General features: G+C 41.3%; 45 protein-coding genes (2 of these 45 cut by a window edge). 27 read left to right on the forward strand and 18 right to left on the reverse strand.

The window, feature by feature from the left end:
- The 3 genes from VF06_RS09340 to VF06_RS09350 all read right to left on the reverse strand — a co-directional run.
- Positions 1–113: the 5' end (the start) of a hypothetical protein gene (locus tag VF06_RS09340; RefSeq protein ID WP_099066935.1), read on the reverse strand. It extends 616 nt beyond the left edge of the window; the window shows 113 of its 729 coding nt (coding positions 1–113); its start codon is at positions 111–113; its stop codon lies beyond the left edge, outside the window.
- Positions 114–116: 3 nt separating this feature from the next.
- The gene (locus VF06_RS09345) at positions 117–2,084 is read right to left on the reverse strand and encodes a peptidase M23 (RefSeq protein WP_099066934.1); all 1,968 of its coding nucleotides are present in this window, start codon (positions 2,082–2,084) and stop codon (positions 117–119) included.
- Between the two features lie 299 nt (positions 2,085–2,383).
- Positions 2,384–2,692, reverse strand: coding sequence for a hypothetical protein (locus VF06_RS09350; protein WP_099066933.1), 309 nt, complete (start codon positions 2,690–2,692; stop codon positions 2,384–2,386).
- Positions 2,693–2,831: 139 nt separating this feature from the next.
- Between VF06_RS09350 and VF06_RS09355 the strand changes: the two genes are divergently transcribed.
- From VF06_RS09355 to VF06_RS09375, 5 genes are all read left to right on the forward strand, one after another.
- Positions 2,832–3,521 carry a hypothetical protein gene (locus tag VF06_RS09355; RefSeq protein WP_257208118.1) on the forward strand — a complete coding sequence of 230 codons (690 nt, stop codon included), beginning with the start codon at positions 2,832–2,834 and terminating at the stop codon, positions 3,519–3,521.
- A 189-nt stretch (positions 3,522–3,710) separates the two neighbouring features.
- Positions 3,711–4,265 carry a hypothetical protein gene (locus VF06_RS09360; RefSeq protein ID WP_099066931.1) on the forward strand — a complete coding sequence of 185 codons (555 nt, stop codon included), beginning with the start codon at positions 3,711–3,713 and terminating at the stop codon, positions 4,263–4,265.
- A gap of 132 nt (positions 4,266–4,397) precedes the next feature.
- Positions 4,398–6,176: a bifunctional 3'-5' exonuclease/DNA polymerase gene (locus VF06_RS09365; protein WP_099066930.1), complete on the forward strand. Its 1,779-nt coding sequence runs from the start codon at positions 4,398–4,400 to the stop codon at positions 6,174–6,176.
- A gap of 716 nt (positions 6,177–6,892) precedes the next feature.
- A complete protein-coding gene (locus VF06_RS09370) occupies positions 6,893–7,195 on the forward strand; it encodes a hypothetical protein (protein WP_099066929.1) in 303 nt (100 codons plus the stop codon).
- 278 nt (positions 7,196–7,473) lie between these two features.
- Positions 7,474–7,689 (forward strand): hypothetical protein, encoded by a 216-nt coding sequence (locus VF06_RS09375; protein ID WP_099066928.1) that lies wholly within the window; start codon positions 7,474–7,476, stop codon positions 7,687–7,689.
- A gap of 24 nt (positions 7,690–7,713) precedes the next feature.
- On the opposite strand, the gene VF06_RS09380 is transcribed toward VF06_RS09375, so the two are convergent.
- The 3 genes from VF06_RS09380 to VF06_RS09390 all read right to left on the reverse strand — a co-directional run bounded on the left by VF06_RS09380 (position 7,714) and on the right by VF06_RS09390 (position 10,587).
- The gene (locus tag VF06_RS09380; protein ID WP_244917953.1) at positions 7,714–8,442 is read right to left on the reverse strand and encodes a hypothetical protein; all 729 of its coding nucleotides are present in this window, start codon (positions 8,440–8,442) and stop codon (positions 7,714–7,716) included.
- Positions 8,443–8,676: 234 nt separating this feature from the next.
- On the reverse strand, positions 8,677–9,816 hold the full coding sequence (locus VF06_RS09385) for a tyrosine-type recombinase/integrase (protein ID WP_099066926.1): 1,140 nt from the start codon (positions 9,814–9,816) through the stop codon (positions 8,677–8,679).
- 318 nt (positions 9,817–10,134) lie between these two features.
- On the reverse strand, positions 10,135–10,587 hold the full coding sequence (locus VF06_RS09390) for a helix-turn-helix domain-containing protein (protein ID WP_099066925.1): 453 nt from the start codon (positions 10,585–10,587) through the stop codon (positions 10,135–10,137).
- Between the two features lie 523 nt (positions 10,588–11,110).
- On the opposite strand from VF06_RS09390, the gene VF06_RS09395 reads away from it, so the two are divergent.
- The 5 genes from VF06_RS09395 to VF06_RS09415 all read left to right on the forward strand — a co-directional run bounded on the left by VF06_RS09395 (position 11,111) and on the right by VF06_RS09415 (position 19,568).
- A complete protein-coding gene (locus VF06_RS09395; RefSeq protein ID WP_099066924.1) occupies positions 11,111–12,295 on the forward strand; it encodes a ParB N-terminal domain-containing protein in 1,185 nt (394 codons plus the stop codon).
- Between the two features lie 561 nt (positions 12,296–12,856).
- Positions 12,857–15,082 (forward strand): hypothetical protein, encoded by a 2,226-nt coding sequence (locus VF06_RS09400; protein ID WP_099066923.1) that lies wholly within the window; start codon positions 12,857–12,859, stop codon positions 15,080–15,082.
- A gap of 296 nt (positions 15,083–15,378) precedes the next feature.
- Positions 15,379–17,640: a heavy metal translocating P-type ATPase gene (locus VF06_RS09405; protein ID WP_099066922.1), complete on the forward strand. Its 2,262-nt coding sequence runs from the start codon at positions 15,379–15,381 to the stop codon at positions 17,638–17,640.
- 103 nt (positions 17,641–17,743) lie between these two features.
- Positions 17,744–18,706, forward strand: a complete 963-nt coding sequence (locus VF06_RS09410; RefSeq protein ID WP_180267227.1) for a cupredoxin domain-containing protein — start codon at positions 17,744–17,746, stop codon at positions 18,704–18,706.
- Between the two features lie 241 nt (positions 18,707–18,947).
- Positions 18,948–19,568 carry a tyrosine-type recombinase/integrase gene (locus tag VF06_RS09415; protein ID WP_180267228.1) on the forward strand — a complete coding sequence of 207 codons (621 nt, stop codon included), beginning with the start codon at positions 18,948–18,950 and terminating at the stop codon, positions 19,566–19,568.
- Here the strand turns inward: VF06_RS09415 and VF06_RS09420 are convergent.
- Complete coding sequence (locus VF06_RS09420) at positions 19,565–22,543, reverse strand: Tn3 family transposase (RefSeq protein WP_099066920.1); 2,979 nt, start codon at positions 22,541–22,543, stop codon at positions 19,565–19,567. The two genes, VF06_RS09415 and VF06_RS09420, sit on opposite strands and share 4 nt — an antisense overlap.
- A 254-nt stretch (positions 22,544–22,797) precedes the next feature.
- Between VF06_RS09420 and arsH the strand changes: the two genes are divergently transcribed.
- Both arsH and VF06_RS09430 read left to right on the forward strand, forming a co-directional pair.
- On the forward strand, positions 22,798–23,463 hold the full coding sequence (gene arsH, locus VF06_RS09425) for an arsenical resistance protein ArsH (RefSeq protein ID WP_099066919.1): 666 nt from the start codon (positions 22,798–22,800) through the stop codon (positions 23,461–23,463).
- A 359-nt stretch (positions 23,464–23,822) separates the two neighbouring features.
- Entirely contained in the window at positions 23,823–24,389 is a 567-nt protein-coding gene (locus VF06_RS09430; RefSeq protein WP_099066918.1) for a metal-dependent hydrolase, read from the forward strand.
- Positions 24,390–24,482: 93 nt separating this feature from the next.
- On the opposite strand, the gene rppB is transcribed toward VF06_RS09430, so the two are convergent.
- Both rppB and rppA read right to left on the reverse strand, forming a co-directional pair.
- Complete coding sequence (gene rppB / locus VF06_RS09435; protein WP_099066917.1) at positions 24,483–25,832, reverse strand: two-component system sensor histidine kinase RppB; 1,350 nt, start codon at positions 25,830–25,832, stop codon at positions 24,483–24,485.
- Complete coding sequence (gene rppA / locus VF06_RS09440; RefSeq protein WP_099066916.1) at positions 25,819–26,571, reverse strand: two-component system response regulator RppA; 753 nt, start codon at positions 26,569–26,571, stop codon at positions 25,819–25,821. Before rppA ends, rppB begins: the two co-directional genes overlap by 14 nt.
- A gap of 1,002 nt (positions 26,572–27,573) precedes the next feature.
- Between rppA and VF06_RS09445 the strand changes: the two genes are divergently transcribed.
- Together VF06_RS09445 and VF06_RS09450 are read left to right on the forward strand one after the other, a co-directional pair.
- On the forward strand, positions 27,574–28,668 hold the full coding sequence (locus VF06_RS09445; RefSeq protein WP_099066969.1) for a cysteine synthase family protein: 1,095 nt from the start codon (positions 27,574–27,576) through the stop codon (positions 28,666–28,668).
- Between the two features lie 29 nt (positions 28,669–28,697).
- Entirely contained in the window at positions 28,698–30,026 is a 1,329-nt protein-coding gene (locus tag VF06_RS09450) for a hypothetical protein (RefSeq protein WP_099066915.1), read from the forward strand.
- Positions 30,027–30,845: 819 nt separating this feature from the next.
- Here VF06_RS09450 and VF06_RS09455 read toward each other — a convergent pair.
- The 5 genes from VF06_RS09455 to VF06_RS09475 form a co-directional block, all read right to left on the reverse strand.
- Complete coding sequence (locus VF06_RS09455; RefSeq protein ID WP_099066914.1) at positions 30,846–32,498, reverse strand: iron uptake porin; 1,653 nt, start codon at positions 32,496–32,498, stop codon at positions 30,846–30,848.
- A gap of 255 nt (positions 32,499–32,753) precedes the next feature.
- Positions 32,754–33,239 (reverse strand): DUF2808 domain-containing protein, encoded by a 486-nt coding sequence (locus VF06_RS09460; RefSeq protein WP_099066913.1) that lies wholly within the window; start codon positions 33,237–33,239, stop codon positions 32,754–32,756.
- Positions 33,240–33,346: 107 nt separating this feature from the next.
- Entirely contained in the window at positions 33,347–33,832 is a 486-nt protein-coding gene (locus VF06_RS09465) for a DUF2808 domain-containing protein (protein ID WP_099066912.1), read from the reverse strand.
- A 283-nt stretch (positions 33,833–34,115) separates the two neighbouring features.
- A complete protein-coding gene (locus VF06_RS09470; protein ID WP_099066911.1) occupies positions 34,116–34,595 on the reverse strand; it encodes a DUF2808 domain-containing protein in 480 nt (159 codons plus the stop codon).
- 623 nt (positions 34,596–35,218) lie between these two features.
- Positions 35,219–36,157, reverse strand: coding sequence for a DUF8832 domain-containing protein (locus VF06_RS09475; RefSeq protein ID WP_099066910.1), 939 nt, complete (start codon positions 36,155–36,157; stop codon positions 35,219–35,221).
- An 891-nt stretch (positions 36,158–37,048) separates the two neighbouring features.
- Between VF06_RS09475 and VF06_RS09480 the strand changes: the two genes are divergently transcribed.
- The 3 genes from VF06_RS09480 to VF06_RS09490 all read left to right on the forward strand — a co-directional run bounded on the left by VF06_RS09480 (position 37,049) and on the right by VF06_RS09490 (position 40,211).
- On the forward strand, positions 37,049–37,243 hold the full coding sequence (locus VF06_RS09480; protein ID WP_099066909.1) for a heavy-metal-associated domain-containing protein: 195 nt from the start codon (positions 37,049–37,051) through the stop codon (positions 37,241–37,243).
- 172 nt (positions 37,244–37,415) lie between these two features.
- Positions 37,416–39,677: a heavy metal translocating P-type ATPase gene (locus tag VF06_RS09485; RefSeq protein WP_099066908.1), complete on the forward strand. Its 2,262-nt coding sequence runs from the start codon at positions 37,416–37,418 to the stop codon at positions 39,675–39,677.
- A 24-nt stretch (positions 39,678–39,701) separates the two neighbouring features.
- Entirely contained in the window at positions 39,702–40,211 is a 510-nt protein-coding gene (locus VF06_RS09490) for a cupredoxin domain-containing protein (RefSeq protein ID WP_099066907.1), read from the forward strand.
- Between the two features lie 61 nt (positions 40,212–40,272).
- On the opposite strand, the gene VF06_RS09495 is transcribed toward VF06_RS09490, so the two are convergent.
- On the reverse strand, positions 40,273–40,893 hold the full coding sequence (locus tag VF06_RS09495; protein ID WP_099066906.1) for a class I SAM-dependent methyltransferase: 621 nt from the start codon (positions 40,891–40,893) through the stop codon (positions 40,273–40,275).
- A 361-nt stretch (positions 40,894–41,254) separates the two neighbouring features.
- Complete coding sequence (locus tag VF06_RS09500) at positions 41,255–41,506, reverse strand: thioredoxin family protein (RefSeq protein ID WP_099066905.1); 252 nt, start codon at positions 41,504–41,506, stop codon at positions 41,255–41,257.
- Positions 41,507–41,781: 275 nt separating this feature from the next.
- Between VF06_RS09500 and VF06_RS09505 the strand changes: the two genes are divergently transcribed.
- The 7 genes from VF06_RS09505 to VF06_RS09535 all read left to right on the forward strand — a co-directional run bounded on the left by VF06_RS09505 (position 41,782) and on the right by VF06_RS09535 (position 50,463).
- Entirely contained in the window at positions 41,782–42,273 is a 492-nt protein-coding gene (locus VF06_RS09505; protein WP_099066904.1) for a FixH family protein, read from the forward strand.
- Positions 42,274–42,430: 157 nt separating this feature from the next.
- The gene (locus VF06_RS09510; protein ID WP_099066903.1) at positions 42,431–42,922 is read left to right on the forward strand and encodes a heavy metal-responsive transcriptional regulator; all 492 of its coding nucleotides are present in this window, start codon (positions 42,431–42,433) and stop codon (positions 42,920–42,922) included.
- A complete protein-coding gene (locus tag VF06_RS09515) occupies positions 42,923–44,704 on the forward strand; it encodes an efflux RND transporter periplasmic adaptor subunit (protein ID WP_099066902.1) in 1,782 nt (593 codons plus the stop codon).
- A 12-nt stretch (positions 44,705–44,716) separates the two neighbouring features.
- Complete coding sequence (locus tag VF06_RS09520) at positions 44,717–47,881, forward strand: efflux RND transporter permease subunit (RefSeq protein ID WP_099066901.1); 3,165 nt, start codon at positions 44,717–44,719, stop codon at positions 47,879–47,881.
- Positions 47,882–47,986: 105 nt separating this feature from the next.
- A complete protein-coding gene (locus VF06_RS09525) occupies positions 47,987–48,301 on the forward strand; it encodes a hypothetical protein (protein WP_099066900.1) in 315 nt (104 codons plus the stop codon).
- Positions 48,302–48,568: 267 nt separating this feature from the next.
- Positions 48,569–49,609: a F510_1955 family glycosylhydrolase gene (locus VF06_RS09530; protein ID WP_099066899.1), complete on the forward strand. Its 1,041-nt coding sequence runs from the start codon at positions 48,569–48,571 to the stop codon at positions 49,607–49,609.
- A gap of 188 nt (positions 49,610–49,797) precedes the next feature.
- On the forward strand, positions 49,798–50,463 hold the full coding sequence (locus VF06_RS09535) for a class I SAM-dependent methyltransferase (protein ID WP_244917954.1): 666 nt from the start codon (positions 49,798–49,800) through the stop codon (positions 50,461–50,463).
- Between the two features lie 61 nt (positions 50,464–50,524).
- On the opposite strand, the gene VF06_RS09540 is transcribed toward VF06_RS09535, so the two are convergent.
- The gene (locus VF06_RS09540) at positions 50,525–51,448 is read right to left on the reverse strand and encodes a cation diffusion facilitator family transporter (protein WP_099066898.1); all 924 of its coding nucleotides are present in this window, start codon (positions 51,446–51,448) and stop codon (positions 50,525–50,527) included.
- Positions 51,449–51,451: 3 nt separating this feature from the next.
- Positions 51,452–54,004: a heavy metal translocating P-type ATPase gene (locus VF06_RS09545; RefSeq protein WP_099066897.1), complete on the reverse strand. Its 2,553-nt coding sequence runs from the start codon at positions 54,002–54,004 to the stop codon at positions 51,452–51,454.
- 133 nt (positions 54,005–54,137) lie between these two features.
- Between VF06_RS09545 and VF06_RS09550 the strand changes: the two genes are divergently transcribed.
- The 3 genes from VF06_RS09550 to VF06_RS09560 form a co-directional block, all read left to right on the forward strand.
- Complete coding sequence (locus VF06_RS09550; RefSeq protein ID WP_099066896.1) at positions 54,138–54,530, forward strand: ArsR/SmtB family transcription factor; 393 nt, start codon at positions 54,138–54,140, stop codon at positions 54,528–54,530.
- 646 nt (positions 54,531–55,176) lie between these two features.
- On the forward strand, positions 55,177–56,877 hold the full coding sequence (locus tag VF06_RS09555; RefSeq protein ID WP_099068792.1) for an efflux RND transporter periplasmic adaptor subunit: 1,701 nt from the start codon (positions 55,177–55,179) through the stop codon (positions 56,875–56,877).
- Between the two features lie 192 nt (positions 56,878–57,069).
- A protein-coding gene (locus VF06_RS09560) for an efflux RND transporter permease subunit (protein ID WP_099068793.1) crosses the window boundary here: on the forward strand, positions 57,070–57,671 show its start. Its footprint extends 2,518 nt past the window's final position; only the first 602 of its 3,120 coding nucleotides appear in the window; its start codon is at positions 57,070–57,072; the stop codon falls past the right edge of the window.

Below are 57,671 nucleotides of genomic sequence, written 5' to 3' on the forward strand. Positions count from 1 at the left end.
ACTCCTTTTCCTTCCCCTGTTTGCCCAAAGTGTATTTTTGAATTGCTATCAGTATCAAGTATTTCTTTTATCTCATGGGGTGAAGTAATAGAGGTTTTAGATAAATCTGTCATACTCTACCTCCCATTTTCAGTATTTTTAGCAGTGCTGATGTAGCTAGAATTTACATTGGGAGAACAGGTCAGCGTTACATTATCGCTATTACTGTTGCGATAACTAGCTAAAGCGGTTTTGCCGTAATCTTTGAGGCTGAGGCGACCGAGGGCATCTGAGCCATTTCCATCAACTTTGCTGTAATCACCACCAAAGTGCTTTTGAGCCACTCGTTCAATTAGGCGATCGCCCGTAAATGGCTGTCCTGTAGCCGGATCGATTTGCTCTTGTGTCACTTGAATTTTGTTAGCCATATCAGCCATAAATGCCCTATCTTGGTCGGCGGTCGGAAAAAACTCAAATAGTTCAGCCTCTGTTGGTCGATGCCCTTGCTCCACTTGACTGAGAAACTCTTTACCTCCAGGCTTGGCAGCAATTAACTGCACTGCATAAGGGTTATAACTCATGAACTGGTAGCGACCGAGAGCGCGACCACAATTTAAACCCCCATCCGCACAGGTATGTATGCCAACTGCTTTGTAATCCCCGCTACCAGCACTCTCAATTTCCGCAATCGCATTTGAGAGCGATCGCAAATCAATACCAGAGAATGATTGATCTGTTATCGACCGACTACCATTGCTGAACGCGCATGGATTAATCTTCTCTCTTACTCCAGTACGGTTGGTAATGCTAGCTTTAGGCTCTCTTGTCGCTCCAGTTGGTAGAGACGCAGTATTTGTCCTCTGTTCACTCAAATTGCCTACAAATATCAGGGAGTTAACTTTGTAGCTGAAAAAAGGAACAGGGCCGATAAAGTAAGGTGTACAACCCATTCGCCAAGCACAGAAACGAAAGAACAAAGCCGTATCTACCGTATCAGTGGTTTCATCCGGCTCCATTACCACCACCTTAAAAGCTTTACCAAACGGTAGCCTTCCTGTTGGTTCTCGACCGTTATTCGCTGCTTTTAGGATACCCCGCCCGCCCTCGACTTCTTGGTATTTCCCGGAAATCCACTGCTTACCTTCTAACTTACTGCGATCGCTACGACCTGCATTTTCCAAATCATCCAATTCTAAATAAGCGCAGTCTTTTACAGTACAAGGCACAGAAAACCCTTGTACGTCTGAACCAGAAATCGTATTATTACGGCGGTTTTCTGCTGGCCCATGAACTACATCAATCCGCATTACTAAGCTACCAATTTCAGTGATGGGATTAGGCATTAATCCTAAAGGTACTTGTCCCAAACCAGGAATATCCGAAACATTGCTATTCATCCAACCTGTAAATTGTTGTAGCTGTACTGCATCTAAGTTAGGAATTGAAGAAATAGAAAACTCTGACAAGTCGATTTCTAAGAGCTTCATTTGCCCAACTTCATACTGTGTTAGTACCTGAGCTAGTGTTAAATTAGATGCAGCAATTCCTTTTGATTTTAGTAAGGTGGCAACAGGTGTAATATTGTTTACTTGTGTCTTAGCTAATTCTGGAACAACCTGAGCCAAATGGCTCAATGTCTGTTCCCCAATCAGGGGAAATTCACTCAAGGCAATTTTGTTTGAATCTATACTGTTAATGTCTGTGTTTGCCTCTGGTACTCTGCCCAGAGCGATCGCCTGGATCGCCTGCAAAGAAAACTCCTCTGCCTGCAATGCTTCACTGATATCTCCTAACTTCAAATATTGGTCAGGAGTCATACCCACATTCCAAGTGCGACTCAGGTCATAACCCAGTGTTTGGCTGTAGGGACTGCCATCAATTGCACCGGATTGACTGATACCTGGTAGCTGGGCCAGAGAAATGCGGCTCCAGTCTGGGAGCAAAACTTTAGTAGCAGGTAGTCGAGACTGAGGATTTGCAACTTCTACAATTCGAGTCGGTAAATTGCCATCACCAAATGTGTTGATTGTGGCTTGTGCAGCGATACTATAAATAATACAAGCAATGACAACCAGAAGAGATATCCATGCTTTTGGTATCTTCATAATTCCAGGTTTAAAAATGACAGCAACTATACCCCAACAAGCAAAGTAATTTATTGAATAAAAACCCGGCGTTGCTGAATGAAGGAATGAAAATTAAAAATTCAATCTCTCAAACTCTTACTCTCTGCGCCTGGAGCGTCTGGAGCGTGTTAGCGTACCCCTGCTCTTAAGCAAGCTACGCGGAGCGTCTCGTAGAGAAGCGGGGCGTAAGCCCGACAAAAATCATCCCACTGATCAGCAATGCCAAAAACCCAATTAATTGTTGCTTATGGGGTATAGGAAGAGAGTGAAAATATGACTTATAACTCTAGCTCCTCTTCTGCTGACTGTTGACTTTTCTTAGACTTGTAACCGGAGCCAGAGCCATATCCTGGTAATTGAGGATTGGGATTAGCAGCCGATTCAGTGTAAGGTGTATCCCCAAGATTGATTTCAAAGATATTCTCTTGATAACCATCCCTAAATTGGTCTGCTTGCAAGGGATTACTACTATCTCCAGAACTTGATTGCTCAACACCGTAACCTTCAGATTGATAGCCACTGCCAGACTGATAATTACTACTGTAGTTAGTATCAAGATTTTGGTTAATTGTGGGTTCGTTATTCATTGACATTACCTGAAAAAGCTGTATAAATGCCAGCATAAAAAGATTTATCTAATATCAGCCTTCACCTATTGGACATTAATTTTTTAGCCGATTGGCTATTTTTGGTGATGCGCTCATATCGAGATGAAAAATGGAGCAAATGAATTTAATTTCACCAGAAATAATGGCAGAAATCAGTAATGCTAATAGTACCAAACTGCCAGACAACACCCGAAAAATGCTGCAAATTCTGGCAAGTTTAAATACACCAAAAGAATTATTAGCAAGTCTTTTAGAAATAGCTGAATTTTCCCTACACCATGTTCGCTACCTTGCAGGGCCATTGGTAATTCATCGCAGTCCTTGGAGTGATACGATTCCCCAATGGCTGAAGTTTGCTTGTATTCAGGATCGATTGGAACTTATCTTCACTGAATACGAACAGGATCAGGTTGGTGTTTCCAGCACAGCCACAGAAGTTCTTACCTACATGATGCCTGCAACTTACGAAGCACCTTTACATAGAGATTACGCTGACCTTTATCTTTGGGTAGGTAATGAAGTTTTAACCAAATACGATAAATTACCAAAGGGTTGCAAGAGTTTTTATGAATTTATAAGTGATGGTGCTACGAGCAATGCCAGCAATAATCGCATCATTCATTTTAATCAGGTAAAAAATGAATTCAACTATCTTAGCAGGTCAATTCGACGCAGCATAGTTAAACACGCAGCACAAGAGGGATGGGGTAAGCGTAATGTCAATGCCAAATCTAACTTAGACTCGACCCAAAGCACTCCAACTCCTAAACCTTCATCAAATTCAACTGTGCAAATGAGCTTGTTCTAAATTTTCACTCTTCTCCTCAGTCTACAATTTTAAATTTTCAGCTGAGGATTTTTCTGTTAGAGGGAACCATAAAAATAAATCTCCAGCCGGATTAAGGAATTACTCGTTGTGTTGCCAGGATCGCTTGTGTGCGTTAAATGGAAGCGTTCGCTTCTTTAATTATGAACATAAATTTTCAATTTAGTCATCATGAATACTCAAGAAATTCAAGAAGTTTTAAATCATCTCATCATTGGAATTACAGCCTTATATGCCATTGTAATGGTCGTTGATTTCGTTGTGGGAATAGTCCATCTGTGGCAGAAATTTACAGTCAACATCGAATACCATACTAACAACACAACATCTGAACAATCACACCTTGAATTTATTGATATTAATAAATATCTCAAGTTGGAAAATCAAAATCAATCAACTAACCGTATTACATCGAAACCAGAACCTCAACCAGATAACTTTGTTAGCATTGATGTAGACAAAATTGATTTACGGACAGCCAGAAAAATTGCCACTGCCATAAGAAAAGCTTCAAAATCCAATCCTGACTTAATTATCAAACAAAAAGTCAACAATAAATGTGTTCCTTTAGCCTGGTTGCAAGCACAGATTAAGCATCGTTTAGAACTGGCACCAGAAATTGTCGCACCCATTATTAGAGAATTGGCTCCTACTGCTTTTACATCTGCTCAAGAGAATATTCAGCATTCTAACATTGCAAAAACAGGTAAGCGTAAAGTCAGTTAATCATATAAAGAGAGGAATATCGATAGTATTACCTCTCTTTAATAGGTTTTCAAATCTTTGTATAAAACTAATTTGAAGTTGCTAAATATACAAGCTATCGCTTCTAGGTGATAAATTCAAATTTAATTTATTATGAATACAGGCTTAATAAATACAAATAATATCAATATTTTTACCCCGCAATATACTCTTGTTTCCAATGTTTCAACTCTTAATTCTGCTCTCAAACCTCTGTTTCAGGCAGAGGTTTTAGCCATAGATTGTGAAACAACAGGACTTGACCCTCTAACTGATTCTATTAGACTGATTCAAATAGCTGCACCAAACCATCCAGTAGTGCTGATAGATTTACCAGCTATTCCCAAAAGCGATCGCTCACTTTTAAAACAACTCCTTAGTAACTCTGCTGTCAAAATTGCTCATAATGCCAAGTTCGACTGGCAATTTCTCACACTCGCAGGACTTCAACCAAAGAGTCAATTCTTTGATACCCAACTTGCTTATAAAGTTCTAACCGCAGGATTAAAAACAAGCTCATCCTTACAAAATATAGTTAAAAAGCTACTACACCTTCAACTAGATAAAACTCAACAAATTAGCGATTGGTGTAAACCTCTTACTAAAATTCAATTGCACTATGCTGCCGTAGATGCTGCGATATTACTTGACCTTTACCCAATTCTCCTCAAGAGGTTAAAGCAGGCAAAGTTACTCAAAATTGCCCAACTGGAATTTCAGTGTATGCCTGTTGTAGCTCAAATGGAACTTAACGGAATGCTATTTGACTTGTCCCGATGGCAGATACTGGGTGCAAAACTAGAAGCTGAAAAAACAGATGCTTTAAACCAACTCAAGCAACTCCGTATTGCTAGTTCTCAGATGTCATTGCTGCCAGAACTGACAGATGCAGTCAACCCGAATTCACCTCAGCAAGTTTTGGCTGCTCTACAAGCTATTGGTATCAAAATCAACTCAACTAATCAAAGTAAATTAGTTTCTTTAGCTGCACAGTATCCCATAATTCAAGCATTGCTAGATTACCGCCGTCTATCCAAAATTATCGGCACTTTTACCGAGAAACTACCCCAGCATATCCACCCCAAAACTGGGAGAATTCATCCCAACTATTATCAATTAGGAGCAAAATCCGGTAGATTTTCTTGCCGCAAACCACCTCTACAAAATATTCCCCGTGATGAAACAGCTCGTAGCTGCTTCATTGCTGCCCCTGGCTATAAAATTATCAAAGCCGATTACTCCCAAATAGAACTACGAATTATGGCTCGGCTTAGTGGTGATACAAAGATGTGCCAAGTCTATCGCCAGGGGGCTGACTTACATCGATTAACAGCATCTCTAGTAACTGGAAAATATATCAATGAAGTGACTGAAGAAGACCGCAGACTAGCAAAAGCAATAAACTTTGGATTGATTTTCGGTATGGGCGCTGCCAAACTCCAAATTTACGCTCAAGTAAAATATGGAGTAGCAATGACATTAGAACAAGCAAAAGCTTTCAGAAAACGATTCTTTGAAGCTTATCCTGGAATAGCTAGGTGGCATGAAAACATCAAACGTAAATACATCCAAGGCATTAAGCAAAGTCGTACACTAGCAAACAGACGACGGAGATGGGTAAACAAGCCCCGACTATCAGAGCTATTTAACCATCCAGTACAAGGTTTAAATGCCGACATCAACAAATTAGCTATGGTAAAACTTTCAAATCCATTAGCTAAATTCAGAACCAAACTCATCTGTGTAAGACATGATGAAATTGTACTGGAATGTCCAGAGACTGAAGTTGACCAAGTTAGCCACATATTACACAATTGTATGGTTGCTGCTGCCCAAAAGTTTCTCAGCCCTATTCCAGTTGTTATAGATATTAAAACATCAAATAGCTGGTGAACTACCCCAACTTGCGGAGTACGACTGAAGTTGGATTTGCAGTCAAGCTATTCTGAGAAGATTAGTCAAAAACTCAATTGCCCTCCTCCCTGCAAGAGCTTGTGCAAAAACGTGGTTAGAGGGCGTTTCGTTTTTGACTCGAAGCACTATCCCCACCCTATCCCAATACCGTTCAGTTAAGGACATTTATCTGTTGAGGCGGGCTGTTATTGAGCAGGGTAAGCAGGGGGAGAAAAAAGGCTTAAACCAATTCTCTATGAAGATGCGCCTAATTATTTTGAGACACAGCGAATTATCTTTAGAAAATCTCTGTCTTGAAAAGCTTTGATCGCCGGAAGCCGGCGCTCAAACTTTTCGCTGTGTACCTTTGCGCTAACTTCCGCGTCGGCAGTCGCTCATGGGGGAAACCCCCAAGACCGCGCTGCCTCACCTTTGCGTTGAAAAAAAGTTAGGATTTGGCGCAGCTTCACAAAGAAATGGTATTAACCCAAGCGTATTGCACCCTATCCACTATTTCTGGCTATTCCTGAATCGGTATTCTAGCCATTATAAATAACGGAACTATTTTAACTATATCTGCTTACGCAGATTTAGAGTGAATCAAGAGTTTAAAACTCGTTTATTTGGGTTAAATTTGTGTGTTTATAACACTCTGTAACTGACAAATAACTGATGTAATAAATGAGTTACAAAATTTACATATTTGAGGTGTATTAATGTCTAATCCCCAGATTTTAGGGGCAAGAGAAATTCATCTAATTTCACTCTACAGTCACTGGGAATTTGGTATGAAACCAGAAGAATTTTATGCCAAATGGGATGTTAGTTATGAACAAATTGCCCTAATATGCTGTCGTTCTGATTCTACAGTCCGAGGTTGGTTTAAGCAAGGTAAATTTAGACGCTATCCTCAGCCTAATGATTTACGACATTTGGCATTCATGGACTTTTTACTAGAACATTTTGAAGAAGTTCCCGAACAACTTTGGCAATTGCTATGTCTGACTCATTCGCCTTGATCTCAATAACATTTCTATTCTACATATAGCAATCCGGTTGGATTACTGAAAGCTTTTTAAAACAAAAGCTTTGCCCTGCAAGGCTTTCAGACTTAGTACACTTTCTTTCATTCCAGTCGGAACGCTATATATTTGTCCAATCAATCTAATGCACGCATAATTCTAATTGTCAATATCAATTTGACCTGTCTTTGAGTATACCTCCTCGTTTAAGGTAAAATTTGGCGATTTTAAAGCACATAGCATGGTTATTTTACAGCATTTTTAAGGGGTAGAATATGACTTATTCTGAGCAATTAAAACCGTGGTGTATTGTCCGTGATATTCCTAATCAAGAAAATATTGTTGTGACAAGATTTCGCCGACGTGATGATGCTGTTGCTTATCTGCAAGTGTTGAAGCAGTCAGCGAGAGATATTGCTTTTAAAATCATTTTTAAGGCTCAAAACGTCAATATGCCACGGGAGAATGAAGCTTTGAACGGTTCATTTTGAGAAGATTTGAAAATCATAAAAATACTAACTTGCCGGATGATATAATCCCGTATTTTCGTTAAATTCCCACCCCATACCCGATTTATCCTTGCCCTTGCACCATGCCACAAAAAGCGGTGGGTGCAGCTTATTTCGTTGCTCGCGTATAGTTTCTACATTTACACCAAGTCTTGAAGCTAAACCTTCTTCGGTTAATGGTTGAATTCGCGGAGTTTGCCCTTTGAAGGATGAATTGTTGTTGTACGATTTATTAGCCCGTCTTGGTTGGTTGTTGAGATAGTTTTGAATTTTGATAATTGCCTCAGCCAACTGTGTCATTCGGGCACACGTCCCCTCCACTTTTTCTTCTAAATCGGCGAGATTATGGATTGCTGTGGTTTGGTTACTATTAGATTCACTTGAAAACTCTGACTCCAGCTTATCAAGTCGTGAGCAAATAGCTAATATCGTTTCATTCGTATAACCGACGTTACTATTGTTACCAGCAACCAAGTACTCCTCAACACTTGCCTTAATCTTAGAGTCCAAGCGTTTATCTAAATTATCGCCACCAATTGCATCAAGGTTATCTAGATCATCTAGGTAAAGTTCGATAAATTGGGTCAGCGTGGCTGTTGCCGTCGTCCCTTTCGACTTACAACGGGCAATAAACTGCTCCCACATCTTTTGGTCGCAGTTAAAAGATGCCAGTTTCTTGTTTTTCCCTGTTTGGCTCATGTCTAGGTAATGTCTAGGTAAATCTGGACTGGACACGACTGGGTGAGCGTGTCATCCATCTTGATAACTACCTTGACACTATCATTTTGGAGCGCATGAGTGCGCCCGCCGGAGGCGATCGCCTCTACCAAAAAGCAGTCAGATTACTACTGTCTGCAACAGTTAGTTAGCCACTGTTGGAGTTGTTCAGGAGTTGTTGGCGCACAATTTTAACAAAGCCATTGCTTTTGTAGCCAAATCAGGGGGTGACTTCCTGGCTAACGCATCCATTTAGTCAATCATATCTGCCAATAAATTTGTCATCTCTGACTGACCGTGTTTACGGTTATCGTCATACTGGATTAATACATCCAGCTTGGCATGACGGCTGACTTTTTGCGTCTTTCGCACATCTCCTTCTGTTGCTTCTAAAAGAGTTGTAATCCCACTATGGCGGATGCGGTGCGGTGACATTAACTTTTTCACACCAGCTGCATCAAAATAATTGACAACAATTTTGCGGATGCCGTCCCCAGTCAGACGATGCCCTTTGCTACGGTTATCAAGGGCGATAAATAGAGGTGATGAAGCGGTGATATTACCCCGGACTTGCAACCAATCACAGATGGCATTCACCGTTGCCATTGATAGTTTTACCCATTCATCATTCGTGCCCTTTCCTTTCCCCAAAATCCGTAATCTGCACTCATGGGGGTCAAAGTCTTTCACGTCTAGTTTGCTGACCTCATCGCGACGCAGTAAATTTTCCCACAACAGCCGCAACAGCGCATAATCTCTTTGACCATGAACAGTTGAGCGCTCAATTAGCTGGACTACACTGTTGATGCTTTGAGCATCCACCCCGGTAGTATCTCGATACGCCTTTACCTTCTCCAACTCCACATCTTCTAGCGTATAGCTGCATACACCCAACTTACGGGCAAACTTCACCAACGATTTAATACTGCTAAGGCGACGGTTAACTGTTGCTTCCTTCAACCCTAGAGCCAGTAGCTTGGCCTTATATTTCAACACCACCGCCACCGCCCGCTTTTCGGTGAGGTGCAGAAATTCCAACACGCTATCAACATTCGGCTCAATACCAGTCATCGCCACAAAAAACTTCCGCAAATCTTTCTGGTATTCGCGTCGGGTGCTGGGTGCGCGAATATTGGCGAGCATCAAAGCAATGACATCCCGTTCATCCTCTGTTGCAGCAAAATACCGCTCAATTGGGGCTTTGAGAGATTTTTTTAATGACTCTACCGCCCTTTCAATAGGAGTGTCATCGTTTGCTTTTGGGGATGCCCGTCTGGGGGAATATGGTGTATCAGACATAGCATTGGTCGCGAAAATGGCGCTTTTCGATATCAAATCTATTCTCTCTCGATTTGCCCGACTACACTCACTTTGGCGCGATAAATCTTCCATTAGATCAACACAATCTAAATGTTGCTAAATATACTGCTGTAATTGTGCTATTCGCTTGTTACCCAACACTTGACTGTACTACGTTATGTATTTTAGCTGAATTATTATAGATGCAAAAATTAAACCATCCCAGTGGTTGGAATGGTTTGAGGAAATTATCAATTTTTTTTACTGCTCCTTTTGCTTATAGGAGGCGACCAATTGTTGTTGGCGACAATTCGGGCAAACCTTTTAACTTGATAGTTTCGGCGACTTGGTTGTTATTCTGGCGTTTTGAATAGACAGGATTGCCCGTTAGCTTGATTAAGCCTGATGTTATTAGCGTTGCGCTTCCAAGATCCGACCTATACTTCTTGGCGATAGTGCTGGCAACCCCCTGCTCTTTGCTTCTTCAGCAACTTGCATATGGTAATGGTGCTTTGAACGACTGGGTTTTCGGTTCTTGCTCCATTCGCTGATTTCAACAATTTTGCTTGCCTCTGCGCTCTTGCACTTCTTAGGTCTGCCTGCATTCACACCTAATACATCATTTACCTTTGCGATCGCATCTTCCAAGGTTTCCGATGTTATGGTACAAGATGTCCACTTTTTCTTCCAGTTTGTTACTGTTTGCTTCGCTATACCAAGTTTTTTTACTATATTTTTATGATTTTCCCCACGATTAAGCTCTAGCAGGATGTTTGCTCTCTTGATCATTTCATCGCTGCCGGTGGCTGCTATATTCTCTAATACTTGCTTTTCAATAGGATTCAAGTATTGAATATGAGGCATTTTAGTATTTACCCCGCTTAAACCTACAATTTTGCCAAATCGAATGAAGCCTGATATACTCTTTTTGTAGCGTTCATTTTTCCTAAAGATTCACTCAAAGCCCTGTTTGCAGCAGGGCTTTGAGGAAAAAACAAGCCCACCTGTTACTAAAACAGGACGGAACTTTGTTTTGTCAATTTAGTTATCTAGAGCTATCATATCATGAGTTTACCCAGTTTGACAAATCTATCTTTAGATAGATGCTTTTTTTCAAATGCCAGTGCGTTAAATATCTCTTCAGTCGTATTGGTTTTCAATGGGTTGGGAATAATAGTTTACTGTGCGAGAAAATTCTCTTCGAGAGTTTTTCTGGTAGTTAATCCTTTGCTATTTACAAGATTTAATTATTTTTTAAAATTGTCACTTTTTCCAAGGTATGAAAGTGTTATAAGTCTTGCTGGTTAAGATTTTTCTGCTTTCTGCTTAGGTTTTTCACTTCTTGAACTTATCTTTTGAGTAACAATTTGTGACCCGGAGTATCAATATGTCTCTTGTGCATAATCCGGCAATTGTATATATTTCTCCTGCGGAGTTGGTTGTTCATCCGAAGCTGATAGAAATATATGGTGAGAATGAGGATCGTCCGGCTTTAGAAAAAAGTATCTCTGAAAAAGGGATTCTTGAATCTTTAAAGGTATCTGCACGTACTGGTGTAAATATCGTCTTGGCGGGTAAGTGTCGCTTGCAGATAGCCCGCCAGTTAGGGATTTCCGCCGTGAAAGTGGAATTTGTTGAGTCTGGTTCGTTTGAAGAAGATTTGAAACTAGTGCTTGACTTTAATCTCCACCGGGAAGGCGGGAAGACTCATTACCAGAAATTTCACGAGGGGCAGTACTGGGAGAGCGTACTTCGTCCCCAGGCGAAAGAAAGACAGCGCCAAAGCGCCCGTCGTTTGAATCAATCGAATGATTCAAATTTGAATCATTCGTTAAATGAGAATAACTTTCAATTAACAAAGGGCAAGCGAGTGATTCAGGAGGTTTCAGAGAATCTAAGGATAAGTGTTGGTAGTTATCACAAGGGTAAGAAAGTATTTGATTTGATTTCTCAATTACGAGAACTTCAAAAATTTAAGGCAGTTGTTGCACTGGAGATGGAATTTAACCGAAGTATTGATGCAGCATACAAGTTTGTTTGCAATCAAGATATCTGTTACCAGGTAATAGACCTTCTGGAGGCAGATGAGATAGGTAGTATAGGTGATGGTATTGCTTGGATGCGAAATGGTGAGCGCAATCCGTTTCGACGTTTCCAGCTTGACCAAGTATATCAGTTCAAGAAGAGACTGCGGCCCGAATTGGAAATTGTGGGACGGGTTATTGGTATAACTAATGAGTTTGTTGTGTTTGGATTGAGGAATTTAGGGAATATGAGCCTAGAAATTGTGAATCTACGTCCTCGACAAATTGATGCAGAATTGCAGGATGAACCATCTGCATCACAGAGGAAGAGAATATTTCACTTAATGCAAAAGTTTAGTGATGTTTTCCCAGTTCAAGTGTCTTTGGCGGAGTTGTTGAAACTTCCGAATTTAACTGAGAAAGAGGAGGTTTTATTGCGGATGTATGAGTCTGACGTATTTGAAAAAACTTGGGAAGATTATAAGACCCAAATGAAAGCAATGGAAGTTTCTACAAATAGAAAAAAGGATAATATTCGTGCTGCATAGGTAGCTGTGGGCTGCTAATTTAGTAGATAATTTGTCCCACAATTTAACATTACTTACTAGATTAGCATCTCAATACTAATTGCAATACGAGTTCACTATTGTGGGTGCTGAACTCGTATCAAGATATTTGACTGTTTTTTGTTTTTTAACTCGGTGGTGGAGTATGAGTAATTTCATCTTCACCAGTTGTGCTAACAAGAGCCAATGTGTGGTGACACTTGTGGGTGTTACTAGCTTTGCATTGTTATCCCAAAACTCTTTTGTCGATTTAGTGATAACTTCGCTAGAACTGCCTCATTTAAATAATAACCAAAAAAAAGTTGGGTAGTCGCATTGTTGTTGGTGAAGCGTGTTGGACTAAATCTTAGCCTAAGCCTACGTATGTCTAAGCCTAAACAAGTATAAACCTTTCTTTGCTTTCAACCATGAGACGATTACCAGTCGCCTCCAACAAGCGGATAACCAACCGCTTCATTCAAAATAAAATTTCAAATTTAGGCTAACACATTTTGACCAACAGCGAGACTACCTGATGCACAAAAATCATCAGGACAGTCACTCATGTTCCAAGAAAATTTCTCTTCAGATGTCGAGAACAAGCCCCAATTAAGTCTTTCACAGCCTTCAAAAAAGAAAATCAAACCCCACCTGCCCGCCGAATCCGTGGGCAAACGCTACGTAGAACGCTTTTGGCATCCATTTGGGGCGATAGTTGCCCCTTCTTTAGTAGAAGGTGCAAAACCAGCATGGCGTACCATTGACTATTACCTGCAACCTTCGCAACTGTGGAAGCTACACCAAGACAAGTCAAAACTAGTAGGTCTGCGCTTTGACGACACAACCAGTTACGCCACAATCGATTTAGACCTAGAAGGCGACTACCATAACATTGAATCCATAAATCGCATCAAAGCGGTGCTAGAGGACATTGGTATAGTCGATATCATCATCCTCCAGTCCAGTTTTAGTGGCGGATATCACCTGATCCTAACCTTTGCTTCCTCTCTGCCCACTTTTGCCCTAGCCTGCGCCCTAGAGATTACTTTGAGAAGTGCAGGCTTTATACTGCGTCTTGGACACCTAGAAATCTTCCCCAACACCAAACCATATAGTGCCAAACAAATAACTAACTACAAAGCCATCCGTTGCCCCATGCAACCAGGTAGCGGGTCATTTTTACTTAATGATGACCTACAACCAATTAGTGACTCAGTTTCTATCTTCCTCGATTATTGCGATCGCGCAGCAAGTCGGCAAGATTTAACCAAACTAAAACGGGTTGCGAACAAAGCCAAAAAACAAATTTCACGGGAGAGATATCGCAAGCAAGAGTCTGCTGATGTTGCACAGTGGCGTGCCAACTGGGAAGAAATAATTGCGATTGGTTGGACGGGACAAGGACAAACAAACACCCTCCTACAAATCTTCGTGGGCTACGGAATCGTCTTTTTAGACTTAACGGGTGATGAATTAGTCGAATTTTGCTTCTCTACCGCTACTAACGCCCCTGGCTATAACCAATATTGCCGACACCAACACGAAATCGAAGCTAGGGTACGGCATTGGGTAGAATGCACAATTCGTAACAAATGGTACAGTGCCTACGTTAGTTATCCTGAACGGCTGTTGGGTACATTCGCCAACACATTTGCAGAAGCCATAGCAGGCATTAGGAGCATCCATAAACCCAAAGATAACGTAATCCCATTTGACCGCCGCCAGCAACAGAACTGGGAACGTAGTCAACAAGCCCAACGACGCATCCAGATAGTTGTAAGAGCAATAGAGTGGGATAGTGCGTTACCAGCAGGGGCTACTGAACGAGCGAAAGTAATACGTGTCGAGTACAAGCGGCGTTTTAACAAAACTATCTCACAAGAGACACTACAAAAGCACTTACATTTGTGGCATCCCACGCGCTACATTTTAGATCCTTGGACAGAAAATAGCTTAAACCCTTATCAACCAAGCAATGACGGGCAATTTGATAGTTTTCAAAACTCATTTCCAAAACAAAGTGCTGAAAACCCTTATCAAATGGAAAATTACGGTCATTGTTTTTATATGAAGGTTTTTTGTAAGTGCTTACCTCCTGCTGCTGATGCCCCTATAGGGGAGCAGCCAGCAGCAGGTTTTAAAGAAGTTCCTGAGTTTGAAAGAGAATTGTTTGTACCACAGGTACAACATGAATCTGAGGAAATTAACATTAATTCCGAAGAATTGAATTTATTACAACCAGAAGATTTGTCTTTAACTTCAGGTGTCAGTAATTCTGATAATTCATTAGTTTCTTCAAATATTATACAACCAGTTGAAAACGTTGATGAAAGTAATTCAGATAAGGATTTTAAATACATTTCTAACCCCCACGCCTCGGAAAATTACAATAACAAAAACTTATTAATTAATTCTGTCAGTATTCCGATTACTACGCCTACAGCTGCAATTGTGCCGCCTGAAACGTCACCAAAAGCCGAAATTAGCGAGCAAAGTACACCTTCAGGCGACCTAGCTGAAACTCTCGCTTTGTCAGAACTCAAGAAACTGACTAAGTTGCGACTCCAGGCAGCATCTCACGCCAAGCGTATAGCTAGAGAGTACTGCCTAATTGCGCGACGCTTAATTGTAGGCAAGGAACGCGAACGTTTGGAGCAAAATGCCAAAATGCAATTCTATCTTGATTCGGGTAACAAAACTCTAATTGCAGAAGCCAACGAGTGGGCAGCTGCCAATCCTGGGTGTCTACCGTTTTCGTTGGAGTTGGCGTTTCAAGAAAGTGAGACGTGATGGCTGAATTTCACAGGTGCTCCACCTCAGATTGAAACTTTCCAAGATAAGCAAAAACGCATCATTACTAGTGCGGGAGTACCAATTGTTACTCTAACTACAACAGACGCTCAAGACAATTTAACAACTGTTGACGCTATTTATCAAACCTAGAAAATTGCCTCGCCAAGACTAAGAATAAAGCTTATATGCGCTTAAAAAAATTCTTCAGCTGACCTCTTGACTCTCCAGTTCACTGGAGCATTCAAGATGAAATTAGTTGTTAGTTAACGCCACTTAGTAACTGGAGCAGCCAGATGGAGAATACCACACTCAAACTGCGCGGCATGAGTTGTGCCTCTTGTGCCAGCAGCATTGAAGACGCGATTAATTCTGTCCCCGGTGTCGATGAATGTATTGTGAATTTTGGAGCAGAACAGGCAACAGTTAAATATGACCCTAAAAGAACTGATTTAGAAGCTATTCAAGAAGCGGTAGATGCAGCAGGTTACTCTGCTTACCCACTCCAAGAACAAAACCTGATGACGGGAGAAGACGATGTGGAGAAAAGACATCGCTTAAGAGAATCCCGCGATTTAATGCGAAAGGTGGCGGTAGGAGGCATTATTAGCACTGTATTGGTTATAGGTTCACTGCCTATGATGACAGGGTTGCACTTACCCTTTATCCCAGTATGGCTGCATAATCCTTGGGTACAGTTGATACTTACTACCCCAGTACAGTTCTGGTGTGGTTACTCCTTCTACATTAATGGATGGAAAGCTTTAAAACGTCATGCTGCCACAATGGATACCCTAATTGCTTTAGGTACAAGTGCAGCATATTTTTATTCGCTATTTCCCACTTTATTTCCCAGCTTTTTCATCAATCAGGGGTTAACACCAGATGTGTATTATGAAACTGCTGCTGTCGTCATTACGCTGATTTTGCTAGGCAGACTATTTGAAAATCGCGCTAAAGGACAAACTTCAGAAGCTATCCGTAAGCTGATTGGGTTACAAGCTAAAACAGCGCGTTTGATTCGCAATGGACGAGAAGTAGATGTCCCAATTGAAGAAGTACAGATTGGAGATGTGATACTGGTTCGTCCTGGCGAGAAAATTCCTGTTGACGGGGAAGTAATTGAGGGAGCATCCACAATTGATGAAGGGATGGTAACAGGGGAAAGCGTGCCTGTCAAAAAGCAACCAGGCGATGAAGTGATTGGAGCTACCATTAACAAAACTGGGAGTTTTAAGTTTCGGGCGACACGAGTCGGAAGTGATACTGTACTGGCGCAGATTGTTCAATTAGTACAGCAAGCACAAGGTTCCAAAGCCCCAATTCAGAGATTAGCAGACCAAGTAACTGGATGGTTTGTACCTGCGGTAATTGCGATCGCGCTCCTCACCTTTATCATTTGGTACAACATTATGGGCAACGTCACCCTAGCACTGATTACCACAGTTGGGGTGTTAATTATCGCTTGTCCTTGTGCCTTGGGTTTAGCCACACCAACCTCTGTAATGGTAGGTACAGGTAAAGGTGCAGAAAACGGCATTCTAATTAAAGGAGCCGAAAGCCTAGAATTAGCACATCAGATTCAAACAATTGTGTTAGACAAAACAGGCACAATTACCCAAGGTAAACCGACAGTTACAGATTTTGTCACCGTTGATGGCACTCTCAATGGTAATGAAGTCAAGTTGATACAACTAGCCGCCTCTGTAGAACGCAATTCGGAACACCCCTTGGCGGAAGCAGTTGTCAGATATGCCCAATCTCAGGAAGTGCCATTAGCAGATGTTAAAAATTTTGAAGCGATCGCAGGTAGTGGTGTACAAGGTATCGTTTCTAACCGTCTCGTACAAATTGGTACACAACGCTGGATGGAAGAGTTGAGTATTGACACTCAAGCCTTGCAACAAGACAAAGAACGTTTAGAATACCTGGGTAAAACAGCCGTGTGGTTAGCAGTGGCCGGCGAAATCAAAGGAGTGATGGGTATTGCTGATGCTATTAAACCCACTTCCACCCAAGCGGTAAAAGCATTGCAAAAACTCGGTTTAGAAGTTGTGATGCTCACCGGAGATAACCGCCGCACGGCAGAAAGTATTGCTCGTGAAGTTGGTATCAAGCGGGTAATGGCAGAAGTTCGACCCGATCAAAAAGCCGCTACAGTGCAGAAACTACAATCAGAAGGCAAAATTGTGGCAATGGTAGGTGATGGTATCAACGATGCACCAGCTTTAGCTCAAGCCGATGTCGGTATAGCAATCGGAACTGGTACAGATGTGGCGATCGCCGCTAGTGACATTACACTCATCTCAGGCGATTTACAAGGTATAGTCACAGCAATTCAACTGAGCCGTGCCACAATTCGCAACATTCGCCAAAACTTATTCTTCGCCTTCATCTACAACGTTGCTGGCATTCCCATCGCTGCGGGTATTTTGTTCCCTATCTTTGGTTGGTTGCTTAACCCGATCATCGCCGGTGCAGCAATGGCGTTTAGTTCGGTTTCTGTTGTCAGCAATGCTCTACGTCTACGTAATTTTCAACCTAAAACACTTGGCTAGAGGAAATGCTAATGCTCAATAAAGTGATATTTTTCGCAAGTTTAGCAGGATTTGGATTTCTGCTTGGGGTAATTTCAGGAGCGATCGCATAGGAGCTTTTTCAATGATGAATAAAACAGCAATTATCGGTAGTATTGCAAGTCTAGGAGTTGTGTTAGGACTTGCTTCTGGTAAAGCGATCGCCCAAGTATCCCATGAAACCCACTCATCTCAAACAGAGTCAACAAGTCAATTTCAACGCATTGAACAGCCGTTAGGAAACAAAGTTGCAGTTACGCTTGGTGGATTGGGGCTGATTGGCTTAGAACTTTGGTGGTTCTTGCTCAGTAAACCCAAGTCCCAAAAGGCAGTTGCAGCAGGTGAGGGTATTCAGGAAGTAACCGTCACCGTTGATGGTGGATACGAGCCAAGTCGGATTGTCGTGGAAGTAGGAAAACCCGTGCGGCTTTTCTTTGACCGCAGAGATCCCAGCAGTTGCTTGGAGCAAGTGCTAATTCCAGACTTTCATATTGCCGTAGATTTACCGCTCAATCAAGCGATCGCTGTGGAATTTACACCTAAACAAGTTGGAAATTATGTCTTTACCTGTGGCATGAACATGTTTCGTGGTGAAATCCGAGCCGAAGCTTCAAACACTCAATCAACAGCTTTAAAGGAGTATGAAATAATGGCAGAACCTCAACTCAGTTCCTCAACTTCAATTCACCAAAATGAAACAACCGTAGAAATTCCATCTTTGCAACCGACTATAGAGCAAGGAATTCAGAAGGTCATAATCAAAGTGGATAAAGGTTATACACCGAATCATGTTGTCGTGAAAGCAGGGCAAAGAGTTCAACTTAACTTTTTGCGCGAAAATCCCAGTAATTGTCTTGCAGAAGTATTAATTCCTGATTTTGGCATTGCTGCCGAGCTACCACTCAATAAATTGACATCTATTGAGATTACACCTGAAAAAACAGGCGAATATGCTTTTAGCTGTGGCATGAATATGTTTCATGGTGCGATCTCCGTACAAGCAGCAGATGCTAATCAAGAAAGAGCGTCCACTCAAGTCTCTAGATGAACGATACATGCGATTTGTAGGCATACCGCAAACTTGGTATTAACTAGGCAAGTCAGTTTGATCCCTTAAATAGGCGTAAATAGAAGGTTCGTGCAACCAGGGGCAACCTTGTAAAATTTAGTAAAAATAACCCTTGATTTAGCCTCAATTGATAAGAAATACAAATGATAACTTTGCCTAGTTCGTCTTCTTTTAGGCAAAGTATGATGGAGATAGCAACCAAGACATGAGGATTTGACCCATGTCTACCCACACTACTCAACTTCCATTTTCGGCAAAGTCAACCAACTACTCGACTCCACCAGCAAAACGCCCATCCGCACGCGAACGAGAGTATTTGCGACCGAAGGAAGTTGAAGCAATGATCAGTGCGGCTCGTGCTGTCGGTCGGCATGGGGTGAGGGATGCAGCGATGATTTTACTTATGTTCCGGCATGGACTTCGCACTGCTGAGTTAATTGCACTCAAGTGGTCACAAATAGATTTTTCAGAGGGCTATATCGACATTCATCGCCTAAAACATGGGCATGATACCATTCATCCGTTACGAGCTCCTGAACTCAGAGCGTTGCGCCAAGTGCAACGGGATTATCCCGATACTCCCTATGTTTTTGTGTCCGAGCGCAAAGCTCCACTATCAACCAGAGCCGTTCGTCACATTATTGCACGAGCAGGCTCGCGTGCTGGAATCACTGAACCAGTTCATCCCCATCAACTGCGCCATGCTTGTGGCTACTATTTAGCTGCCCAAGGTCATGATACCAGAGCAATTCAAGACTATTTAGGACATAAAAATATACACCACACAGTTCGTTATACTCAAATGTCGCCTCAAAGATTTGAAAAGTTCTGGAGGGATTAAGCAACCAGTTGTTGTGTCAAACCAGCAATCCTCTCGTTGAGATCAAGCTTAAATGTACCATAAGGATTGACATGACTAAAAATCAAAGGAGTAATTGCTCTAAAATCGACTTCAGTTAACTTTTGCTGCCAATGTTTCTGCTCCAGAACACTCTGAATCATCAAAGTATTCACATAGACCAAACATATCTGCAAWAGRTGCAAAGATAAAACCGATAACTCCTGACTTTCCAAGCGATTAGAAGCAAACTCTCCACCCTTACCGTAGAAGATAAAATCATTAACCCCATTCCATCTTTCYACTACATTTAATCCTTCATTAACTTCYCGCCGSACTTCCGACTCGTCAAGATACTGGCATAGGAAAATTGTTTTAATTACTCGTCCTAATTCGAGTAAAGCCAGATAAGTAGGATGTTTGAATGGATTTTTGCTAAAGCGTTTTAAAATAGCTTCAGTTTCTGTCGTTCCCAACCTTAAAGCAGTAGTATACTTCACCATTTGGTCATACTGTTGACGAATTAAATCCCAATTAATTGGACGAGTTAGAATAGGCTGTAAATTAGGGTAAGCATCAGATTGTCCAGTATAAGGACGATATAACTTTTGTACCTTAATCCGCTTCAATCGGGGCATTAACTGAAATCCCAACAGATGTGTGAAAGCAAAGGCCACCTCACTTTGACCATGACTATCCACGTAGTTTTTCTGCACGTCCATATTGGTACAGTGACGTAATACCCCTTCAATCATGGCTGCAACTTCACTACTGGAACAAGTTTTGAGTTGGGAATAGATACAGGTAGATTTCTTCTCGACGTGCCAATAAATCATCACTCCTCGACCACCGTAACGCAAATGATACTGAGTCATAAGATTCTGCTCCCATGCTCCAAAATGCTTGCTGTCACTGGCACAGGTGGTAGTTCCCTCACCCCAAATCTGGGGTAAACGAATCTCAAAAATGGCATTAATAACGTCTGCAATAGCACTACGTAACTGGTCTTTGTGGATATAGCGACGACGTACATAGAGTAAATCTTGATAGTTTTCCCCATTTATCCCTGTATTAATTCTCTTCAATCCGGTATTTGTTCCCATACCGTAGAGACACAGTAATAATCGCTTTTGTAGTGTTTCTCTATCAATAATTTCTCTTGTCCCCATACTTTTAAAATTACGGGTAAAATCTACTCTTAAATCTGTTTCTTTGAGAATGTCTAAAAGGCTGGTTTGATGCCAAATGTGATTTATTTCACCCTTCAGTCGTTTGAGATTGATAGGTTCAGGTACAGGGTCTATTGGGCTAAGTCTAATTAAACCTTGACCTTTCTTACCGAGAATAGTGACATCTGGGTTTTTAGGTATTCCCTGATCTAGTTTTTCTAACCCTTGTGCCATTTGTTGTTGTAAGTTTGAGATAAAAGTTTCTACATCTAATGGAAGGGTTAAAGCTTGATAGTAAATCTGACGTTGTTGGTCAAAATCAGTTGGTAAATCATAATCGGGATTACCGTAACGAGAAGCTCCCACTACCCAAATTTCCTTACAACTAAGTCTTTCTCTAAGAGCTTGCAAAACGCTAATCTCATAGTTGATACGGTTGATACGTTCTTTTCCATCAGAGTCAGTTTCTAAGAGAATTTCTTTCCAACCACTTTTGAGGACTCCATCAATTGGTATCACTTCCCCTGCATCATAATATCGGGCTTTACTTGAGGTATATTTTTTAAGCAACTCTAATGCTTGAATTACTGGACGATGAATATCATTGTTGGAGCAAAATTCCAGGACTTCTAAAAGTTGAGGAATCATCCGGCGGTAGTGACTGGCAAAGGATGAACGCATTCTAGTGTGGACTCTTTGGCGATAAGCTGTACCAGTTGCTTTATACTCAGCCACTAAATCTTTGAGAGTTTTTTGAGATACTACAGGATATATTACCTTTTCAATTACTCCCGCAGGTTCAGCTACTGCTACTTCAGCAATGCGAAATAAGAGATTGGTTTTTCCGGTTATTTCTTTAAAGTCTGAAACTAATTCTTTGTTAATGCGTCTTTCAGCCCTTGTACCAATACGTTGAATGATTGACATTAGTAAATCGATTAGATTATCGGTAATCTCTTGAGAGCGTTGGAGACAAAAAGCTGCCATCAGGGTGTAGCGGATAGCAGGTGGATGTTGTCGCAAATGATAAGGAGTTTCTGTTGCAGCCCGATGACGGTATATTTTAATCAGTTTTGGTGATATTCCTGCAAATAAATCAGGTGGCAAACCAACTGTACGAATACGTTTTAGTTTTTCGATTTCGGTTAAGAAACTTCCTAATCCAACTGGCCCTGCGTCTGTTTTGAGAAATGCAAACTCGGAAGTTTTTAACTTGAGAGAATCTTGTTTATCAGCTTCATTGTCTGATTCTTCTGTGCTTAATAAAATCTCAATTTGAGAAATGGTTTCTTTTGATAGCTTAGAAAAAGTGTGATGACAGAAGTTGCTTTCATATTGACTTATGGCACTACGAATCAAACGTTCAACTTGTTTGGATGTTGGTGGTTCAATTTGTAATAAGCGAAACCTTTGATATGTTTGTTCTTCCAGTGGTTCAAATCTTTGTTCGTTGGGTAAAATAAAAGCAATTAACCAATCAGATATCTCCTCGGAATCAGACATTGTAGCTGTCCGAAATCCAAATAAATCTCGAATTTCAGCACGATGATTTTTGATGGAACGCCCTTGCCAATTGTATTGAGAATATAATGATGGGTCTGATTTTAGTTGTGATGCTATGTATGTAATCACAGTTTCTGGTATTTCTGCGCTTGAGTCAGGAAAACGAGCCATTATTTGAAAATATTTCAGTAAAATGGCAAAACCAATCTGTCCCGCACCTACTTTCTTCTTCACCAGTTCTAATTCTTGGGGAACAAGAGTCCAATTTTCTACAAGTTCTTCTGTGCTTTGAGGCGGTTTAACCATTTATTATCTTCTCCGTAATGGTAATACCAGTTGCTCCCAAAGCATAAATGAATCTGTTGTTATCAAGTTCTAAATTTCTCTGTGCAGGTTTGAGTTTTTTTGTCAAATCTCATAAAAACTATATATTAAGTTTACTTATATTTAAGGGTGAAAAACTTGGGTCAATCATCATCTAAGAAAAATGGCTAAAACTCTTACTGGTTAAGCATTTCAACGAGGGTTGCCCCTGGTTGCACGAACCTTCTATTTACGCCATGACGACATTTGACCATCCCCCCAGAATTTTGTTTTTGTATGGTTCCCTGCGTGAGCGTTCCTATAGCCGCCTCTTGGCTGAGTCAGCAGCACGCATCATTGAAGAATTTGGGGCAGAGGTGAAGTTTTTTGACCCGCGTGAACTTCCAATTTATGGCAGCGTACCTGACACTCATCCAAAAGTACAGGAATTACGCGAATTAAGCCTGTGGTCGGAAGGGCAGGTCTGGTCTAGCCCAGAGATGCACGGTCAGATTTCTGGCATTATGAAGAACCAAATTGACTGGATTCCACTCTCGCTTGGAGCCGTTCGCCCGACTCAAGGTAGGACTCTGGCTGTCATGCAGGTAAGCGGCGGGTCACAGTCTTTCAACGCCGTCAACACTCTGCGAATTCTTGGTCGCTGGATGCGGATGTTCACTATCCCCAATCAATCCTCCGTTGCCAAAGCCTACCTTGAGTTCAATGAAGACGGCACTATGAAAGATTCGCCCTACCGCGATCGCGTCGTGGATGTTATGGAAGAACTTTACAAGTTCACCTTGTTGCTACGAGACAAGGTGGACTACCTAACAGATCGCTATAGCGAACGCAAGGAGAAAGCAGCAAAACAAATGATTGAGGTAGCGAACAAAGCCTTAGAGATGAACACAACCCAGGGGTAAGCGACTCTCCCAAGCAACACTCACCCGTAGAGCGCGAGGCTGCCCGTGTGATAACTAACCCTGTTATGTCACTTCTGGAAAACAATAATCGAAGCGAAATTCTCAACCTTTGATTGAATCAAGCTTTGAGCCTTTATTTACTAACAGAAACTAGAATTTATAGCCAAAACCCAGAAATTAAAGCTCCAGAAGGCTTACAGCGATTGGCTTCTACTAAAGTGACACAAGAGGGCTAAAAACTGGCAGCGACAACAATCACTCCACTGTTTCAGTAGATTCTTAGTGGAATTATTGGAACACTTTTAGGGTTATGGCTTCTGGTAGTACAGCCCAATTTCGGTTTACAAAAAACTGCTCAAATGAAAACCCCCTCCCATTTTCTAATAACGGCGGCTTTAGATAGGGCTTTACCACGAGTACCGATTGTTAAAAGTGCTTTTCTGCTTGGCTCTGTGGCTCCTGATATACCTCTTTGGGTTTTATCTATCAGCGGAATTATTTACTATCATTTGATTTTGGGTTGGAGTCTAGCCAATACTTTTCATTTAATGTTTGACCAGCTGTACTTTTACAACCCAGCTTGGATAGCACTCCATAATTTACTACATAGCCCCGTGTTACTTCTGCTTGGGTTAGGATTGGTTTGGCAACGCAGAAGAAATATTGGCTCACGCGATCGCTGGTTATTCTGGTTCTTGCTAGCATGTTTATTCCATGCTGTTGTGGACATCTTCACCCATACCAACGATGGGCCATTATTGTTTTTTCCTTTAGAGTGGAGCATCCGTTTCCATAGTCCTATTAGCTACTGGGATTGGCGCTATCATGGACGAGAATTTGCACGATTTGAACTGGCTCTAGATAGTGTACTGCTAATCTATCTTCTGACTTCGCGCTTCTTCTCAAAACGCTCAAAAATGCCATAAATCTCTCCAATCACAATTTAGAAAACGTCAAGCATTCACTTCTATATATTTTTAGTGTGTTTAATATTATAAGATTAATTTAATAATTAAAACTCATTTTTCTTTAGGTAATTGAACTGTAAAAGTGCTACCTTTACCTAATTCACTTTCTACATTTATTTTACCTTGATGTGCTTGAACAATAGCTTGAACAATGGCTAATCCTAAACCAGAACCACCAGTGCTGCGAGAGCGATCGCTACTCACCCGATAAAAGCGATCAAAAATTCGCTTAAGTTCGTATTTCGGGATACCAATGCCTGTATCTTGAACTTTGATTACAGCATAATGGTCGTTGCGGTCTAATAAAACCGTTACTTCTCCTTCTCTAGGTGTGTATTGAATTGCATTGACAATTAAATTAGAAAACAAGCGATAAAACTGGTCAGAATTACCTATGATATTCACGGGTTCATGCACTTGTATTAAAGATGTCAGCTTTACCCCTGCGGCATTTGCCATCGCTTCAAACTCCTCAACTAAATCGCTAACAATATCATTTAGGTAACAAACTTCACGCTGTAACTTTTGGGCTTGTTTATCTAAACGTGCTAACATCAATAAATCAACAACCAAAGCCGTTAGTCGTTGATTCTGACGTTGTATAGTTTGCAAAATATCTCGTGTATCTTCAGAGTCTATTTGCGGCATTAAAAGTGCTGATTCCACCGTTGCACCTGTTGCAGCTAAAGGCGTTCGTAATTCATGTGCTGCATCTGCTGTAAACTGTTGAATTTGTCGATAGGATTGATAAATTGGCTGCATAGCTAATCCTGATAGCCACCAGCTAGCACCAGCAATCATAGCCATTGCAACTAGCAGCCCTAATACCAAAACTAATTTCACACTATCCAAGTAATGATTAAACTCTTGTAGACTTCGCCCTACTTGCATATATCCCCAATCTTGATAATTTTGGGTATGCAGTGATAAAGTAATTTGATGGTAATCTTTGCCTTTGCTGTCTTTGAGAAATTGCCAAGTTTTTTGATTAAAAACGTCAGGTAATCCTTCTGGATAATAACCAGCAGTAGCAATTAATTTTCCCGAAGTATCAAAAAAACGTATATAGTAGCTACTTTTAGTAACGATACCAAGAAGATGACGTTTAGAATCTGACTGTTGTTGAATACAATTAGTAGCTCCAGTTCCACATTTATCTATATTTGGAAATAATTGATATGCCAATGGTTCTAAACGTCCAGGTAACTGTAGTTTTAGTTCGATACTGTCGTGCAATGTTCCCGCTACAGACTCGATTTCACTGTCTAAAGCTACCACATGAGCATGGAACACTGCTCGATAAAAACCGAACGCACATAGGCTTAAAATTAAACCCATAACAATGGCATAATATAGAGCCAACCGAATACGAGTGAGTCGAAACAGCTTATTCTGATTCATTGGTGAAATTAAGACGATATCCCATACCGTGCAAAGTTTCAATTGAGTTAGTACAGTCGCTATTGGTGAGTTTGCGACGTAACAAACGTATTTGTGCCGCCACTACATTGCTACTAGATTCCGCATTAACTTCCCAAATCTGGTTACGAATTTGTTCGGTAGTAACAATTTGGTTGGGATGCTTCATAAAATACTCTAGCAGTTGGAACTCTTTATTAGTTAAAGGAATCCTTTGCTGTTCACCCGTAGTATGTTGTCTTACAACTGTGCTGTTGCCATAATCTAGAGTCAAGTTACCAACAGTCAATTGTTGAGGTTGGAAATGCGGAGAGCGACGCTGCAAAGCCCGCAATCGTGCCAGTAGTTCTACCATGCTAAAGGGCTTTACTAGGTAATCGTCAGCACCAGCATCTAGTCCGGCAACTTTATCTTCCATTCTATCTTTAGCAGTTAGCATCAAGATAGGAAGAGGATTACCTTTGTAACGTAGTCTTTTACACAATTCTAAACCAGTAATTCCAGGAAGCATCCAATCGAGAATCGCTACTGTATATTGTGCCGAGCTATTTTCTAAGTAAGCCCATGCTTCAGTACCATCCATTACCCAATCAACTAAGTACTTTTGTTGATTTAAGGTGCGCTTAATAGCAGCCCCCAAATCCGGCTCATCTTCGACTAGCAGCACCCTCATATCAAATTGAATAGTTAAAGGTTCGTTGTAAATTTGTGATGTAAGCATAGTTTGCAATAGGGATACCCCTATAAATAGGTTGACAGAAGTTTATGAAATTAGGATGAAATTCTTAAGAATTAGAATTAAGCTATACAAAACCTAACAGTAACTAGTATCTTAGCGATACATAATCAAAGAGAAAAGACTCAGTAGACCAACTTGCCAAAATAGGGTGTGAACTTAGTTTGAGGAGTTATAGAAACTAAGTTTTGCAAGATATCTATTGAGTCAATAAGAATTTTGACACGGAAATATGAAATAAAGATGAAATTTAAATTATCTCAAGAACATTTAGAAAAATTGTTGTCATTAATTAGTTGATATATAAGCGAAGTTAGCATTCTACCTCTAACTTTAGTTAGAATTTATAACAATAAATATTGCAACTAATTCTAATTTATACATACATATATATGCATTGGACATCAAGTTGTTATGTTTATCAAGAAAAACTTCAGAATTAAAAAGTCATAATTAGTACATAAATTCTGTACGAATTGCGAGTGAATCAATGGTGAAATGCCACATAATTTTTTCAATTTCGTAGTCTTAAATTAGTGGAAAATTCAGACATATCATTAATTATGACTTCTATTTTGAATCTTTCTTCAAATTATACAACAATGAGAAGTCAATTAGATGACAAGAACACATTATGAATACTGAACTTTGGAAATTATTAAAGACAAAATAGAAAATTTCATCTTGATTTCATATTTCTCCTTCAAGATAAAAAATAGGTTGATTCCATAATGGATATCAATATTTTTGTGGACATGACTTAAAGGCTTGCTCAGGTAGTTATCGCTCAGACCTAATTGATATTTACTTTTGGTCAACTTGAAACAGTTTTAAGTGGTGATTAGCTATACAAGCAATAATCACTACAATTCGTATCGTCAATAAAAGAATGTAGTAACGATATTGCAAATAAAAATCCGCTCCAATGAGCAAGTTCATTCAGCTTTGATAATTCCTACTAGTTTTTGAATTTTTTGGATGGTAAATATGAATCAGCTTGCAAAATCTTCATCATTCGAGAACGTTTCTAACTATCAATGGAACAATCATAGTAAATGGAAAAAGATTACTGCCGCTGATGTTACCGAGGCAATAGGAAATGTACCGATTGTAAAACTTAGGAATATTTCTCCTGTATGTGTTGTCTCGGAATGTTTCTTGAAGTTAGAGAGCTGCAATCCTGGAGGGTCAATTAAGGAGAAAAATGCAGTTTACCTCGTCACGCGTGCGGAAGAAGAAGGGCTTCTTGTGCCTGGTGGTACGATTATCGAGTCAAGCTCAGGAAATTTTGGTGTTGGTCTGGCTATGGTAGGAGCAGTCCGAGGGTATCGAGTGATTATTGTTGTCGATGCCAAAACTGCTCCACCGTTTAGACGAATGCTGAAAGCATACGGTGCAGAACTTGTGGATGTACCGCTACATGAGGCAGACGAATCAGGCTCGATGCAGAAGGCAAGAATGAAACGAGCGCGTGAACTTGCCGCGACTATTCCTAACGCTTGGTATCCATGTCAACACTTGAATCCTCTGAATACGGAGGCACATTCATACTACACTGCGCGTGAGATTGAAGCTCACTTTTCCTCCGATCTTGATGCTGTCGTTGTTGGTGTTAGCACTGCGGGACAAATAATGGGAATTGCTCGTTATCTTCAACCGCGATTTCCAAAAATACGTATTGTTGGCGTTGATGTCGAGGGTTCAGTCATTATGGGAACGCCAGCAAAACCATACAAGATGACGGGTGTTGGATTATCGTTCTTTCCACCTAATCTAGAGCTTTCGCTGCTTAATCGTGCTTACGTTGTACCAGAGACGCTTGCTTACTCGGTATGTCATGCACTCGCACGTCGTGAAGGATTGCTTCTTGGTGCATCAACAGGGGCAATTGTAGCTGGTGGCTTGCATCTGGCGCGCTCTCTTGGTGCTGGTGCGCGGATTCTGATGATCAATCCAGACCGAGGGGATAGATACCTTGAGACAGTCTACGACGACCATTGGCTTGACCGTTATGGATTTACCCTTAAACAAGGAGAGCATCTTGATGATGCGATCGCCTCACTGACTCCTGTGTATTTTTAGTGGCTTATTACATAATGCTGAAAAATTTCATGAACACCTCACCCCAGCAGGAACAGGAAGCTAATAAAACAGCCTCCCAGCGATCGCTATTGATGTTACTTGCTCAGTTCATACCTCTTTCCTTAACTGATGTGGCAATGACTCTCGGCGATCCACTTCAGACTGCTGCACTCAGTCGCCTGGCCTTTCCACAACAAACATTAGCCGGAGTTGGGGTAGTCAAAGGGGTTGCCGTATTTCTAGAAAGCCCCATTATCATGATTATTCATGCCTCAACTGCTCTTGGAGGAGAAGTCAAATCTCGCCGCGCACTTTGGCAATTTACAGTAATTGCGGGACTTTCTCTCAGTGGTATCTTCCTTTTACTCACTTGGGAGCCTTTGTATAACTGGCTTCTTTTAGAGGTATTTGGCGTTAGCCCATTTATTGCAGCGCAAGGGAGAACTGCTTTTTTATTGATGTTCCTGTGGCCTTTCGTTATTGCTTGGCGACGATTCTTTCAGGGGCTGCTTATCCGCGCTCAAAAGAGCGTAGCTGTAGGATGGGCAGGTGTTGCACGATTTACTTGGGTAATTGTGGCGCTGACAGTGGGGGTTAGTCTTAGAAGTGATGGGGCATTTCTTGCAGGTATCACCATGATGGGAGGCATACTTATTGAAGCAGTATTGGTCACATGGTTTTGTTTGCGTCTTGGTGCTATTTCTATTCTCAACCAGCAAGTAAATTCTGAAACTAAGAAACTGCCTAAAACTTTTCCAGGAGTCACATTTTACTATCTTCCTTTAGCCTCAACAATGCTTATTGTCTGGGGTGCAAGGGCAATACTCTTAAGTCTCATTGCTCGCTCATTCGATGGTAGTCTTGCACTCGCTGTGTGGCCCGCTGCTTGGGGGCTACTTCTTTCGATAGCCAACGGTACACGCATGATTCAACAAGTAGTAATTTCTACTTATGAAGAAACTTCTAAGCGAACACTTGTTGCTTTTGTAGTTCTTGTCGGTTTGGGTTTTACTGTAGTACCAATTTTTCTTGGGTTTACGGACAAAGGATTGCTACTACTTGGCCAATTTTTGGGAAATAATCCATCTCTTGTGGAAGCAGCTCGTCCGGTTATACAAATACTGTCATTTTTACCCTTGCTCCTGGCATTGCAAAATACGTTTCAAGGACTGCTTATTCACCGAGCAAAGAACTGGTTCATCAACCTTGCAACATTAATTGCCGCAGCTTTTACCCTGATAGTATGTGCAAGTCTGATTTTTACTAGACATAGCGGAGCTACTTCAGCAGCGTATGGAATGCTTGCGGGTACTGTCAGTGAAATTATAGTGCTATTTTTTGCACTGCAATGTAAATAAGAGAGTCAAAATACAGGCAGTACTTTTTCCTTGCAGAAGGATAGGAAATTGAAAAAATTCGAGTCTTCTGCATTTTTTGTGAAAGGAGATATACTTTGCGATCGCAAAGTATATCGTTTCCTAAGCAACTGAGGTACACCCAAATTTTGTTTACCAAGGTTAATAGCTTTAAAAACGTACCTCACCCGATCTGGAACCGTTATATAAACTACTGCGACGTTGAATAATTTATAAAAGAAAAGGAGTACGATTGCCAGTGCTGTAGGCAATCGCACTCCTTTTCTTGCTACTGGATTTGGTAATTTTAAACAGCATTACGTATGGTAGAGTTAACAGGATATACGCTACTAATATCAGTTAAATAAAGAGCCTTAGCACCATATAACTTTTAAAATCTAGTAAATGTGCTTAAAACTATACAAGTTTCATCTTTAGTGAATTTTAATGCATAAGTTTTTATTATGTTGTCTAAAATCAAAGTATTAAAATATTAACAGTTAGAAAAAACTCAATACACCTCATTGCCACAAATGATTGTAAATTGGTGTGAGCAAAAGTCAGTTAGAGAAGTTCTGGAAACTAACTGCTAGCAAGAAATCTATTGAGTTATCTTTATTGTGACAAATCAGTATGAAATTAAGATGAAATATCAAGCTGCCTCAGAAACTTTAAAATTTATACTTGCCTAAATAATACAACACCCTAATCGAAAGACTAGAGCGTTGTATTTAACACATACTACTAGACATAATTAGAACTTAAAAACAGTTCTATGTATTGATGACAATACTATTAATGAAATGATGATGATTAGTAGTTTTAGAAAGTGAAAGTGGTACGCAGTGTACCAACGTAAATTGTGTCGTTGTTATTATTATGCTCTGGATTGAAGATGACCAATAAACCAGGAGTGACGGAAATATTATCGTTGATCTGTAGGCGGTACAGAGCTTCTAGGTGGTAAGAGGTGTCGTTATCTTCACGCCTAGTAGTTCTTGCGGCGGAAGTGAATGCATCATTATCACTTACTTTAGGTGGTTGACCAAAAATCAGACCAAGCAAGTTGCCTTCTTTGCCAAAGTCTTTGAAGGCTACGGTTGCAGCCCAGTAATTCATTGATGCTTCATCACCTTGATTCACACCCGTACCACTTGCCCTGGCTTCAGCGTTGCTGTAACCATACCAACCACCAATAGTTAACTTGGAACTGGGTTTGAAGGTAGCTTCTATACCGTAATGGTTGGCAGTAGTAGCAACTCCATTGAAGGGATTACCTGCGTATACACTACCTGTACCCTCAAACATGTTTACACTGGATAAACTATTTTGATAGCTGTGAGCGTAGGTAAGACCAATATTAAATGCATCACTAGGCCTGAAAGCTACCTGACCAAGGGCTGTATAGGCACCATTTGTCAGACCTCCATTTGAACCAGGATTGCTAGCTGTGCGAGCTATGTAAGCCGCAGATGCAGTGAAAGCTCCTGTAGGATTGAAAGTTATGGTTGCACCTGCACCACCGAAACCAGTGCGATAGATAGGGCTAAATCGACCATAGCGAGACAAAGCGCCCCTACCATCACTGGCAAGATCAGGGTTGAAGTTGTTGATGTTGTCGTATATGTTACCGCCTGCTGCATCAATTTTTACCCGCACTGCATTACTCAGGTTGAAAGCATAGTTAATTTTATCGATGACAGTCTCATTGTTCTGATTTCCATCAAAACCGAAGCGGGTCATGTTAGTACCCGTCACATTTGTGTCATAGGGAGTGACGTTCCGGGATTGCAAGCGGATTTGCAATAGGTCTGTACCAACAAAACTTGATTCCAATCTCAGACGAACCCGGTCAGTTAGAATAGTATTAGAATCTAGGTCGGGAGCAGTACTTGGATCTACACCAGAAGGAACTGCCCTTTGATCGCTACCAAAAACATTAGATACGTTAAAAATTGCTTCCCCAATTAACTTGGTGGTAGTCGAGAACTGATTGGCTTCCAACTCAGCAGTGCGTACTTCTAAAGCATCTACGCGACCACGCAGGGTAGCTAGTTCCGCAGAAAATTCTTCTTGCAGACGCTGTAGGGTAGCCAAATCCTCTTTTGATACTAAGTCAGCAGTAGCAGTAGCAATCAGTTCATTAACTCTATCTAAACAAGCATTCAAACCAGCAGCAAATTCATAACGAGTTAAAGCACGATTACCTCGGTAAGTCGCATTGGGATAACCAGCAATACAACCGTAACGTTCAACTAGTGATTGTAAAGCTTGGAATGCCCAGTCTGTTGGTTGTACATCAGAAAACTGAGAAACTGATGTGACTTGACCAAAGTTGTCTGATTGGGCAGTCAACTGCTCCACAGTCATTACTTGTTCGTTAGCTTCAACTGCTAAGGCACTGTTAGCAGCAAAAAATATAGCGGCAACAATAACTGGACTGAGCCTTAGAACATTACAGAATGGTTTGGTCATGATTGTTTTCTCACTCACACCTAAATTTGATTCCGACATGATTTCTTGTCTCTTCAAACCTGAAAATCTAGTTACAGGATTCACTCCTATAACTAGAATCTCAGAGCATGATGAAATTAGGATGAAATCACAGGTTAATGATAGGTTAATGAATCAAAAAACCACCAAACACGCATCTATCACAATTTGCATCCCTACTTATAGCAATATGAGATCCTTAAGCACCAGTTTCATAAACTCGAAGAATTGCTCTGACTAGGGGTAGGTCTGAATCTGAGCTAGACCAAGTGGAATTTCTTGCGTGAATCCAACTTTCTTGGCATAGACTTGGTACTGCCAAGTTGCACCATAGCCTGGTTCATAGGTTTGAGTATTGACTCCTCTCATTAAAATTGAGAGCTTTGTCTCAGGGTCTATTGGTTGTGAAAAAGCTACAGTAGCTTTTTGTCCATTAATAGAAACTGTCGTGGGAATTTTTTGTCCTGATTGATTGTTGACCTCAATTCCTCTATCAATTTTCAGTCCTTCAGGCAAATTAATTGTGAGTGCTTCTAGAGGTTTACCTTGTACGTGGACTTCAAATTTATGAGTAGCATCTGTGACATAAGTAGTATTAGGGATAGCAGCAGTTTTCACCAAATGGGAAGCGTTAAAATCACCTGGTTTCCCGCTTGCAAAAACAGCATCAACTGAAGATGTAAATGCCAGTGTGAATGCAACAGCATAAATTAAGCTTTTCATTTTGATTCTCCTTAAAAACTAGTTCAATTTACTTTCTATTATCAGTTTGACATTCACAGATGAAATCTCAATGAAATCCCATAGATTGTTAGAGAAAAAAGGTTGGATTAGTAAGTACGAAACCAAGCAACACCTATGGGAATTTCTCCATCAATGCCAACCTCTCTAGCTGAGAAGCTGTAGACAGAACCATTACCAAGATTTCGTCTTCTTATTTTGTTAAGGTCAACATCAAACTTAGTGTTAGGAGCAACTGGTTCGGCGAAAGCTAATAGTATTGTTTTACCGTTGACAGATACATTAGTGTTAATTTTCTGCCCCTTTTCATCCACGACATCGATATCCTGAATGCTATTACTTATAGTTACATTGTCTGGAACTTTAATAAGTAGTTGGGTAACAGCTTTGCTATTTTGGGGAATGTGCAACCGGAAAGTATGTCTAAAAGTTCCCCAGCGTATGGGAGGGAATTGTGAATTTCCATCAATATGGGGAACCCTACCATCATCTGTTCTAGCACTTGCATAGCTAGGAGCAATAATAGCTGTGCTACTCAGAGTCAATACAATGGCGTAAATCAATGACCTCTTCATATTTATCTCCAAAATAATTAAACACGTTAGTTAAAGTGCAGGTTCATGCATTGTGAGTGAATCTGCTCTTAATAGATAGATCAAAACTTGGCAAAGCCATATTTAACTACCCCTTGATACAGCTGTTAATCAGGAGAAGTAGGTAGTTAGCTTACCCTTATCAAGTTCAAATCGTCGGTGATGTTTTTGCAAAAGAGGTATGCTACCTCTATCTACTAGCATGACAAGTCAGAATGAAATCAAGATGAAATTTCAGCAGTTACCATTAAAATCTACAAATAAATTAAAATGGAGAAAATTGAGCTTCACCTATAGGAATCTCTACGTCACTACCAACGACTTTACCCGAAAGATGGTAACTAGAAGTAGAACCAAGAATTGGTTGAAGTACTTTGTTGAGATTTATTTGTAATTTAGTAGTGCTGGAAGTAACTGGTTCAGGAAAATCTATAATAATTCTTTTACTCTCTAAAGAAATATTAATTTTGATTTTTTGACCTTTATCATCCAAGACTTCAATATCATTACTTACAGCTACTGTGGATGGAACATCAATAATTAGCTGGGAAAGAGCCTTGCCCTTTTTAGGAACGTGTAACTGGAAAGCCAATTTAACGAATTGCCAACCAGTAGGAATAGATTGGATATTATTTTCAATACTAACAACCTTATTATTATCTGTTTTCGCATTTGCATAGCCAGCAGAAATTAAAGCTGCGGTAGCCACACTACATACAGCAGCATAAATCAGTATTCTCTTCATTTTGACTGCCAAATTAACAAACTATCTCAACTAAATTGCAGATTTATCCTTAGTGAATGAACCTTTACAAAACCAGTTTGACAGGTCACTATGAAATTAAGATGAAATAATCAGCTTGCAAAAACAATTAACATTGCAAAGCATAAATTAGAAAAAATACAATTAACAAAAAGCTTTGTGTCCTGGTTATCACCAACATTTGTCTCGCGTGCATAGCCACTATCAAGCTTATAAAATTTAATATGGGAAGTCAAAATGAAATTAAGATGAAATCTAATGCTGTACCCTGGTATGCTATAAGAAAACAGGCTTATAGTACAACTATAAGCCTATCAAGTATGTGAAACATGAGGAACATGTCTCTAAAACTTATTATATAAAAATGAAATGAAATCAAGATGAAATACAGGTGAATATATATAATTTTTTTGATTAAAAATATTTTATTAGCTTCTAAAATCAAATATATATACTATCTTAATTTAGCTTGAGTTTGGTCATAATAATAAGACAGGCTTTTATAGTACTAGAGAAGCACTATTATCAAGCCTGAGATACCAATTAAATATCTAGGATAGGCTTAGATTTTATAATCTACTAGATCAAGATCAAATTTGAAATGACTATTGTACATCTACCCAGAAATCAGTAGTGACAATTTTGCCATTACGATTAAATTGTCCCCACATTTTATATTTTCCTGGTTTTGGGAAACTAGTTATAAAATGAACCTCAGCAGCTGGAGTATTTTTCATAGCATGAGCATGAATATAGTCTGCTTGTGTTAACGGCGATGACTGTTTGAGGATGACTAAATGTCCTCTTTCTCCTAAATAAGGTTTCAAATCTTTCAGTGGTTGGTTGCTAGCTGCATCTTGTAAGTTGAAAATTAAGTGAACTTCTTGTCCAGTTTTGATTGTGGGTTGAGATAACTTGAGATTAGCCTTAGTATTACCAAAAGTCTTTGTAGTAGCTAAATCAATCTTGGGTGCAGTTGGACTGTTACCTGGAACTTCTGCTTTTAATACCGAAACTTGTTCTGCTTTTCCTGCTACTTTGTAATCGCTGAAAAGGCTGTATCTGCCTGGATGGGGAAAATTAGCTTTAACTTCAAAGCGTCCATTTCCTTTATATATAGGATGAATATGATTAAAAGATTGAAAGTCATCACTGACAACAATTAGATGCATTAATTTTTCTTGAAATTGATCAAAACTAGAAATTGCTTTACCATTGTTGTCTTGCACTTCAATTATTATAGGTACAGGAGTGTTAGGAGTGATTTTGGAAGCAACTGTCAGTTTTGCAGTAGCGTTCGCAGATTCTAACTTGGAATAACCAGAATGCTCGTTACGGGAATTCTCTATATTGTGACTACTGTGAGGATTTTTCTCAGCTTTTGGTGTCTGGGAATTACCTATATTGTGACCTGCATGAGGATTCGCATTACTCACAGTGGTAGCATTAGAGTCTGGTGTCTCACCAGATTTCACTTGTGAGGTGCAAGCTTGAGTGACAACAAAAGTTGAAGTGATGGCAAGTGCAGTGAAAAATCGCTTCATTTTTCTCCAATTAGTAATTATAAGTTTGAAAAAACGCCACAACTAGAATATTTAAGAAGTACAAAACTGCCACAAATAGTATACAAAAAAGTTTGGCTAGTTTACAGATAATACTTAACCTATGCGTGAACATCCCGCTAATTCTCCTGGTGCTTGAACTTGGTCTAATTTTGTTTTGACAATAAGACCAAAACAGTATGTATAGTTCTAAGCCATATATTAACTTTTTCATAGACAAATGAAATTAACATGAAATTCTCATAACTTATTAGCTAAATTTATTAGCATACCTAAATGAAATCAGCATGAAATCTAGGCATTTCACTAGGAATAAATTAGCATCATGTCATGAGGTAGATGCGCTTACACCGACAATTGCCTAGCGTGGATTATTAGAGGCATAACTACAGCTTCATACTGATTCATCTATTTAGCTTAGGGATAAAATTATGACTACAACTATGAATCCATCCTTGAAGCTTGCATTCAAGGTTGTTTAGAATGCCTGCATGACTGCGATCGCTACTACCCAAGCCTCATTAATAGGGAAATACAGGTGCAATTCTCGTCGTAGATGCTTTGGGCACATCTCATGCGATATTTTTGAAACCATTAAAAAGAATTTGGCAAAATCCCTTGACTCTCCAGCCAGCTAGAGAGTCTAAGATGAATTTATGAAGTAAACATTTCAGAGAGTCTAAAGCTGTAGCAGCTTGTGTACTTTCAGTTATGCCATTTGAAATAGCAATCGAAGAAGCGATACCTTTGGTCGGCGCAGCAATCGCTAACTCTGGTTATCCTGCTAGCTAAAGCCGTAAACCATTTGAGTCTTCAACTCCTGATTTTCTTAACTCCATCTTTTTACTATCCAAGTTCAAGGTTTTTAACATTATGACACTTCAACTAACAGTTCCTAATATGGCTTGCTCTGCTTGTGGAGACACCATTACTAAAGCAGTTAAAACAGTTGATCCTACTGCTACGGTTCAAGCAGATCCAAAAACAAAAATCGTCTTAGTAGATACAAATGCTGACGAAACAGTTATTAAGGAAGCAATTACTACTGCTGGCTATTCTGTCACTTAAAAGCCATCAACAAAGAATAGATTAGCAAACAGAGCAAGGCAACTTTACTGAACTTAGCTTTGCCTGTGTGCTTTTCAGGCAAAGCTAAGTATAACGACACTCAGCTATCAATCACACCAAAACACCGTTCTTAGAACTCAGTAAAGCAGCGGCTAAAAAAGCATATTTAACTATGGATACTCTGAGTCTTAAACTTCGAGGTATGAGTTGTGCCTCATGCGCCAACAACATTGAAGAAGCAATCCGATCTGTTCCAGGAGTGAGTGACTGTAACGTTAACTTTGGTGCGGAGCAGGCTACTATTCAATACGACCCCAAGCGCACTAATCTGGAAACAATTCAAGCCGCTATAGATGCTGCCGGATACTCATCTTACTCACTCCAAGAACAAGAAATGATTACTGGAGAAGATGATGCGGAAAAAACCGCCCGTGAAGCAGAACTACGTACACTTACCCGCAAGCTAATTGTAGGAGCAATCTTCAGCACTTTAATTGTACTAGGGTCAATTTCTGCCATGACAGGGCTAAATCTGCCTTGGATTCGGACATTGTGGCTAGACAATCCTTGGGTACAGTTGGTACTAGCAACCCCTGTCTTGTTCTGGTGCGGTGCGGACTTCTTCAAAAATGCCTGGAAAGCCTTTAAACGTCATACAGCAACTATGGATACCTTGGTTGCTATTGGTACTGGTGCAGCGTATTTCTATTCACTGTTTGCTACTGTTTTCCCAGGTTTTTTTACGGCTGCTGGATTGATGCCTGATGTGTACTATGAAGCAGCAGCAGTCATTACCACCTTAATTTTGCTAGGAAGGCTATTTGAGAATCGTGCTAAGGGACAAACTTCTGAAGCCATCCGCAAACTCATCGGTTTACAAGCTAGAGATGCCAGAGTAATTAGAAATGGGCAAGAAATTGATGTTCCCATTCAGGAAGTTCAGATTGGTGATGTAATTTTGGTGCGTCCGGGCGAAAAAGTTCCTGTTGATGGAGAAGTAATTGAAGGTACTTCCAACGTTGATGAAGCAATGGTGACTGGTGAGAGTTTGCCAGTCAAAAAGCAACCGGGGGATGAAGTAATTGGAGCGACAATTAATAAAACAGGCAGTTTTAAATTCCGGGCAATCCGCGTCGGTAAAGACACTTTTTTGTCTCAAATAGTCAAAATGGTGCAACAAGCTCAAGGCTCCAAAGCACCTATTCAACGTTTAGCAGATCGAGTGACGGGATGGTTTGTGCCAGCAGTAATAGCCATTGCGATCGCTGCCTTTGTCATTTGGTTTAATGTCATGGGCAACTTGACATTAGCCCTAATCACCACAGTAGGTGTGCTGATTATCGCTTGTCCCTGTGCCTTGGGTTTAGCTACTCCAACTTCAGTAATGGTAGGAACGGGCAAGGGCGCAGAAAATGGCATCTTAATTAAAGGTGCTGAAAGTCTAGAACTTGCTCATAGAATCCAAACCATTGTGCTAGATAAAACTGGAACTTTAACACAGGGAAAACCTACTGTTACTGACTTTGTTACTGTTAATGGCACAGCTAATAGTAACGAGTTAAAACTTTTACAATTGGCAGCGTCCGTAGAACGAAATTCAGAACATCCATTAGCTGAAGCCGTGGTTAAGTATGCCCAATCTCAGCAAGTAGAACTGACAGAGGCTCAAAAATTTGAAGCGATCGCCGGGAGTGGTGTCCAAGGAATTGTTTCAGATCACCTAGTACAAATTGGTACTCAACGTTGGATGGAAGAATTAAATATCGACACTCGCACTCTCCAAGAGCGCAAAGCCTCTCTAGAAGCTGCTGGAAAAACGGCTATTTTAATTGCTGTAGATGGGCAAATTCAAGGCTTGATGGGAATTGCTGATGCACTTAAACCTTCTTCAGTAGCAGTTGTAAGAACGCTACAAAAGCTAGGTTTAGAAGTAGTTATGTTAACAGGGGATAATCGCAAAACAGCAGAAGCGATCGCCAGAGAAGTTGGTATCAGACGTGTAGTTGCAGAAGTTCGACCTGACCAAAAAGCGTCTCAAGTACAAGCATTGCAAGCAGAGGGGAAAATTGTCGCAATGGTGGGTGATGGTATCAATGATGCTCCAGCACTAGCTCAAGCGAACGTGGGGATTGCAATTGGTACAGGAACAGATGTAGCGATCGCTGCCAGCGATATTACCCTGATCTCTGGAGACTTGCAAGGTATTGTTACCGCAATTCAATTGAGCCGTGCCACTATTGGCAATATCCGCCAAAATCTCTTCTTTGCCTTTATTTATAACGTTGCTGGGATTCCCATTGCTGCCGGAGTTTTGTTTCCTGTCTTTGGCTGGTTACTCAACCCAATTATTGCGGGTGGAGCGATGGCTTTTAGTTCTGTTTCTGTTGTGACGAATGCCTTACGCTTGCGTAACTTTCACCCGAAAAGTATCTAAAGTAATCGTAGAGGAATTTAGCAAATGTTTAACAAAAGTAAGGTTTTTGCGAGCATTGCCGGACTAGGACTTCTGTTTGGTACAGTATCAAGCACAGCAACAGCACAAATGCCAACACATTCATCAGAACAGACTAATCAATTTCGCCGCATTGAGCAACCCTTAGCATTAAAAATTGGCGTTACTTTAGGCGGAGTAGGATTAATTGGATTAGAACTGTGGTGGTTTCTATTCAGTAAGAATAAAGCTATAAAAGCTAATCTTGGTCAAGGGATACAGGAGCTAACAATTAATGTAGATGGAGGCTATGAACCTTCTCGCGTGATTGTTAAATCTGGTCAACCTGTACGGCTAAATTTCTTTCGCCGCGACCCCAGTAGCTGTTTGGAGAAAGTGTTATTACCTGATTTTCACATTGCTCAAGATTTAGCTCTTAATCATGTCACTCCCATTGAATTTACACCTTCTAAACCAGGTCAATATCAATTTACCTGTGGAATGAATATGTTTCGTGGTGTGGTAGAAGTCCAGTAGTAAAGAAATTAGTAGAAAATGGCTTACAAGCGTTCGTTCTTAAATCAGAATAACTTGTGATTCAGCGACTAGCTGTTGCTACCATCAATCCCCATATCAATCCAAAACGAATCTTAGTAGCACGACAAATATTAAAACCTGCGGATGTAAGTAGCTCATGAAATTCAGCTTGAGAGTAACACTGCTTGTATACTGGATCAAAAATTTTCAGTATTATGTCGCAGATTTGACATACTAAATAATCTCTGCACCAATCTAAAATCACTAATTTACCATCCGGCTTCAGAACCCTTTTCATTTCTGCTAATGCAGCGTCAGGATCATCAAAATAGTGAAACGAACTAGCAGATACGACCACATCGAAACTGTTACTTGCAAAGGGTAATGCTAAGACTGATGCGTTGTAAAATGAGACATTGGGATAGTCACAAAATTTTTGTTTAGCCACAAGTAGCATCTTGTCTGAAATGTCTACTCCGACCATCTGCTGCGCCGGTTGTTCAGTTAGAATCAGCCGCTCAAACTCCCCTGTCCCACAAGCGATATCCAGCACAACATCTGATGGAGATATCTGCGCCCAGTTTTTGAGAAACGACAACGTATTCGCAACGTAATTACTCCAGCGTTGATCGTATACTGCCGCTAACCGATCGTACTGCTTACGAACTTTAGTTTCGGTCATACTGAACCTCTAGCTTCTTTCATAAACTGAAATATATACTTAATACTTAAGTACAGCGACTTCATAGTAGCGTGCGAGCAACAAGGTATTAGCGCGGCTTTTTATCCTGCTGACTTAACATGGCACACTTTGGAGTTAATTAGCTAATCTATGACAATCAAAATTATATTTTTAATGAGGTTCTTAAAGAACTTAGTATTTAAATACATCGATAGCTCAGTACATGAAAAGAGCTAACTTAAACGCTATTTTTTAGTATAAATATATACTATTAGTTTGTTTCTAGCTAGAAACAAACTAATAGCTCACTTGCACGAATTCGCCACTCGAACGGGTAGTGAATTCCTTGTTCCTACTGCTTCTAATTTAATGGTTGACCTACACCAACAGCTTGGAGTTGCTCTCGACTGGGTTTGCCAGTCATAACTAGTTTTCCATTAATTGCGATCGCAGGCACTGCATTCACTCCATACTGCTGGGCTTTCTCCTGCTCTTGTCGCAGGTTATAGACTGATACTTCACAATTAGGGCAAGTCAATTCTTGCACCAATTGAACTGTTTCATCGCAAAGAGGACAGTCAGCAGTAAAAATCTCAACTTGACGTTTTGTCATGATGTCCACCAAAATTCTTTTTACTCATTCATTCTGAAGCCTCTAGCTAACTATAGAGTCAACCCTTTTTTACTTTCTGAATTTATTCTTTGACTTGCACTTAATGATAATTAAAGTGACAGTGCTATCCAAAGATATTGCAATGAAATATTAAGAGAAATTCTCGCTTATATCTACTTGACTCTACAGCCGACTTGAGGGTTTAACATCGCTTTAATTTACTTATTTTAAGTATTCTCAAATTGATCGTTACCGTCCGTGAGGAAATAAATAGCATGAAATCTTTCAAGTGGCTCTTAATCGTTATAGGAAGCATGGGAGTAATTTCTTTGGGAGCTTGTAGTAATGGACAACAGGTAGATAATTCAGGTAATAATCCGACTGTCTCTTCCTCAAAGACCACGACAGGTAGTCAGGTGATTGAACCTGCTACCCAAACAGGAGAGGCTCACATGATTCTAAATACGGAAGCGACACCCCTCAAAACTGGAAAAAGTACTCTCATGCTCAACGTTACAGATGCCAAGAGTGGTAAGCCTTTAGCTGTCAAAAATGTAGCGGTTGAAATGGTTATGTCTGAGCAAGAAATGAAGGCAATGGGTATGGAAGGAGTAGGAACTGCAAAAACACAAATCAAGCCAACATCCTCACCCGGTATGTTTGAAATTCAAAGCAGTCTACCTTATGGTGGTAACTGGCAACTGAAGGTGAACCTCAAAGATATCCAGCCTACTGCTAGTGCTGTCTTTAATGTAGCTGTTAAGTAGTCAGACTAAATTTTTGTAGCTAAGACATCTAACAATTCATTAGTAATACAAAATTTTGTCAAAAAAGTTTACAAAAATTCAAGCTCTAGGAGTTGACTTTACAGCTGACTATAGACTCTATGGTTAGAGCAACGCATAGTAGTAAAAGTCAAGAACTATGGTTGTTGTAGTGGAACAATTTTGTTGTCAAGCATCATCCCCAAAAAAACTGCTGAAAATAGGTGAGCTAGCAAAGCAAACCGATGTCGCAGTGGGAACAATCCGGTATTACGAAAGCTTAGGATTGCTAACACCAGTTGAAAGAAGTGAAAATGGCTATCGTTATTACGATGCCGAAGCGATCAAGCGATTGCAATTCATCAAAAAAGCCCAATCTTTACAGTTTTCCCTCTCTGAAATTCAACAAATAGTTGGTGTTCGCTCTCACGGTAGCCCCGCTTGCCCATTGGTCAGGGGCTTACTGAAAAAGAAAATAGCTGATCTTGAGGAGCAGATTTATCGCATGAAGGCGCTGAAGGAGGAGCTAGAAGCATATCAAGAAAGCTGGTCAAGCCGACCCTTGGACGACCCATGCAGCAAAGAGCTTTGTAGCATGATTGAGGAAGTTGCTTGTCGGGATATACCTGTTCAGAATCTACGAGGAGAGTAAATGTCTGGAACTACTGACGAGGATAAAAACTCTCGCATCAAAGCAGAAAACGAGCAAATTCCTCTTTCTGACCTTTCTCCTCTTGAGGCAGAAACACCCGATCGGGTCAGTAATCATGACAATGCTAACTTGGTTGAAATTAAGCCGCTCAAAAAGTCCATTTTATCCGTCAAAACGGGTATTACACTTGCAGTTTTTGTAGCACTAATCGGTGGCATCTCAATAGTAACCAAGCAGTTCAAACCCTCTTCTTCTATGGCTGGGATGGAAGATATGAAAGGGATGTCAATGGAAGATATGATGCGGGTGGACGGCTCTTCTAATCCCACCCCGGTCAAAGTCGAGTCCATCCAGCCTGGTTTAATGGAAGCAAGTGTGCGTTATACCGGGACAGTGCGTCCTTACCTGGAAGTGACTGTATATCCACGAGTGGGTGGGCAGTTGACTGAATACTCTGCCTACCCAGGAAGTAAAGTAAAAGCAGGACAAGTGCTGGCTCGGCTAACTGCGACGGAACTTTCTGATGAGGTAGAGGAAGCAACCACGGAAATGGAGGCTGCCAAAGCTGAGGAGCAAGCTAGCAGAAAAGAACTGGATGAGCAACGTCAAGAAATAGAACGGATGTCAGCCGAGTCAACTTACTTAGAAAAAAGAGTACAGCGAACTGAGCAGGTTTTATTAAATTCCGGGGCGATCGCCCGTAATGACTTTGACAGACAAAAAAGCGAGGCAACATCAGCCAAGGCGGCTCTAGGCGCTGCAAAAGTTAAATTAGAACGGATGCAAGCCCAGATAGCTAAAGCTCAAGCTCAGGTAGCTCAGGCTAAAGTAAAAATTCAGCGTCTTAAGGTTATAGAAAGTTACAAAATAATTACATCTCCGATTACAGGCATTGTACAGGAGCGCATGGCAGATCCTGGTGTAGTGGTACAACCTGGGATGGGGATTCTCAAAATCGGAAACTATAGTAAAGTTCGTCTCCAAGCAAATGTTGCCCAGCAAAACCTAGCGGGTGTAGAAATTGGTTCGCCAATTGTAGCGCATGTGATTGGCAACTTCACTAAAACCATCAAAGGTAGGGTGACAAGCATTTTCCCAAAAGCTGGAGAAGAAACTCGCACAGTTACAGTCGAGGCAGTTGTAGATAACCCTGGTGGACAGGTTTTGGCAGGGCAGGCTGTGGAGATGCAAATTATTACAGCCTATAAACGCAATGCTTTGTCGGTTCCCCAAGCAGCAGTGATTGAATCCGAAACTAAGCCAGCTGTATGGGTATTAGCAGGTAAATCAGCTAAACGCAAATTTATTACCACAGGATTAACCAGCGGCGATCGCGTAGAGGTAACTAGCGGTTTGCAACCCAGCGATTTGGTTATTACTTCGGGACAGGAAAGACTAATTGAAAATGCATCGGTGGCGGCTATTGATGATTCTGGTCAACCAGTTGCCTCATTGAGTAGCACTGTACAAGGCAACACTCAAATTAAGTTAGTCAGCCCGCAAGGCAAAGCAGTATCTGGTGATAATCAACTGGTTCTGGAAATCCAAGACTCTAAAACCAAGAAGCCTATAAAAGTTGAAGGTTTAGAAGTTAGCGTCACTATGCCAATGAAGAATTCCTCTCCCATGTCTACTGATGTAGAAGTAAAACCTGATACTCAATTAGGTCGTTTTAAAGTCAATACCTATTTGGGTATGAGTGGAAAGTGGGAAGTAACTGCCAAAGTCAAAGACTCGTCACGAATTGGCAGTGGTTCTTTCACGCTGGATAATCGCCCATAGGAGCTTTTTTAAATGAAAATTGGCTCAATTGTGCGCTGGTCGATCCGGAACCCAGTGATTTTGTTAGCGTTGTATGTTGGCATTCTTGCCCTAGCTGTCCTGGCGCTATTTCAGCTACCAGTGCGGATGATGCCCTACCTTCAAAGTCCTTTAGTTGCTATTGTAACGATGGCTTCTGGTTCATCTCCCCAAGAGGTAGAGACTTACATTAGCAAGCCAATCGAACAGCGGATGACGGTGCTAGACGGTGTGCGCTTTGTCCGCTCTAGTTCCCAGCAAGATATGTCCCTAGTGACAGTGCAGTTTGCTTGGGGTCAAGATATGCAGCGATCGCTTGGAGCTGTGCAAAGTGTGATGAAATCGGCGGAAGGCGATATCACTATCGATGGGTTCAGCACACGTTCTTACTGGGTTCTACCCATTGACCCTCTCAACCGTCCTGTCCTGACCTTAGCATTGCGAGGGTCAGGATGGGACCCGGTACGTCTACGCGATTTTGCCGACAATATTTTAGTCGATCGGCTTAAACAATTACCTGATGTTCAGGCTGTATCTATTTTTGGCGGATACCGACGGCAATTGCAAATAATCGTAGATCGAGAAAAGTTAGCAGCCTATGGTCTTTCAATTTTGCAAGTGCGGGATGCAATCGACCGTAACAATATTTCCAAGGGTGCTGGAGTACTAACCAAAGGCGATCGCGAAATTTTGGTACGTAGCGATGAACGCGCTTTGGGTAGTCAGACTGTTTTAGATTATCCTATTTTCAATCAAGGCGATCGCATTGTCTATATTCGAGATGTAGCTACCGTCAAAGATTCTTATGAAGAACGGCGTAGTGGCTATCGCTACAACGGTTCACCAGCATTAGGAATTAATGTTATTCAAAAACCTGATGCCAGTTCTCCTCAAGTAATTGAGCGCGTGCGAGCCGAACTCAAGCGCATCCAGACTCAGTATTCTGGCATTGAGTTTAAGGAAGCCTACGATAACTCCCACCTGGTCGAGATTATCAAAGAAGGCACAATTGCAGAATTGCTGATCAGCGTAGCTTTAGCTGGGCTAGTGATTTTGATTTTTTTGGAGGATTTTCGAGCAACCGCAATGGTACTCATTTCCATTCCCACCTCATTGGCAATATCGATTCTGCCGTTTGTGCCGATGGGAATGTCCTTGAATTCTTCGACTCTGATTGGCGTGCTGTTAGCGATTGGGCGGCTAGTAGATGACTCGATTGTAGTGATTGAATCAGTCGAGCGCAAGCTGAAACAGGGTAGAAAGCCCTTCCACGCAGCGATTGAAGGAACGCAGGAAGTATTTTTGGCGATCGCCGCAGCTACAGCAGTGATGGTTGCGGCATTGGCTCCAATGACTTTTGCTGGCGGACTAACAGGAATAATGTTTGTCGGGATTGTTTGGCCGATTATTTATGCCTTGTTAGCTTCTCTAATTGTGTCGCTGACTTTGACACCCCTGATGGCAACTTACTTTTTAAAACCTCACCACGAGCATCAACACAAAGCAACTTTACTAAAACGACTCCTCACCCCATTTCGTCAGGGGTTTGGGTGGTTGGAAACAAGTTATGCATCTATGCTGGATTTGGCATTAAAAAATCGGGGGATAGTTTTAGCTGTGGCGATCGCCTTCATCTACTTGGGCTACAGTTTGTACCCTTTTGTAGGTCAAGAGATGATGCCTTTGGCGGACTCTGGTCAATTTATGGTGACTGTGGAAGCTCTTGCAGGGACATCTTTCGCTAAGACTGATGCGATCGCCCAAAAGTTTGAGCAGATTCTCCAAAAGCAGCCGGAAGTTGAGAAAATATCTTCAGAAGTAGGGTTTGAACTCACTAGCAACAGCACTTATTTCAGTGGTTATAGCATGGGTGGGGTAAACAGCGCCTCAATGATTGTGACTCTCAAAGACCGAGGCGAAAGAACCCGCGATATCTGGCAAGTGATTGATGCTGTAGAAGCTCTTGCTCGTCGTACCATTCCTGGTATCCGACGTATTGCTATGCAACCAATGGGAGTAGATGTCATGGCTACTTCCGCCGCGCCTGTGCAGCTGGCAGTCTATGGGGAGGATTTAGATATTTTACACCGCCTCGCCGACCAAGTTTTAAGCATTGCCGAGAAAACTCCTGGGTTGAAAATGGCTCACACTAGCTCGACAATGACTCAACCTGAATATCAACTAAAAGTTGATCGCCGTCGTGCTATGGAACTGGGACTCAGTGTTGCAGAAGTAACTGAACAAGCTCGCTACGCTTTGCAGGGGGGATATACTCAACAATACTATAATTTACCTAATCGCAGGCTGAACTCTATATTAGTGCGCTACAACCAGAAAGACCGAGGGAACGCTCAAGACTTAGCTGCAACTTACTTGACAACCCAAGATGGAAAACAAGTACCTCTTAGTACGGTGGTTACTCTTGAGAGTCGCAAGGGGCCTAGCCTAATTGAACATGTCAATGGTCGTCGGGTAGTCTACGTCAATGGATTTTATCGTAAGCACGCTCCAGCCTCGATGGATCTATCAATGACAGTGGCAATGCAAGCTGGTGCTGAACTTGATTTTCCCCCTGGATACGGTCTGGACTCAATGGGTGATATGACTGACATGATGATTGAGTTCGCTCGGTTGCTTAGAGGGCTTGTGCTTTCCCTAATACTTATTTATCTCATCTTAGTAGTTCAGTTTGGCTCATTCATCCAGCCCCTTAACATGATGCTGTCAATTCCCTTAGAACTAGCGGGGGTATTTGGAGCTTTATTGCTAGCTGGGCAGACATTTTCGACAGTTTCTATTTTAGGGATTATCATTCTGTCAGGAATTGATGTGGCTGGAGCAATCTTGCTGATTGATTTAATTTTGACAAAACGTCGGCAGAAAATCTCTAGAGATGTCGCTATTCAAGAAGCTGCCCCTATCAGACTCAAGCCGATTTTGATGACAGTAATTATCACTTTAGTAGTGATTATTCGACTGGCATTTTTCCCTGATACTGGAATGGATGCATACTCACCAATCGCTACAGTGATTCTGGGAGGATTAAGCATCTCCACTCTACTCACTCTCATTGTCATTCCGGTTATGCATTCGGTAGTAGATGATGGAACTCAGTTATTTTCCCGTATTTTCAAGAAGCAGTACATAAGGAAACATTAAGTAAATTTTTGAATTTATTACTTGACTCTCTACCTAACTGAAGGGTTTAGAATGACTTTAGTTTCAAGAAAAACTACTAGCTCGACAAAGTAATGGAGAGTAAAAATGAACATTAATACAGGCGTTAAGATACTATTAAGCGGAGCCGTAGCTAGTTTTGCATTACTTACGTTAACCACTAATGCTTCGTTTGCAAACACTGTCAAAGAAACTGCGAATGCGAATCAATTAGTTAACGCTATAAACAAAGCAAAATTAACTCAAATACCAACAACTCAAAGAACAGCACCAACGAATCAAACACCACAGCAGCCAAACCAAACAGGATGTAAGTGTTGCCAAGCAATGATGAATAATATGCCGGGAATGATGAATAATATGCCAGGAATGATGAACAACCAAAACATTCCATCAAAATAGAGCTTGATAAATTTCTTGGCGAGAACAAATTTTAATTTGACATGTCAGAAAAAACTAGGAATGTTTAGAGAAGTCTCGCCAAGAAAGGCTAGTGAATTCATGGCTAAGAAAGCCATCTTATGCTTGAACTAAGGAACTTAAGGTAAACCAGGATAACTATCGAACTCGTTCCTTTTATCCAGAAACTCAAAACGCGCTTACTTTTGCATTTCATCATAAGTCAACAGCTTTACTACAGCAGAAAACTTACTCAGGAGAAACACAATTATGAGTCAGCCTGACTCAAAAGACCACAACATGATGAAATGGATGGGAATTGCTATGGTGGCTTGCTGCGCCGTGCCCATAGCATTTTCCCTCTTTTTAGGCGGAGGCTTGGGAGTGTGGTTCGGTCGTTCTATCCAGCAGCCTGCTAGCAATCAGTCAACCAACCAGTTACTCTCCACCAACCAGCCAAACAACCAGCCTCAACCAAAGGCTGTAAATGTATCCCTAGAAAAAGCGGTCAATTGGCAAGCAAATAATCACGTTCATGGTTTAACCGTGAATCGAGATAATCCCAATATTATTTATGTTGCAAGTCATAATGGACTCTTGCAACGTTCTGAAACTGGAGAATGGTTTTGGATGGGAAAAGAGCGAGCTGATTATATGGGCTTTACTGCCGATCCAATTAACAGTAAACGCTTTTATTCCAGCGGGCATCCACACACAGGAGGTAATCTAGGATTCCAGATCAGTGAAAATCAAGGGCAAGATTGGAAACAGATTTCTATGCCTGGGGTAGATTTTCATGCAATAGCGATCGCACCCAGTAACCCCAACGTTTTTTATGGATGGCCCGCTTCTGGAGCGCAAGGGCTGCATACTTCTAATGATGGTGGAAAAACTTGGGTCAAAACCCGCATGATGGGATTAGGCGATGCTCCTTTTGACCTTGCAGTTGACCCACAAAACCCTAAGCATTTGTTTGCAACTACCCGTTCGGGAATGTATGAAAGCACCAACAGCGGCAATGATTGGACATTAGTACCTAGTACACGGGAAGCTCCTGTTATCAGTTTGGCTCTACAAAAAGAAGGTAACAATCTTATAATGTATGGCTATCGCTTTCTCAAATCAGCACCCGGTATTTATCGTAGCAGTGATGGTGGTAAAACCTGGGCGAAACTTTGGACTGAAACTAATGGTGTAGTTGTAAAACTAGCGATCGCTCCTAGCAATCCCCAAATATTTTATACGGTAAATGATAATAATGCAGTCTTTCAATCCCAAGATAGCGGCAAGACATGGAGAGAACTGAAATAAATTTGAAGTCTATCAACATAGCTATAATAATTTGAAATACTAATCGCTCAAATCTGCAATCAAGGCATTTTGAACGTTAGGATTATTTGTAATTCAAATTACAGTTCAGCCATTACCTTAGTTAATCAGTAAAGATTAATAATGATAGCTTGAGCAACGCCAGCTATAGTTCCAGAATTGAGAAAATAATGATGGCGAAGATACATACTGTAGCGTCAAATATAAAAGGTTCTCCAGACTGGTATAAACGCTTATTTGCCTGGATGATGGCTCATGGCAACGCTAAATACGAGAAGGAGATAGCAGACCGAAAACGAGCTTTGTTTGCCCAACTGCATGGCAACGTTTTAGAAATTGGCCCTGGTACGGGCCCCAACTTGTCTTATTATCCGTCCGACATTCATTGGATTGGTATTGAGCCAAACCCTTTCATGCATCCATATCTACAGCAAGAAGCTGAGCGGCTCGGCTTAGATATTGACCTCCACAGTGGAACTGCCGAACAGATGGAAGTCGAGGATAACAGCGTGGATGCTGTTGTAAGTACGCTCGTTTTATGTTCTGTGAATAATCTAGCTGCTGTATTGCAGGAAGTTATACGAGTACTTAAGCCTGGTGGATGCTTCTTTTTCCTTGAACACGTTGCGGCATCTCAAGGAACAATGTTGCGATGGATACAGCATGGAATAAAACCGCTTTGGAAAACGCTTGGTGATGGCTGCCATCCCGACCGCGAAACTTGGGTAGCATTGGAGAATGCAGGGTTTGAGCAAGTAGATTATCAACATTTTCGGGCAAACGTCCCTGCGATCGTTAGCCCTCAAATAATTGGTGTAGCATTCAAGAAAGGCTAAACTGAGGACTCGCCTATGGGTACAGAAGCCCAGCTTTCAGCCAAAGGAAAAGCTGGGTAGTTCAGACCACATTTTCTGGAGCAAGAGTACACGGATACCTCGGATCGCCAGTCTCTATCTGAAGCGTAGCGTGTTCAATGCCAAAATGGTCGTGAAGCTCTTGAAAAACCTGTACTAAAAAAGCATCGCCTGGATGTCCGGCAGGCATAATTAAGTGAGCAGTGAGTGCAGTCTCGGTAGTACTCATTGCCCAGATGTGCAAATCATGAACACCAGCCACACCAGGACGCTCGGTCAGATAAGTCTGGACAGCCTTTGGCTCAATTCCCTCTGGCACAGCATCTAATGCTAGATTCACAGAGTCTTTCAACAGTTGCCAGGTTCCAACTACGACGACGACAACGATAATTAAACTCACAACTGGGTCAAACCATAACCAGCCAGTGAAAACAATGGCGATGCCAGCTAATACAACCCCCAACGAAACTCCGGCATCAGCCGCCATGTGCAGAAACGCTCCTCGAATATTTAAGTCCTTTTGACGACCGGACATAAACATCAAGGCAGTAACTGTGTTGATGATAATCCCTACTACAGCAACGCCGATGACTGTACTTCCCGATACTGAGCTAGGTTCGCTAAAGCGGCGAACTGCTTCCCAAGCGATCGCACCCATCGCTAAGAGAAGAACAAGTGCGTTGACGAGAGCCGCCAAAATTGAGGAACGACGCAATCCGTAGGTATGTCGTCGGGTTGGAGGTCGTCGGGTAAGGACACCTGCTCCCCAAGCTAGTAGCAATCCCAATACATCACTCAAATTGTGACCAGCATCGGCAACCAAAGCCAGCGAGTTTGCTCGGTAGCCATAGACTGCTTCAACAATCACAAATCCGATATTAAGGGCAGTACCAATTGCGAAAGCGCGGTTGTAGTTGCCCTGTCCGTGTTCGTGTCCCTGGTGCTTGTGGCTGTGGTCGTGTACCATTGCTTAATCCTTAACAGTCTTGGTTTTAAATAGCCGCATTCCATTTGCAGTAACTAATAAGGAAGTTCCTGTATCTGCTAAGACGGCTACAGCTAACCCAACAAATCCAAAGGTTCCCAACAACAGAAACAAACCTTTTGTTACTAAAGAAAAGACAACATTCTGTTGAATTACAGATACAGTACGACGGCTTAGTTCTACTGCATAAGCAAGTCGTCTGAGGTCGCTTCCCACGATCACTACATCTGCTGTCTCCAAAGCAATATCTATTCCACCAACCGCAAAACTGATATCCGCAGCAGCAAGCGCAGGAGCATCGTTAATACCATCCCCAACCATACCTACTACTCCTTTTTTACGCAGGACTTGAATTTCCTCAAGTTTATCTTCGGGTAGCAGTTCTGCTCGGTACTCTGTAATTCCAACTTGCTGGGCAATCTGTTTAGCAACAGCAGTGCGATCGCCTGTTAACATCACCAACTGCTTTAATCCAACCCGCTTCAACTGTCGCAGGGCTTCTGTAGCTTCTAAGCGGATACCATCGGAAAGTGCGATCGCTCCCAATAACCCTTCGTTCGTCCCTACCAACACCGGAATTTGACCGAGTTGCTCAATTTCAGCTAACAAAGATTCAGCTTCACCAGATAAGCGAATACCTTGGTCTAAAAACAACCGTTGATTGCCTATGAAGTACAACTGCTCCCTCAAGTTCGCCTGAATCCCTTTCCCAGGTAGTGCTGTAAATTTAATAGGTGCTTCTAACTCCATGCCTTGCTCATGAGCCTTGGCTACAATTGCCTTGGAGAGCGGATGCTCAGACTGTTGCTCAACTGAAGCTGCAATCTGTAACACCATGTTTGCACTTACCTTGCCAAGGTGATAAACCTTTTGTACAACGGGTAGCCCTTGCGTAATCGTACCAGTCTTATCAAAAGCAAAAGTAGTCAAACGTCCGGCGGTTTCCAGCGCATTACCCCCTTTGAACAAAACGCCTTTACGAGTTGCTGCACCAATGGCGCTGACAATTGAAACAGGAGTAGAAATTACTAAAGCACAGGGGCAAGCTATTACCAACATCACCAGCGACCGATAGAGCCAGACGTTAAAAGGTTGAGCAAAAGCCAAGGGCGGAATCAGGGCAATGGCGATCGCTGCTAAAATAACTATTGGGGTGTAAACCTCTGCAAACCGATCCACCCACTGCTGAGAAGGAGCGCGGCTTCCTTGGGCTGATTCTACCAAATGAATAATTTTAGAAACAGTTGTATCACTAACAGTGTGAGTTACTTTTACTTCTAAAAAGCCTGATTGATTCAATGTTCCGGCAAAGACAGTATCGCCTGGAGCTTTATCTTCTGGAATTGACTCTCCTGTGATTGGCGATTGATCAATGGCACTGCTGCCAAAAACGACTACACCATCCAACGCTACACGCCCTCCGGGTCGAAGCGTCAAAATTTCACCAACTTGAACGCTTTCAACGGGAACTGTAACTTCTTTATTCCCCCGCTTGACAGTAGCAGTAGGTGGAGTTAAATCCATGAGAGCGCTGATAGCATTGCGCGTGCGACCAAAGGTAAAAACTTGCAGTGTTGTACCCAAAGAGAATAAAAATAGGACTAGCGTCGCTTCAAACCAGTCCCCCAAAATCACTGCCCCAATAACTGAAATGGTCATCAGCAAATTCATATCGGCGCGGCGCAAGCGCAACTCAAACAAACCAGCCCGTGCGATCGGATAGCCAGCAATTACTATACCAATTCCATAAAAAGCCCTTGCTATCCAGATCGGTAGTACTAAATACTGAGTAAGTAAACCTAAAACTAAGCCTATACCTGCAAGTATGACACTCTGTCCCCGACGATTTTCAATCCAGAATCTCCAGCTTGTTAAGTCGGATTTTTGTTTTTGTTTGGACTTGTTTATTGGCTGAGAATGCTCGTGGTTATGGCTATGGTCATGGTCGTGATGATGCTCATGGTCATGACCACAAGCATCATTGTGATGATGGGAACTTACCTCAACACCCTCCTCAACCGTGTAACCTAAATCTTGAATTCGATCATAAATTGCTTTCTCATTCACCAATTGTGGGTCATAGGATATATGCAATCTTTCGCTGGCAAAGCTGACCGATGCTTCTTGTACGCCTATTATCTTCTGCACCCCAACCTCAATGGTTTTGGCACAACTGCCACAATCCATCCCGCCAATTTGTAGCTGTAGCGTTTTCATAGGAGCTACATCTACGTTATGGTCATGATTTTGGTGGTCATGGTCGTGTTCACCGCCACAGGAATGAGTATGTTGATGGGATTGCGCCTCATAACTCTGCTCAACTGTATAACCCAAACCCTTAATTTGGTCATAAATACTCTTTTCACTCAATACTTCTGGATCATAAGAAACCCTAGCTTTACCAGTTGTAAAGTTTACCGTTGCTTCTGTCACACCATGTAACTGTTGCAAAGCGACTTCAATTATCTTGGCGCAACTTCCGCAGTCCATACCGCCAACTTGCAAAGTTTGGGTTTTGAGGTCAGGAGTTTGAGTCATAGCAGCTTTAGAATCAAGGCGAAAAGTTAACTGCCAATATTATAATATAACAATTGAACAACTATTCAACTGTACAATGGTTATCATTTTAGGTATTATTGAGATTGATAACCATTGCTAAGTAAAACTTGCTATGAATAAGCACAAAAAAAAGCAGGACTTAGACTTAATTCAAAGTTCTGACACCCCTACCTGTGATACTCATCTGGTGCATCTAGATAATGTACGCTCATCTCAGGCGCAAATTTTACCGACAGATAAAGCACAACAAATGGCAGAAATTTTTGGGGTGTTAGCAGATACAAACCGCATACGCCTCTTATCAGCTTTGGCTTCTAGTGAATTGTGTGTTTGCGATCTAGCTGCATTAACCAAAATGAGTGAATCAGCAGTTTGCCATCAGCTGCGGTTATTGAAAGCTATGCGTTTAGTCAGCTATCGTCGAGAAGGTCGGAATGTTTATTATAGTTTGGCTGACAGTCACGTCATTAACTTATATCGCTCTTTAGTGGAAAATTTAAATTAATAAAATATTGAAGTTTTGACTTATTGGTTTATCGATTTTGCTGTTAGTTTAAAATCATTTAAATAATATAATTTTAGACTAATCTTAAATTCTGAAACTGGTATTTTTTAAAGAGATTTTATGAAATAAAGTGAGTGCAAAGCACGCGCTATACGAACACGAAAAAAGATGAAATTTTTATTTAATTCTGCTTTTTATCTCATTTTCAAGACTAATAGCTGAAGTTTGATAGCTATAGCCTTCTTATTTATAAAATTGTAGTCTACTTAATTTTTACTTTAACTTTTAATAATTAAAATACATAAATAATAAATTTTATATTTATGCTGTGAGAATGCATACAGCAATCCCAAAGCGTATATGTATTATATACGTTTGAGGTACTTTGTAGTTCTGGAAAAATGTAAAATTCCAAACATGAAATCGCCTAAATATCATAGTTACTCCTAATAACAATCGCCACTAAAAATTTCACCCAAATTTCATATCGATATGAAACACTGGAAAAAGACTACTATTCAAATTCCTTAAACTACTCACAAAAGCGATGTAACTAGCTAAAGAAAGCGGTAGTCCAAATTTGCACATTAAATGCCAACATCCAAAGGCGATTCTGCTTTCTCACTAACTTAGGACACAACAAGCGATGGGAATCTCTAATTTGTTTCAATGTTCTGCTCCACTGCGTTATGTTTCGTTGACAATGTTGAGTTTGTTACTACTAAATACTCCTACTACTGTTTTGGCTGGTGGTGGACACGATCATAGCGGTGCAAGTTCATTTCAGGGTGGGGGAAGCGAAGCAACTGGTTCTGTTGAAGTTGACGCAGAAACCGCAAAACTGCTAGGAGTTAAGGTCGAACCAGTGCAACGTCAACGATTAGCTGTCGGCATTAAAACCACTGGACAGATTGAAACCTTACCTAGCCAGAAAGTTGAAGTCACCACTCCAATTCAAGGGGTAAAAGTAGTTGAACTGTTGGTAGAACCAGGCGCATTAGTAAAGAAAGGTCAATCGGTCGCCGTTGTAACCAGTCCAGATTTAGTGACATTGCGCGTGGAATCTCAGGACAAATTAGCACAAGGTCAGGCTGATTTACAGCAAGCTCAAGCTGACTTGAGGCTAGCCCAGCAGAATTACGATCGCTATCAGCAAATAGCCGCAGCAGAAATCGCCCAAGCCCAAAGCCAAGTAGCATTTGCTCAAGAAAAGTATGAGAAAGATCAAGTGTTAGCCACTGAAGGTGCTTTGGCACGTCGCAACGCTCTTGAATCTCAAACCCAACTAGCAGAAGCCAAAGCTAAACTAACCACAGCCAACAGCCGCCGCGATGTCATTGCGGCTGAAAATCAACTCAAACGCGTTCAAGCAGCAGTTAGCCTAGCAAAGTCCAATATTAATCGCAGCAGTGCTATTTATGAAACTCGGCTGCTACAACTAGGAAACCGCGCTAATACTAAGGGACTAATAACAGTAACAGCTCCGATTTCTGGCAAGGTTGTTGATAGGGAAGTTACTATCGGTCAATCATTTCAGGACGCGGGTGGCAAGTTAATGACGATTGTGAATGACAGTCGGGTTTTTGCCACAGCGAATATCTATGAAAAAGATTTAGATAAAGTGAGGACAGGTCAACAGGTAAGGATGAAGGTTGCTAGTGTGCCTAATCAAACTTTTACAGGAAGGATTACACGGATTGGCTCAGTAGTGGAAGGAGAAACGAGAGTAGTACCAGTACAAGCCGAACTCAATAACGCTAGAGGGCAGCTCAAACCCGGAATGTTTGCCGAACTTGAAGTTGTAACAGATCAGACATCTACAGCTACTTTGGCGATTCCCCAGTTTGCTGTAGTGGATGCAAATAATAAGAAATTGGTCTATGTCCAAAACGGCAATGCCTTCCAATCTGTTGAAGTTGAGTTAGGACAAACCTCTGGAGATTTAATTGAGATTAAAAGTGGTTTATTCGAGGGAGATTCAGTAGTTACCCAGCGTGCGCCACAACTTTATGCACAGTCGTTACGGGGCGATAAGAAACCCAAAGAAGACGACCAATCGCAAGAAGGAGATTCGCACTCAGAGGAAACTGAGGCTAAAGCTAACAGCCTCCCTCTACCTTTATGGTTGCTCTTAGCAGGGGGAGGAACAGCCATTGCTACCGTGGCTTTTATGGGAGGTAGCTTCTGGTCTGGTCGTCGCACGCGATCGCCTTTAATAGCAGTAGGAAATTCAGGCTACGAGTATGAAACTGAGGTTTATACCGACAACCATAAGCAACCTATATTGTCTCAACCAGCCAAGCTGATTGAGAATGAAGAACGTGAAAATCCTCATTCCCCAAACTAAATACAGTTTTGCTTAATTTCGTAGCGAAAAACTCGAACAAACTTTACGCTTCTGGGCGCTCAACTCTGTGTACCTCTGCGTTTCAATTTAAACCCTCAATTGGCCAAGATTTTACGAAATTTTGTACTAAGGGATTTTAGATTGACAATTTTATACGGGGTTTAGGGCTAAAAATCCTATGTAAGTCAAAATATGCTTAATTCTATTGTTAAATGGTCGATCGCTCAACGCTGGCTAGTGGTTATTGCTTCCATCCTCATATCTGTTTGGGGCTTTCTCGTCCTGACGCAAATGCCACTGGATGTATTTCCTAACTTTGCTCCACCGCAAGTGGAAATTATGACCGAAGCCCCAGGACTTGCACCAGAGGAAGTAGAGTCCCTAGTTACTCGACCGATAGAAAGTGTAATTAACGGCACTCCTGGACTAGAAACATTGCGTTCTGCCTCAGCTGTCGGTCTTTCGTCTGTGAGAGCGACTTTTAGCTTGGATACAGAAATTTATCGCGCCCGCCAATTGGTAACGGAACGGTTGCAACAAGCACGCAGTCAACTACCGCAAGGTGTGGAAAACCCAGAGGTTCTGCCTGTTAGTTCACCCTTGGGATGGACTGTCAAATATGCCTTTACTTCTGAAACCACTCCGATGATGGAGGTCTGGCGGATTGTCAACTGGCAAGTGAAAAACCGCCTGCTTGCTGTCCCTGGCGTAAGTAATGTCGTCATATTTGGTGGGGATGAGCGTCAGTATCAAGTGTTGGTAAACCCAGATAAATTGAAAGCGTTTAATGTTTC

The organism is Nostoc linckia z4 (genome assembly GCF_002608075.1).
GTDB lineage: Bacteria > Cyanobacteriota > Cyanobacteriia > Cyanobacteriales > Nostocaceae > Nostoc > Nostoc linckia.

Excerpts from the sequence above, each read along its gene's own strand:
- VF06_RS09390 (WP_099066925.1), bottom strand. The coding sequence starts at position 10,587 with ATGCCTCATATTCAATACTTGAATCCTATTGAAAAGCAAGTATTAGAG.
- VF06_RS09470 (WP_099066911.1), bottom strand. The coding sequence starts at position 34,595 with ATGAAGAGAATACTGATTTATGCTGCTGTATGTAGTGTGGCTACCGCA.
- VF06_RS09385 (WP_099066926.1), bottom strand. The coding sequence starts at position 9,816 with ATGGAAGATTTATCGCGCCAAAGTGAGTGTAGTCGGGCAAATCGAGAG.
- VF06_RS09505 (WP_099066904.1), top strand. The coding sequence starts at position 41,782 with ATGAAATCTTTCAAGTGGCTCTTAATCGTTATAGGAAGCATGGGAGTA.
- VF06_RS09550 (WP_099066896.1), top strand. The coding sequence starts at position 54,138 with ATGAATAAGCACAAAAAAAAGCAGGACTTAGACTTAATTCAAAGTTCT.
- VF06_RS09500 (WP_099066905.1), bottom strand. The coding sequence starts at position 41,506 with ATGACAAAACGTCAAGTTGAGATTTTTACTGCTGACTGTCCTCTTTGC.
- VF06_RS09450 (WP_099066915.1), top strand. The coding sequence starts at position 28,698 with ATGAACACCTCACCCCAGCAGGAACAGGAAGCTAATAAAACAGCCTCC.
- VF06_RS09485 (WP_099066908.1), top strand. The coding sequence starts at position 37,416 with ATGGATACTCTGAGTCTTAAACTTCGAGGTATGAGTTGTGCCTCATGC.
- rppA (WP_099066916.1), bottom strand. The coding sequence starts at position 26,571 with ATGCTTACATCACAAATTTACAACGAACCTTTAACTATTCAATTTGAT.
- VF06_RS09545 (WP_099066897.1), bottom strand. The coding sequence starts at position 54,004 with ATGACTCAAACTCCTGACCTCAAAACCCAAACTTTGCAAGTTGGCGGT.
- VF06_RS09355 (WP_257208118.1), top strand. The coding sequence starts at position 2,832 with ATGAATTTAATTTCACCAGAAATAATGGCAGAAATCAGTAATGCTAAT.
- VF06_RS09410 (WP_180267227.1), top strand. The coding sequence starts at position 17,744 with ATGATGAATAAAACAGCAATTATCGGTAGTATTGCAAGTCTAGGAGTT.
- VF06_RS09515 (WP_099066902.1), top strand. The coding sequence starts at position 42,923 with ATGTCTGGAACTACTGACGAGGATAAAAACTCTCGCATCAAAGCAGAA.
- VF06_RS09490 (WP_099066907.1), top strand. The coding sequence starts at position 39,702 with ATGTTTAACAAAAGTAAGGTTTTTGCGAGCATTGCCGGACTAGGACTT.
- VF06_RS09370 (WP_099066929.1), top strand. The coding sequence starts at position 6,893 with ATGTCTAATCCCCAGATTTTAGGGGCAAGAGAAATTCATCTAATTTCA.
- VF06_RS09445 (WP_099066969.1), top strand. The coding sequence starts at position 27,574 with ATGAATCAGCTTGCAAAATCTTCATCATTCGAGAACGTTTCTAACTAT.
- VF06_RS09510 (WP_099066903.1), top strand. The coding sequence starts at position 42,431 with ATGGTTGTTGTAGTGGAACAATTTTGTTGTCAAGCATCATCCCCAAAA.
- VF06_RS09360 (WP_099066931.1), top strand. The coding sequence starts at position 3,711 with ATGAATACTCAAGAAATTCAAGAAGTTTTAAATCATCTCATCATTGGA.
- VF06_RS09395 (WP_099066924.1), top strand. The coding sequence starts at position 11,111 with ATGTCTCTTGTGCATAATCCGGCAATTGTATATATTTCTCCTGCGGAG.
- VF06_RS09350 (WP_099066933.1), bottom strand. The coding sequence starts at position 2,692 with ATGAATAACGAACCCACAATTAACCAAAATCTTGATACTAACTACAGT.
- VF06_RS09525 (WP_099066900.1), top strand. The coding sequence starts at position 47,987 with ATGAACATTAATACAGGCGTTAAGATACTATTAAGCGGAGCCGTAGCT.
- VF06_RS09365 (WP_099066930.1), top strand. The coding sequence starts at position 4,398 with ATGAATACAGGCTTAATAAATACAAATAATATCAATATTTTTACCCCG.
- VF06_RS09345 (WP_099066934.1), bottom strand. The coding sequence starts at position 2,084 with ATGAAGATACCAAAAGCATGGATATCTCTTCTGGTTGTCATTGCTTGT.
- rppB (WP_099066917.1), bottom strand. The coding sequence starts at position 25,832 with ATGAATCAGAATAAGCTGTTTCGACTCACTCGTATTCGGTTGGCTCTA.
- VF06_RS09530 (WP_099066899.1), top strand. The coding sequence starts at position 48,569 with ATGAGTCAGCCTGACTCAAAAGACCACAACATGATGAAATGGATGGGA.
- VF06_RS09460 (WP_099066913.1), bottom strand. The coding sequence starts at position 33,239 with ATGAAAAGCTTAATTTATGCTGTTGCATTCACACTGGCATTTACATCT.
- arsH (WP_099066919.1), top strand. The coding sequence starts at position 22,798 with ATGACGACATTTGACCATCCCCCCAGAATTTTGTTTTTGTATGGTTCC.
- VF06_RS09495 (WP_099066906.1), bottom strand. The coding sequence starts at position 40,893 with ATGACCGAAACTAAAGTTCGTAAGCAGTACGATCGGTTAGCGGCAGTA.
- VF06_RS09475 (WP_099066910.1), bottom strand. The coding sequence starts at position 36,157 with ATGAAGCGATTTTTCACTGCACTTGCCATCACTTCAACTTTTGTTGTC.
- VF06_RS09375 (WP_099066928.1), top strand. The coding sequence starts at position 7,474 with ATGACTTATTCTGAGCAATTAAAACCGTGGTGTATTGTCCGTGATATT.
- VF06_RS09480 (WP_099066909.1), top strand. The coding sequence starts at position 37,049 with ATGACACTTCAACTAACAGTTCCTAATATGGCTTGCTCTGCTTGTGGA.
- VF06_RS09555 (WP_099068792.1), top strand. The coding sequence starts at position 55,177 with ATGGGAATCTCTAATTTGTTTCAATGTTCTGCTCCACTGCGTTATGTT.
- VF06_RS09455 (WP_099066914.1), bottom strand. The coding sequence starts at position 32,498 with ATGACCAAACCATTCTGTAATGTTCTAAGGCTCAGTCCAGTTATTGTT.
- VF06_RS09520 (WP_099066901.1), top strand. The coding sequence starts at position 44,717 with ATGAAAATTGGCTCAATTGTGCGCTGGTCGATCCGGAACCCAGTGATT.
- VF06_RS09465 (WP_099066912.1), bottom strand. The coding sequence starts at position 33,832 with ATGAAGAGGTCATTGATTTACGCCATTGTATTGACTCTGAGTAGCACA.
- VF06_RS09430 (WP_099066918.1), top strand. The coding sequence starts at position 23,823 with ATGAAAACCCCCTCCCATTTTCTAATAACGGCGGCTTTAGATAGGGCT.
- VF06_RS09400 (WP_099066923.1), top strand. The coding sequence starts at position 12,857 with ATGTTCCAAGAAAATTTCTCTTCAGATGTCGAGAACAAGCCCCAATTA.
- VF06_RS09405 (WP_099066922.1), top strand. The coding sequence starts at position 15,379 with ATGGAGAATACCACACTCAAACTGCGCGGCATGAGTTGTGCCTCTTGT.
- VF06_RS09415 (WP_180267228.1), top strand. The coding sequence starts at position 18,948 with ATGTCTACCCACACTACTCAACTTCCATTTTCGGCAAAGTCAACCAAC.
- VF06_RS09535 (WP_244917954.1), top strand. The coding sequence starts at position 49,798 with ATGATGGCGAAGATACATACTGTAGCGTCAAATATAAAAGGTTCTCCA.
- VF06_RS09540 (WP_099066898.1), bottom strand. The coding sequence starts at position 51,448 with ATGGTACACGACCACAGCCACAAGCACCAGGGACACGAACACGGACAG.